The organism is Myxococcales bacterium (genome assembly GCA_016720545.1).
Taxonomy (GTDB): Bacteria; Myxococcota_A; Polyangia; order Polyangiales; family Polyangiaceae; genus JAAFHV01.
Map to the genome: position 1 here is coordinate 229828 of JADKKK010000002.1, position 56470 is coordinate 286297.

Sequence of the window (56470 nt, forward strand, 5' to 3'; positions counted from 1 at the left end):
GCCGCCTCCCACGCCCCCGAAGCTCACCGCGCCGTCGCCCGCGCCTGAGGGAGCCGCCGGGGCCATCGGCGCCGCCGCGCCGCCGCAGGCGGAGAGCGCGCTGGACGCGCCGGCGATCGCGACGAGCGCGACGCGGGAGGCCACGCTGGGGCGGGGGCGAGGGCGAGGGCGAGGCAGCATCCGACGAGACTATTCCCGAAGGGAGGGGGCGGGCCAGTGGAAGGCGCGTCAGCCCGGGCCGGCGTCGCTCACGCTCGGCGTCAGCCCTGGCTCGGGGGCCGGCTTCGAGGCCTCCGGCGCCACCGCGGGTGCCGGAGCCCCGGGCGGCGCGCCGGCCTCCGGGACGGCCGGCTCCAGGTACTCGGGCGGCGGGCCCTTCATGGTCGGCGGGGTGAGCGCCGGACCGCAGGCCGTCGCGAGGAGCGAGACCGCCACGAGCGCCGCGAGCGCGCCAGCGACCGCGCCAGCGACCGAACGGGAGGAGCGTGCAAGGACCACGCGCCGGTCCTAGCACAGGCCCTGGCCCTCGCTCAGGGAACCCGCGAGCGAGCCGCGAGCGAGCCGCGACCGGAGCGAGGAAGGTTTGCCAAGGGTCGCGTGCTCGCTTGACACCGCGACGGGCCCGACTAGGGTGCGCGCCTCTCCCAGAATCCACACGTCCCTCACACACACTGCCCCGTTCGGTGCATTCCGCGGCGAAAGCCAAAGGTTGCTAGCGGGGAGGAGGGGCGGCGGCAAAACCGAAAAGGACCTTCATCATCATGGCCATGAACGCTCAGGGCGTCCCGCAGCTCCGCGTGGACTTCCCGCTCCCCCTCAAGTCCCTCCTCGACGCCGGCGTGCACTTCGGTCACCAGACCAAGCGCTGGAACCCGAAGATGCGCCCGTTCATCTACGGCGCGCGCAACGGCATCCACATCGTCGACCTCGACCAGACCGCTCGCCTCTTCGCGCGCGCGTTCCACTTCGTCCAGGAGACCGTGGCCCGCGGCGGGCACCTGCTCTTCATCGGCACGAAGCGCCAGGCCCAGGAGATCGTCCAGGAGGAGGCCCTCCGCTCGGGCTCGTTCTTCGTGGTCAACCGCTGGCTCGGCGGCACGCTCACGAACTTCCGCACCATCAAGGGCGGCCTCGAGCGCATGCGCCAGCTCGAGCGGATGAAGGAGGACGGCACCTACCTCCAGCTCCCGAAGAAGGAGGTCTCGCGCCTCGAGAAGGAGCGCGATCGCCTCGAGAAGTACCTCGGCGGCCTGAAGAACATGGGCGGCCTCCCGGCGGCGGTGTTCATCATCGACCCGGCGATGGAGACCATCGCGGTGCAAGAGGCGAAGAAGCTCAACATCCCGATCATCGCCATCACCGACACGAACTGCGATCCGGACCTGGTCGACTACGTGATCCCGGGCAACGACGACGCGATCCGCTCCATCCGCCTCATCACCCAGCGCATCGCCGACGCCGTCGTCGAGGGCACGCAGCGCCGCAAGGAGCAGCCGTCCCGCGGTGACGAGGGCGGCCACCGTGGCGGCCCGCAGGCCGAGGTGTTCCGCGGCCGCCGTGGCCCCGCGGCCGACGCCGCCCCGCCGGCTGACGCGCCGACCAACTGAGCGCCGCGCGACGGACGAGCCAGCGCTCGCGCTCGCTCACTCGCCGCGCCACGAACGAGGGGGGCGCCCGGCCATCGGCCCGAGCGCCCTTCTCCCATTGTTTCCACTGCTTACGAAGACAACAGAGACCGAGGTACCGTCATGGCTGAGATTACCGCCAAGCTCGTGAAAGAACTCCGCGACCGCACGCAGGCCGGCATGAGCACGTGCAAAGAGGCCCTCGTCGAGGCGAGCGGCGACATCGAGAAGGCCATCGAGATCTTGCAGAAGAAGCGCGAGATCAAGAGCGCGAACGTGGCCGGCAAGGTCGCGACAGAGGGTGAGGTCCGCGCGCTCGTCGCCAACGATCGCAGCCAGGGCACCGTCGTCGAGGTCAACTGCCAGACCGACTTCGTGTCGCGCGGCGACGACTTCCAGGCGTTCCTCGGGCTCGCCGTGAAGGCGGCCGCCGAGACCCCCGCGGGCGCGGCGCTCCCCGAGGCCCTCGAGCAGAAGCGCAAGGACATCTCGGGCGGCACGGGCGAGAACATCGTCGTGCGGCGCTGGGCGAGCCTCAAGGCCGTTGGCGCGGGCGGCGCGGTGATCTCGTACACCCACATGGGCGGCAAGATCGGCGTGCTCCTCTCGGGCGAGGCGCCCACCGCCGAGGCCGCGAAGGACCCCGGCTTCCTCGAGTTCCTCGACAACTGCGCCATGCAGATCGCGGCGATGTCGCCGAGCGTGGTCGACCGCGCCCAGGTGCCCGAGGCCGAGATCGCGAAGCAGAAGGACATCTTCGCCGGCCAGCTCAAGGAAGAGGGCAAGCCCGAGGCCGCTTGGCCGAAGATCATCGAGGGCAAGGTGGCCAAGTGGTTCACCGAGATCACCCTGCTCGGTCAGGACAACGTCTGGGCGCCGGGCGAGGGCAGCATCGACAAGCTCCGCGGCGAGCTCGGCAAGAAGCTCGGCGGCGACGTGAAGCTGCACGGCTTCGTGCGCTACGGCGTCGGCGACGGCATCGAGAAGAAGGTCGACGATCTCGCGGCCGAGGTCGCGAAGATGACCGGCGGCTGAGAGCACGGTCCTGGCTTGGCGAGGCGCCTCGATTCGCTCGAATCGAGGCGCTCGTGTTTTCTGGGCGAAGGATCTCGTCGATCGCGCCTGGGCCGAGGCGCTCGCTCGAGAGGGGTTCATCTTCGGCGAGGTCGAGACACCCCGTAGGTCTCGAGGCGGAGAATGAAGGTGCGGCGCGGCATGCCGAGCGACGCAGCCGCGCGCGTCTGGTTGCCGCCCATCCGCGCGAGGGCGTCGAGGATGCGTTCACGCTCGATCGCGTCGAGGGACGCCTTGAGGGAGTGACGGTCGACGGGCGCCGCCGCGCTCTCGGCCAACCTTCATCATCTCGATCCCCCTAATTTTGGCGCCGCCGCGGCGCTGGTTAGTCGAAGCTCGGTGTCTCCGAGACACTCGCCCTCAGCAAACGGCGTTCCATCGGGAGACCCGGCGAATTCGCGCGGCGCGTCGTGCGGGTCGTGCGGCGCGTTGTGCAACGCTCGCACGGCCTGCTCGGTCGAGTCGTGCAGGACCTGCACAATTGGAGCGAGGCGCTCCGCTCGTTACGAGCCCGACCGGCCGTTCACCCTCGCGCGATGGCGTCGATCTCCACGCGCGCGCCCCTCGGGAGCCCGCTCACGGCGACCGTCGCGCGGGCCGGCATGACGCCGCTGAAGCGCTTGCCGTACACGGCGTTGACCTCGGCGAAGTGGTCCATCGACGAGAGGAAGATCGTCGTGCGGACCACGTTCGCGAACGTGAGGCCGGCGGCGGCGAGCACGGCCTCGAGGTTCGCCATCACGCGCTCGGTCTCCTCGGCGATGGTGCCCGAGACGAGCTGCCCGGTCGCGGGGTCGAGGGGGATCTGGCCGCTGAGGAACACGAGATCCCCCGCGCGCACGGCCTGCGAATACGGACCAATCGCGCCAGGGGCGCTCGTCGTGGCGATGGCTTCCATGGGTCCCGATAATAGGTCAGATGTGTGCCTTCGTGCGGCGGAAATCGCTCAGCGCGGCCGGAAGGTGTTGTCGTCTTCGCCGAACACCGCCGCGAGGTGGACGCGAGGGAAGCTCTTCAGGAGGTCGTTGTAGGTCTGCGGAGCGTCCTGCTTCAGGAGCGCGCGGTAGAGGAGCAGGCCCGTCGCGCCGTTGTCGCCGTAGGCCGGCAGCGCGTTCGCCACGAAATCGAGGTACTTGGTGCCGTCGGGGTCTTTCGCGGCGCCGTTGGCGGCGATCTTCTTGTCGTGAAAGCCACGGCCCAGATACGCGAAGCTCTGGCAGCCGTTCAGGTAGACGAGCTGGTACTTGCCCGCGACCACCTTCGTGCGCGCGGCGAGAGAGTCGATGTTCCTCCCGAGGCCCGAGTGCCCGCTGTACACGATGAGGTCGGCCTTCTCGCTCGCCGGGCCGTAGAGGGCGTCGAAGTCGGGCCCCGCGGCCGCCAATTCCTCGGTGAGCATGGCCGTGAGCGTGACCTTGCGCGCTCGGCCGCCCACGTCGACCGTGCCGGTGAGCAAGGTCGAGCGGATCACCGAGCGGCTGGCCTCGCCTTCCTTGCGCACGACGCCGGTCAGGCCGCGCTCGGTCTCTGCCAGCACGTTCTCCATCTCGCGCGCGCCCTCGTCGTTCGGTGTGTTGCTCGAGATGATGCCGAACACGGCGACCACGTCGATGGCGTCGTCGGCGAGCACCTGGTCGTACTCGGGGTACTTGCCGGTGGTCTCCTTCGCGCTGCGCGTGATCTTGACCTCGCTCTTCACGGCGTCGGTCGCGTCGACCGTGCAGCCCGAGGCCTTGGGGTTGAAGTCGTGCCAGAAGGTGTCGACGCCGTACTCGTTCTTGCCGCACCGGCCGTCGTACTTGCGGTTGAACGCGGAGAGCGCGGTCGTGTCGCGCGGGACCACGAGCGTGTACGCGCTCGGCGTCGCGCGGGTCTTCGGCCAAATTACGGGCAGCACGGCGGCGTAGCGCACGCGCTTGTTGCCGCCGCCCGCGTCGGACTCGACGACGTTCGTGACGCTCACGAGGCCAATCTGCGCGTTGCCCGAGACGTCGGTCGTGAGGGCACCCTGCACGTACTGGAGCTGCGCGACGATGGCGGTGCGCGCGGGGGTCTCCCTAGGCGCGATGAGCTCACTCTCGAAGCTGAAGTCGAAGAGCTTTCCGTCGTTCGACGTGATCGCGACGTCGGCTCCGTCCTCCGAGGGCGCCGTGGCGGTCTCCGCGGAGCAGCCCGCGGCGAGGGCGGCCGGGCAGGCGGCGAGGGCGAGCGCGAGGGCGCGACGAGCGAGCGACGGGAGCGACGGGAGCGCGGAGCGGGGCATGAAGGACCTCGAGGGGGTTCGCGCAAGAAGAACACAGGCCGCCGGCCCGCGAAAGCGCCGCTCGCGGAGCGGGCTCAGAGGCGCTGGCGTCCGGAGAGGGCGCGCCCCATCGTGATGGGGTCGGCGTACTCGAGATCGCCGCCGTGCGGCACACCGCTCGCGATGCGCGAGAGGGTCACGCCGAGCGGCTCGAGCTCGCGCTTCAGGAAAAGCGCCGTGGCCTCGCCGTCGACGCTGAGCGGCGTCGCCACGATGATCTCGCGAACGCCGTCGGTCGCGATGCGCTGCACGAGCCTCGGCATGGGCAGCTCGTCGGGGCCGACCCCCTCGAGCGGAGAGAGCAGCCGCCCGAGCACGAAATAGCGGCCGCGCATGGTGCCCGTGCGCTCGATCGCGAAAAGATCGTGCACGCGCCCGACCACGCACAGGAGCGTCGGGTCGCGCCGTGAATCGGTGCAGATCGCACACATTCGCGGCCCCTCGTCCGGGGTCTCGGCCAGGTTGCCGCACGCCTCACAGGGTCCCACGCGGTCCGGAAGGGCGGCGAGCTCGGCGCCCAGCTCACGCGCCACGTCGGGCGCCTGCGAGAGCAGAAAGAGCACGTAGCGGCTGGCGGTCTTCTCGCCCACGCCCGGGAGCCGGGCGAAGAGCGAGATCACCCGGCGGAGCTTCGGCGGGAGCATGCCCCCGCTCAGCCGAGGCCGGGGATCTTCACGCCGCCGGTGGCCTTCTCGAGCTCGGCCGCCATGGCCTTGTCGGCCACGTCGATCGCGCCGTTCACCGCGGCGCACACCGCGTCGAGCGTGAGGTCGAGGCCCTCGGCCGCGAGGAACTCCGGATCGACCTCGATGCGCGCGACCTTTCCCCCGAAGGTGGCGGTCGCCTTCACCTTGTCGCCCGCGGAGGAGAAGACAACCTCCTTGTCTTTTAGCTCCTCCTTGGTCTGGTCGATCTTGCGCTGGATGCGCGCCGCCTGGCGCATAAGCTCGGTCATTCCGCCGCGAAACTGCATGGGGCTCTCGGTGCTCTCGGTGCTGGTGGTCGTCTGGGACGGGTGGGATATCGGTGAAAGAAGGCCGCGCCGGCGTCAGTCGGCGACGTGCGGGAGGCGCACGTCGCGGAGCTCGGCGTCGAAGAGCTCGATCGCCTTGCGCACGAGGGGGTGGGTCGCGACCGCCTCGCGCGCGCGCTCGAGGGCCGCGCGGCGGGCCTCGGCGTCGAGCCCCGCGAGTGACATCGGGAGGGCCTCGGCGGGCGTGGTCGTGTCGATCACCCACGCGACCTCGTCGCCCAGGACCGCGCGCGCCGCGGCGAGGATCACGGCCTGGTGCTCGGGCTGCGAGACCGACACCGCCGAGAACGCGTCGCGCTCGTACGCGAGGGCGAGCCGCGTCGCGCTCGCCTCGAGCGGCCCGCCGTGCTCGAGGTGGGCCGCGAGGCCCGGGTTCTGCGCGCGCACGAGCGCCACGAACTGGCGCACGGTCGCCACGAGCGCCTCGGCCGGGCGCACGGCCCGGGCCTTGGGGAGCACTTCGGACAGCGGCGGCGGGGGGATCGACCCGTCATCGCCAGCGGCGGTCGTGTGCTCGGGCACGAAGGCGCCGAAGTCGACCTCGGGAGCGCGCGGGCGTGGCTTGCGGGGCGCCGCGCTCGTCGTGGGCGCCGTCGGCGCGCGCGCCGCGGCGGGCCTCGCGCTCTCCGCTTCGCGCTCGCGGCGGTGCTCCGCGGCGCTCGTGGCGAACGCGGCGAACGTGTCGTCGATGGCCGACCGGGCCGCAGCCGCGCGTGGGGGCGCCTTCGGTGCGCGCGCAGGCGCCGGCGCGGGCGCGACGGCGCTTGGCGCGTGGCTCGTGGGCGCGCCCCGCCCGGGGTCGTCGTCGTCGTCGCCGCGCTCGGCGCGGGCCTCGGCGGGCGGCCTGCGGTCCGGCTCGCCGCGCGGCTCGTCGTCGGCGGAGGCGCGCGGGCCGCGGCCCGGTGGGGCCCCGCCGTGCGAGTCGAGCGCGGCGGTCGGGTCGAAGCGAGGCGCCGCCTTGGGGCGCGCGCCGCCGCCGCCTCCACCTCCGCCGCTCCCACCGCCTGGACCCGGGCCCGGCCCGGGCGCCCCGCTCGTGAGCCGGCGCTCCAGCTCACCGAGGCGCGCGAGGAGCTCGTCGAGGGGAAGCAGGGCCGGCCTCCGGCCGAGGCGCACGAGCGCCACCTCGAGCGCCGCGCGGGGGTGCGCGCTCCGCCCGATGTCGTCGAAGCTGCGCGAGAACCCCTGGTAGAGCCGCACGAGGTCGTCTTGGGTCGTGCTGGCCGCCAGCGCGATCACGTCGGCGCGCTCGTCGTCGGCGAGGTCGAGGAGGCGCGTCCACGCGCCGTCGGTCGCGCCCTCGTTTGCCTTGGCGACCACGAGATCGCGCAGGTGGCGGAGAAAGTCGCGTGCAAAGTGCACGAGATCGAAGCCCTGCTCGGAGACGCGGTCGACGACGTCGAGGAGCGGCCCGCCCTCGGTGCCGGCGACGAGGGCCCGGGCGAGCTCGTGGAGCACCTCCCGCGAGGCCACGCCGAGCACCCGCGTGACGGTCTCGCGGGTGAGGCTCTCGCCCCCGTAGGCGAGCACCTGGTCGAGGAGGCTCATCGCGTCGCGCATGGAGCCGGCGGCCTCTCGCGCGAGCACGGTGAGGGCCGCGGGCTCGGCGGAGATGCCCTCCTGCGAGAGCACGGCGGCGAGGCGCTCGTGCACGACCGACGTGGGGATGAGCTTGAAGTCGTAGCGCTGGCAGCGCGAGAGGATGGTGACCGGGACCTTGTGGACCTCGGTCGTCGCGAAGATGAACTTCACGTGGGGCGGCGGCTCTTCGAGGGTCTTCAGGAACGCGTTCCAGGCCGCGTTCGAGAGCATGTGGACCTCGTCGACGATGTAGATTTTGTAGCGATCGCGCGCCGGCCGGAAGCCCATGCCCTCCTGCAGGCGGCGCACCTCGTCGACGCCGTTGTAGCTCGCGGCGTCGATCTCTTGGACGTCCATGTCGACGCCCTTCGCGATCTCCTGGCACGCGGAGCACACCTGACATGGCGAGGCGGTGGGGCCCTTCGCCAGGCCGTCGGCGCCGAGGCAGTTCAGGCACTTGGCGAGCAGCCGCGCGCTCGTGGTCTTCCCGACCCCGCGGACGCCGGTGAAGAGGAACGCGTGGGCCACTCGATCGAGCGCGATGGCGCTCGCGAGGGTCTTCGCGACGTGGGCCTGGCCGACGAGATCGTCGAACGACTGCGGCCGGTACTTTCGCGCCAGGACGAGGTAGCTCACCTCACCCGTCTACACGAGGTTACGCGTCGACGATAGGGCGAGCGCACGCGAGCGCCGGGCGCTCCGCCACCCGCCCTTCGCCCCGAAATGCCGCCGGCCCCGCGCGAGGGCGCAGGGCCGGCATCCCGACGAAGATGGGCGGGTCACGAGCGACGAGCGGGCCATCGACCTACGTTCGCCCCTTTCCGGGCTTCACGAGCTCAGGACTGCGCCTTGAGCTCGTCGACGAGCGCAGGCACGGCCCCGAACAGGTCTTGCACGAGGCCGTAGTCCGCCACCTGGAAGATGGGGGCCTCGGGGTCCTTGTTGATGGCGACGATGGTCTTCGAGCCCTTCATGCCAGCGAGGTGCTGGATGGCGCCGGAGATCCCGATCGCCAGGTAGAGGGCAGGCGCCACCACGCGCCCGGTCTGGCCGACCTGGAGCTCGGCGGGAGCGTAGCCCGCGTCGCAGGCGGCCCGGCTGGCGCCAATCGCAGCGCCGAGCTGGTTGGCGAGGGGATCGAGCACGTCTGCGAACTTCTCCTTCAGCGCGCGGCCGCCGGCCACGATGACGCGCGCCTCGCCGAGGTCGGGGCGCTCGCTCTTGGCGGCGTCGATGCCGAGGTACTGGAGCTTGCCCGCGGACGCGTCCGGCGCGGTGACGGCGACGTCCTCGACGGGGCTCGCGCCGCCCGACGCCTCGGCCGCGGAGAACTCGCTCTGGCGCACGCTGACGACCTGCACCTTGGTCGTGAGCTGGCAGTTCGCGTAGGCGTTGCCCGCGAACACCGGCCGGCGGTAGGTGAGCTTGCCGCCGTCGACCTTCACGGCCGAGATGTCGGACGCGTACCCGGCCGACAGCTTCGCCGCGACGCGTGGGGCGACGTCTTTGCCGAAGGAGCTGGCCGTCATGACGACGACGTCGAAGCCGCCCGCGGCGGCCGTCGCCGCGATGGTCGGCGCGACGCGCTCGCAGACGCCGTCCGCGAGGGCCGCGTCGTCGCCGACGAGGATCTTGGCCGCGCCGAAGGCGGCCATCTCCGCCGCGGCGCCCTTGGCGCCGGGGCCGAGGAGCAGCAGGGAAAAGGAGCCGCCGCCGCTCGTGGCCTGACGGGCGAAGTTGATGGCGGAATGGGTGGACTTGCGGACCTTGCCGTCGGCGAGCTCGGCGACGACGAGAACGTTGCTCATGGCGTGACCTCAGAGGGCGAAAAAGTGTTTAAAAACAAGGCGCCGCGCGTCGAGACGGGGCGCGGGCGAAGTCCCGAGCGAAGAACGCTCAGACGACCTTCGCCTCGGTCTTCAGCTTGGTGACGAGCTCTCCGACGTCCTTGACCTTGACGCCCGCCTTCCGTGCAGGAGGCAGCTCGTGGTCGAGGTACTGGATCTTCAGCGCGGTGTCGGCGGTGAGGTCGGAGAGCTTCATCTCCGCGAGCGGCTTCTTCTTCGCCGCCATGATGGCCATGAGCGCCGCGAAGCGGACGCCGTCGGGGTACGCGTGGGCGGCCGGGGTGTGGACCGACTGCACGCTCTTCGGGGCGACGATGCGAAGGTCGACCGAGACCACGGCCGGCAGCTCGACGCGGAGCTTGATGGTGCCGCCGTCGACCTCGCGGCCGACGAGGAGCGCCTTGTCGCCCTCGCTCTTGATGGAGCCCGCGAACGTGGCCTGGGGCCACCCGAGGTACTCAGCGAGCTGCTGCGGCACCTGGCTCGAGTCGCCGTCGACGGCCTGCTTGCCGCAGAGCACGAGGTCGGGCTTCTCCTTCTCGACCAGCGCCTTCAGCGCGCGGGCCACGACGTCGCCGTCGAGGGCCTCGTCGCCGGTGTCGATGCGGATGGCGCGGTCGGCGCCGGTGCCGAGCATCGCGCGGAGCGTCGTGTCGCACTCCTTCGGGCCGAACGTGACCACGACCACCTCGCCCTGGCGGGCCTTGGGGCTCGTGCCGTTCTCGGTGAGGCGGAGCGCGGTCTCGACGGCGTACTCGTCGAACGGGTTCGGCTTCCACTCGAGCCCGGTGGTGACCAGCTTCCCGGCGTTGACCTTCACTTTGTTCGCGTTGTCGGGGTCGGCGACTCGCTTGAGCGGAACGAGAATCTTCAAGATCGGCTCCTTCGCATGGCCCGCCGCCTAGCAATGAATGGCGGCAATGAATGGCGGTTCAGTTGGTAGGGGAATGGCGCGGCTGTGTCAACCAGCGACGCGGCTTTCTGGCGACGTAGGCGGGCGCGCTGTCCTACACTCCGCGGCATGGCCCTCACGTGCGACTTCTTGGTCATCGGCAGCGGCATCGCGGGGCTCTCGTTCGCCCTCGAGGCGTCGGAGCTCGGCGACGTGACCATCGTCACGAAGCGCGCGGCGGACGACTCCAACACGAAGTGGGCCCAGGGTGGCATCGCCGCGGTGCTCGCGCCGGGCGACACCTTCGAGGCGCACATCCAGGACACGCTCGTAGCCGGCGCGGGCCTCTCGCACGAGCGCGTCGTCGAGCTCTGCGTGAAGGGGGGCCCCGACCGCATCCGCATGCTCGATCGGCTCGGCACGCGCTTCGATCGGGCAGGGGTCCATGGCGCCCCCGCCGCCCCCTCCGGGGAGGGTGCGAAGGCCGGCGCGACCGCGGAGGGGAGCGAGCCCGAGTACGACCTGCACCTCGAGGGTGGGCACTCGGCTCGCCGGATCGCGCACGCGGGGGACATGACGGGCCGCGAGATCGAGCGCGCGCTGCTCGAGGCCGTGCGCAAGAACCCTCGGGTGCGGGTGCTCGAGGAGACCATGGCGGTCGACCTCATCACGCTCGCGAAGTTCGGCGGCCCCGAAGTGTGCGCCGGCGCCTACGTCCTCGACGTCGCGGCGGGCAAGGTGCTCACGCTGATCGCGCGCCACACCGTGTTGGCCTCCGGGGGCGCCGGCAAGGTCTACCTCTACACGTCCAACCCCGACGTGGCCACGGGCGACGGCGTGGCCATGGCCTACCGCGCGGGCGCGCTGCTGGCGAACATGGAGTTTTTCCAGTTCCACCCCACCTGCCTGTTCCACCCGCGGGCCAAGAGCTTCCTCATCAGCGAGGCGCTGCGCGGCGAGGGCGCGGTGCTGCGCAGGCTCGACGGAACGCCCTTCATGCGCGAGTACGACGAGCGCCTCGAGCTCGCCCCGCGCGACATCGTCGCCCGCGCGATCGACCACGAAATGAAGCGCTCCGGCGCCGACCACGTCTGGCTCGACATCACCCACAAGCCGGCCGACTTCGTGCGCGAGCGGTTCCCCGGGATCCACGCCGAGTGCCTCAAGTTCGGCATCGACATCGCGAAGGAACCCATCCCGGTGGTGCCTGCTGCACACTACATGTGCGGCGGGGTCTCTACCGATCTGGAGGGGCGCACCACGATCCCGGGCCTCTGGGCGCTCGGCGAGTGTGCGCACACGGGGCTCCACGGCGCCAACCGCCTCGCCTCGAACTCGCTGCTCGAGGGGGTCGTGTTCGCCCACCGAGCCGTCCGCGCGCTCGCGGAGGAGCGGGCGGGGGCCACGCCGCTCCGGCCGTTCCCCGAGGTGCCCGACTGGGACGTGGGACAGGCCGGCACGAGCGACGAGGCCGTCATCATCACGCAGAACTGGGACGAGCTGCGCCGCTTCATGTGGAACTACGTGGGCATCGTGCGCAGCGATCGACGCCTGCGCCGCGCGGCCCGCCGCATCGCCCTCCTCCAAGAGGAAATCACCGAGTACTACTGGCAGTATTTCGTCACGCGCGACCTCCTCGAGCTGCGCAACATCGCGACCGTGGCGCAGCTCATCGTCGGCTGTGCCCAGGTCCGCAAGGAGAGCCGGGGCCTCCACTTCACGACGGACCATCCCGCGGCCGATCCTCGGCTCGCGAGGACGGTCATCAAGCGAGGCGTGCCCGCGCAGCTCAGCGGCCTCGCGCCGACGGTGCGGTGATGGGCTCCGACGAGGACGACGACGACGGCGGTGGCCAAGGTGAGGGCGGCGGCGCGCCGCTCTCGTACCTCGGGGCCCTCGGGTGGACCTTCGGTCTGTCCGGCCTGACGGCGCTCATCGCGGTGGCAGCCTCTAGCCTGCGGCCTGGAGGCACGCTCGACGTGGGCACCGAGTTGCTCGCCACGGGCGCGGCGACCCTCACGCTGCTCGTCGCGATCGCCCGCGTGCACTCACCGAGCGTCGAGCTGTCGGAGCTCGTCGGGCTCCGGCGCGTGCCGGCGGTGCTGGTGGTGCTCGCCCTCGTCGCAGGGGCCGGCCTCGTGTTTCCGCTCGCGCACCTCGACGCGCGCGTCGCCGAGCGCTTCCCGCTGGACGACGAGCTCCGCGAGTACCTCGCGACGGACACCCTCCGGCAGCGGCTGCTCTTGTCGGTCTTCGCGGTGTTCGGCCCCCTCTTGGCCGAGCTCTTCTACAGAGGCGCGCTGTTCGGCGCGCTCGAGCGCGACAAGCCCCGCGACACGGTGGTCTTCGTGGTGACGGCGCTCGCCGTGTTCCCGCCGAGCGCTCACGCGCTCTTCTCTGGGCTCGCCTTCGCCGCGATCGCCAGCCACCTGCGCGGCGCGTCGGGCAGCGTGTGGCCCGCGTTGGCGCTCCGCTTTGGGGCGTCCGTGGTGGGCGTGGCGGCGCTGCTCACGCGCCACGACGACGACCACCTCCCTCGGAACGCCACCGCGGCGTGCGTGGTGGCTGCGGGGCTCGCGCTGCTCTTCTTCTTCGTCCTCGCCCGCCGCGGTGCGCAGGACACCGCGCGCTGAGGGCCGCCCCGGGGCGGGGCGTGCGGTCGTGGCGCCGCGCGCGCGGTGGGGAGGGGCGGCACGGTCGGGCGCGCGCAGGCGCGGCCGCTACTACTGGACGAGCTTGAACTCGACGCGGCGATTCTTCGCCTTGCCGTCTTTGGTCTTGTTGTCCGCGATCGGCTTCGTCGGGCCGTGCCCGACGGCGACGAGGCGGGTCGGCACGACGCCGTTCTTGACGAACCACGCCTTCACGGACTCGGCCCGGCGACGCGAGAGGTTGGTGTTCATCGCCTCGTTGCCTACGTTGTCCGTGTGACCGGAGATCTCCACGCGAACGTCGGGAAATTTCCTGAACACATCCGCGGCTTTGTTCAGCACGACGAACGACTTGGGATCGATGTCCGCGGAGCCGGGGACGAACACGATGCCGTCGATCGTGCCGGCGAACTGCTGCACGGCGAGGGGGACCTCGTCGGGGCAGCCGTCGTCGTCTTGGTAGCCGTTCTTGGTCTCGGGCTGCCGCGGGCAGCGGTCGGCGCTGTCGACGACGCCGTCGTGGTCCGTGTCCGCGTTGGGGTCCGGCGGCGGCGGAGGAGGCGGCGTCTCGGGACAGCCCCCGTTGGACTCGGGCCCTACCTCGCGGGGGCACTTGTCTTGGCTGTCGGGCAGTCCGTCGAAGTCGGCGTCGGGCGGCGGCGCGTTCGAGAGCATGCGCTCGGTGCGGCGCGTGAACGCGACCGTGCAGGTCGCGTTGTCCTGCGAGCGCTCGAACTTGTTGCATGCGTAGCTGCACGCGCGCTCGTCCGGCTGGCCGGTGAACTCGTTGTTCCAGGTCGGAGGGCTGCCCCCGGGGTGAACCTGGCAGGTGCACGAGCAAGTCCCGTCGAGAGCGACCTTCGTCGGGTCGTCCGCCGGGGGAGCGGCCTCACAACCTATGGCCCCGGCCAGCATCAGAACAGCGACGAGCGATTTCCCTGGGTTCACGAACATTCCTCCACGGCTAGCGGGTCACGCTACATGGACACCCCGCTCGTGAGCAACACTTCTGGCGTCACGCGCGCCGAGCCTGGTCGCGCCTCGCGCACAGGCCCGCCCGCGGTTCAGTCGGAGATCGGCTCGATCAGCACGAACGCCACCCCCTCCGCGAAACGGTAGCGCGTGCGGCCGTGCTCACCCGCCTCGCGTACGCGTGAGACAAGGTTGGAACCCCCCATGAGCTCCCGCACTCTCGAGACGAGCACCCGGACGCGGTGCTCCGCGTCCGCGGAGTCCGGCCCCGGCCCACCCGCGGCGCGCAGGACCTCTTCAGCGGAGAGACCGTCTTTCGCGCGGCGGAGGAGCTCGACCACGAGCGGCTCGAGCGCGCGGCGCCGCTCGAGCGAGCGCGCGACGCCGCCCGCGTGGAGGGTGTGGGAGATGGTGTCGACGAACAGCCGCTCACCCCCGCCGGGTCGCGGCAGCTCGCCGGCGAGCGCGCGCGACACCCCCTCGCGCGTCGTCACGAAGAACCGCTCGTCGCGCGAGGGCTGCGCGTCCCCGCGGAGCATGCGCCCTGCGAACCGCACCACGCGGCTGTCACCGGAGCGGAGCCCGACCGCGTAGAGGGCGCGGCTCGCGTCTCGTTCCGGGAAAGCCCACCCGTGGAGCTCGCCCGACAGCGCCGCCCGTTCGACGCAGAGGAGCGCGACGGCGCGTTGGTCGAGCGCGAGCGCGCACCGTCCGAGCACGAGGTTCAGCGTCCCCGTCACGAAGGCCTGCGGCAGCACGGTCGCGTGCGGCAGCCCCTCGTCGAGCGCGGCCTGGTGCGCGAGGGAGGCCTCGAGGGTGCGCGCGCGCGTCGCGACGAGGTCCTGCGCGTCGATGGCGTCCACGTGCTTGAGCTCGGCCCGCAGCCGCTCGGCGAGGGCGAGGGAGGTGCGCGCGCGCGCCGCGCGGCCCGCGGCAGCGAGCGCGAAGGTTCGGTGGCTCACGAGCTGGTAGCGCAGCGTGGGCTGGTCGTCGCCGTCGAGGAACGCGAGGGCCTTGTCGAGCGCCGCGAGGGCGTGCTTGGGCCGATCGGCGGCGATCTCTACGAGGGCGAGCACGTCGTAGGCGTCGGCGTGGCGCCAGCCGGCAGCGAGGTCGCGGCCTAGCTCGCAGGCGGCCTCGGCGTGGGCGCGCGCCTCGGCGGCGAGCCCCGTGGCGCTCTGCGCGAGGGCGACGTTGCCGTGCGCGCGCATCGCGGCGCTGCCGCGCGTGGGGGCGCGCGCGAGCGCTTCGAGGTAGTGCGTCGCGGCGGCGCCCGGATCGGCGAGGCGCATCGCCAGGTGCCCTAGGCTCATCGAGATGGCGACCCGGAAACCGCCGTCCTCGAGCTGGGTCGCGACCTGCTCGGCGAGGCGAAGCGACCGCGCGGCGCCGTCGAGATCGCTGACACGAAGCTGGAGCTCGGCCCGCAAGAGGTGGAGGTCGAGGTGCTCGCGGAGCGCAGCGCCCGGGGCCACCCCCGAGAGCTCGCGCGAGGCGAGCGCCCGCTGCCGCTCGGCGTCGAGAGAGCGCCCCTCGAGGTTGGCCAGAGTGGCCCGCTCGAGCCCGAGGCGAGCGCGCTCGATCGGCTCCCAGCCCCGCGGGAGCGCTGGGAGCCCCTCGGCCAGGGAGCGCGCGCGCTCGAGGCGACCTGCTTCGCGGGTCGCCCGGATGAGCCGCACGGCGATCGCCGGTGGGAGCGGGAGGGGCGCGGCGTCGAGCGCGAGGGACTCGAGCCACGAGAGCACGAAGGTGCCCTCTTCGGCGCCAGCGAGCCGGTCGACCAGCTCCACGACCTTCGCCGCAGGCACGGTCGCGCAGGGCGGCTCGCGCGCCTCCACCGCGCTCTGCGGAGGGGATGTGGGCGGACCAGGCCCACCCTTCGGCAAGGTGTCACGTCCTGCCATCCAGGGGAGCCTAGCGCGGATGGCGCGCGATGTGGAGCGCCCGCCCGCGCGACGATTTGCCGCCCGCGTGGCCGGCGCCCCGGTAGTCTCGCGGGGATGGCGTTCAAGATCCTATGTGTGGCAGGCGCGCGACCAAACTTCATGAAGATCGCGCCGATCTTGCGAGCGTTCGGGGGCGACCCGCGCTTCGAGGCGAAGCTCGTCCACACCGGGCAGCACTACGACGCGAAGTTGTCGAAGGTGTTCTTCGAGGACCTCAAGATCCCGCGCCCCGACATCGAGCTCGAGGTCGGCTCGGGCAGCCACGCGCAGCAGACCGCCGAGATCATGCGTCGCTTCGAGCCGATCTTGGAGGCCGAGCAGCCTCACGGCGTGCTCGTCGTCGGCGACGTCAACTCCACCGTGGGCTGCGCGGTGGTCACCTCGAAGTACTTTCTCCGCGAGCCCTACCTCTACCGCGGCCGCGCGCGGCAGCGCCCGCTGATGATCCACGTGGAGGCGGGCCTTCGCAGCTTCGACGACGACATGCCCGAGGAGATCAACCGCAAGCTCACGGACGCCGTGAGCGATCTGCTCTATGTGTCCGACCCGTCGGGCACGACGAACCTCGCGAAGGAGGGCGTCGCCGAGGAGCGCTGGGCCTTCGTGGGCAACGTGATGATCGACACCCTGCTCGCGGCGCGCTCCGAGGCCGACAAGTCGAGGGTGCTCGCCGATCTCGGGCTCGAGGCCGGCTCCTACGGCCTGGTCACGCTGCACCGCCCGAGCAACGTCGACGACCCGGTGGCGCTGAGGAAGCTCCTCGGCACGCTCCTCGAGATCGCCAAAGACCTGCGGCTCGTGTTCCCGGTGCACCCGCGCACCCGAAAGCGCTTGGAAGACGCGGGCATCCAGCTCGACCCGGCGAGGTTTTTGGTGGTCGATCCGCAGGGATACCTCGACTTCATGAAGCTCACGGCCAGCGCGAAGTGTGTCCTCACCGATTCGGGCGGCGTGCAAGAGGAGACCACCGTGCTCGGCGTGCCGTGCATCACGCTGCGCGAGAACACGGAGCGCCCGGTCACTTGCGAGGAGGGCACGAACCAGCTCGCCGGCGTCGAGCGCGAGGCCATCCTCGCGGCGTACGCGCGCATCGACGAGGTGCGGGCGGCGGGCAAGGTGCCGCGCTTCTGGGACGGCAAGAGCGCGGCGCGCATCGTCGCCCACCTCGGCCAGTTGCTCGACGCGCCGGCGGCGCCCACGGAGCGGAGCTGAGCGGCGAGCGGCCATGATGAAGACCCGTGTCTACATCACCGTGGACGTCGAGTGCGCCGAGGAGCGCGGCGCCGACCGCCCCCTCCAAGGGTACGACGTGCGGGTCTTCGGGCGCTTCGCGAACCAGCCCACCGAGCTCGGGATCGATCGGCTGATGCGCGAGCTCGAGGCGCAGGGCCTGCGCGGCACCTTCTTCACTGAAGCGCTCGGATCACACACCTTCGGTCGGGCGGGCCTCGAGGCCGCGTGCCGAGACATGGTCCGCCGCGGCCACGACGTGCAGCTCCACACGCACCCCATCCAGCGCGTCGCCGACTACCGCACCCGGGGCCAGGCGCCGGTCGCCGACGACATCGGCGCCTACGACCTCCCCACGCAGGTCGCCCTCCTCCGAGAGGGCGTGGGGATCCTCGAGGCCTGCGGTGTCCCGAAGATTCGCGCGTTCCGAGCCGGGAATTTCGGCGCCAACAACGACACCTGGGCGGCCATGGCGCAGGCCGGTCTGGCGCTCTCGTCGAACTACAACCCCTGCTACTTCCAGAAGAACTGCGCGATGCGCTTCGAGGGCGCCGGCGCGGGCCTGTTCGTCGCTCCCCACGGCGTGTGGGAGCTCCCCATCAGCACGTTCACGGAGCGAGGCGGCGGCCAGCGCCACGTGCAGATTACAGCTATTTCTCTGGGCGAGACCCTCGACTACCTCGAGAAGGCGCGCGCGCTCGGGCTCCGCGAGGTGACCATCGTCACGCACTCGTTCGAGCTCTGCCACATCGACTCGGTGTCGGCTCGGCTGGGGCGCCCGAACACCGTCAACCTGCTCCGCTTCCGCGGCCTCTGCGAGTTCCTCGGTCGGCGCCGGGCCGACTTCGAGGTCGACACGGTCGGAGCGCTCGCGTCGCGCCTCGAGGCGGGCGAGGAGCGCGCCCCCACGCCGCCCGTCACCCGCCGCCCCGCGGGCTCGCTGCGGCGCAAGCTCGCGCGTCTGCCGCAGCAGGCCCTGAAGCGCCTCGAGGCCAGCGCCGGCTGGTCGCCTCCGCTGCTGTAGCCCACCTGCGAGGCGGCCTCGCCGCTCGCCGCTCGCCCGCCAAGGTACAAAAACGCCTCGCCCCGGCGGCGCCCGCGAGGGGCGAGCCGGGGCGCTGGCGACCGCGCGCCGGCGGTCAGCCGGTCAGCCCGTCGGCTCGGCGACCAGGATCGGCGCGGCGTGGAGGTACTTCGCGAAGGCGCGCTTCCCGTCGATGTCGCGGAACACCCGCTCCACCTGCTCGGCGCTGACGCCGAGCACGGGCGCGGCCTCGGCGGCCGACACGCCGTGGTTCTTCGCGTAGATGGCGAGGTCCATCTTGTCGTACGGGAGGGAGTAGTAGAACTCCTCCTGCGACTGCGGCAGCGAGTAGGTGTCGGTCGTCGGGGGCCGACGGCGGACCTCCTCCGGCACACCCAGGTACTCGGCCATCGCGTACACCTGCGATTTGTACAAGTGCGCGATCGGCTTCACGTCTGCGGCGCCGTCGCCGAGCTTCACGAAGAAGCCTTGGTCGTATTCGACCAGGTTCGGCGTGCCCGAGACGGCGTAGTTCAGGCGGTCGGCGTGGTAATACTCCAGCATCTTGCGGCAGCGCTGCTTGAAGTTCGTCGCCGCGACGATGCCGAGGTAGCCGGGGAGGGGCAGGCGCGCCTTCACCTCCTTGCCCTCGGGGCTGAGGGCCACGACCGAGAAAACTCGGTACGAGTCGGTGTCGACGACCGACGGGAGCACGATCTTGCTCTTCCAGCCGGGGCCGTACTCGGGGATGGCGGTCTTGATGGCCTCGTCGCGGCGCTGGTAGGCGCGCGCGCCCTCGAGCAGCGGCGACATTTCCTCGACGGCGAAGTCGATCTCGAAGTGCTTGCACATGAGCGCCGACAGGTTGCGGGTGTCGTCGGAGTTCTCCTTCTCGGGGAGCTGAAGACCGAAGACCCGCTCCTTCCCGAACGCGCGCACCGAGAGCGCCCCGACGACGCTCGAGTCGATGCCACCCGAGAGCGCCACGATCACGCCCTTGCGCTTGAGCGTGCCGAGGACGGCCTCGCGGAGCTTGGCGGTGATGCGCTCGGTTTCTTGGGCGCAGTCGAGCGTGAGGACGTCTTTGCTAAAGGCCATTTGCGCGCATTCTCCTGTGGGTCAGTCGTTCGGCGGGGGAGTCGCGCACTTTACGGCGGCGCCCTTGTCGTCGACGAGGGCTTTCTCGTCACTCGGGCAAGCCGCGGGAGCCGGCCCCCCCAGGGCCACGTTCGCGATCCAATCTGCCACGTAATCGCTCCGGACGTCGACGATGCTGCTGTGGGTCGCGTCGGGTTCGACGCACACGGTCGTCTTGGTCTGGTCTTGCTTCAGGCGGTCGAGCGCGCACTGCATGCGATCCTTCGGGATCGTCGTGTCCTTCGCCCCGTAGAGCAGGAGCATGGGCGTCTGGGCCGCGGCGCCCGTGAGCCGCGGGCGGTCGGCGGCGTAGCGCTTGGCCCACTTCACGCACGCCGCGTTCGCGGGGTCGCAGTCGTTGATGCCGGCCGCGACCAGCGCGACCGTCTTGACGAACTCGGGATCGAAGAGGTCGTTCGGAAGCGTGCCGAGGGCCTCGAGCTGCGGGTACTTCGCGTCCCAGCACTGGCCGTCGACGAAGGCCTTGATCTTGTCGGCCTTGTCGGCCGGGAAGAGCTTCTTGCCCTCGCCCGGGCCGTCGAGCAGCTCGGCGTGGGTGTAGTGGTACCAGACTGACACCGCCGCGATGCTCGGCACCGTGGCGATGGGGTAGTCCTTGCTTACGCCCGAGAAGAGGGCCGCACCCCAGGAGCGCTGAGAGAGCCAGAGCGGCGCGTACACGGCTACGCCGGCGATGGGCAGCTCGGGGGCGTACGCCGGGGCGAGCGCGAGGGCCGACAGCGCCGAGTGTCCGCCCTGCGAGTGGCCGACGAGCACGACCTTGTTGTCGAGCACGGGGAAGAGCTTGCGCATGGCCTTCGCCGAGTCGAGCGTCGACTTGCCCACGTCCGCCGCGCCCGCGTAGACGCTCGGCGGGTTGCCGGCGGCGCCGTAGTTCGAGTACCCCGCGAGGTCGGGCAGCACCACCGCGTAACCTGCGCCCACGAGCGGGTACACCAGGCTGTAGAGATCGTCGTTGACGTACTCAGCGGCCTTGTCGAACTTCGACGCGGCGCACGCGGCGGCCTGCCCGCGGCTGCCGCGGGCCGCGACGACCACCGGGAGCTTCTCGGCGCGCGGGGTGTCGGGGACGTAGATGATGCCGCTCGACGCCGCGGCGGTGTTCTTCTCGTCGCCGCGCTCGGTCTTGAACTGCACGCGGTACACACGCGCGCCGCTCGTCGCGGGCTTGCCCTTGTAGCCGACCTCGGTGAGCTTGGCCGTCAGGGCCTCCTTCGTGAGCGGGGTCTCGGTCGAGCAGCGCGTGATGTCGCCGCGACCGGCCGCGTCGGCGGGGGGCGCCCCATACACCGACTCCGGCGCGTCCGCGCAGGGCAGGGCCGGGGTCTTCAGCGTGAGCCCACCGCCGCCGGCGTCGCAGTCGGTCGCGCCCGGCGTGCAGGTTCCGGGCGGGTTGGGCGCGGGCTTCACCTCCGACGAGCAGCCGCCGAAAGAGAGCGCCGCGAGCGCGATGAGCGAAAGCGAAACGGTGGACGCGATCGTTAGTCGAGCGAGGTGCTTCATGAGACTCCGGGCCACGCCGAGCTGGCGCGGTGGCGAGAGGGAAGTCCGGACTGCCCACGACGCCGGGGACTCCCGACGCCGGGGAGGCGAGCTAGAAGCTGAGCGTCACGTTCGCGTTCAGCATTCCGATGGTGGACGAGTACTTGCCCTCGGCGCTCGGCGAGCGCGACGGCTGGAGATTCTTGGCGTAGACGCTCACGCCGGTGTTGTCGACCGGCATGAAGAAGATGTGGTTGTAGCTGCCGGCGAGAGCGATGCGCTTGGAGAGCTCGTAGCGGAGGCCGGCCGCGGCGTAGATACGGAACGAGTCGATCGTGTTCGCGTCGATCGTGGCCTTGGGCACCGCCGAGGTGCTGAACCCGAGGCTGCCGAAGAGCTCCACGTCGGGGCTCAGGAAATACGAGGGGCCGGCGCGGAAGCCGACCGCATTTTGCCAATCGCGCTTCAGGTTCAGCACGACGTCGCGGCTGTTCGCGGCCTTCTCGGCGTCGGTGGCGCCCGCCGGGCCGCCCGTCGCGCCGTCGATGTTGCACTGCTTGCCCGCGAGCACGACGCACTGCCTGTCGAACACCGACCAACGCACGAAGTCGACGTCGGCTTTCAGCTCCCACTTGTCGCCGGGGAGCTTGTACGCGGCGCCGAAGCGGATGATGTCCGGGTAGGTCTGGAGAAAGTCGATCTTCTGGATGTCACCGGCCACGCCGGAGCCGAGCACCTGGGTGAGCTCCCCCGCCATGCGGGTCTCGCCGAAGCCGGGCTGGCTCGTGTACGAGATGCCGAGCTTCAGGCGGTGGTCGAGGCCGCGGCTGCCGGTCTTCTCGGGGGCCCAATAGAGACCGAACGTGGCGCCCACGTTGAACGCGTTCGCCTTCAGGTAGCTCCGCCCCTCGGTGAGGCTGCCGTCGGGCCCGCGGACCACGTCGCCGTCGTCGGCGTTGCGCGCGCGGACGGTGCCGACCGTGTGGTAAATGCCGCTCACGCTGGCGCCCACGGAGAAGTTCGCCGGGAGGGTGTAGGAGGCGGCCAGCGTGGCGTGCATCGCGAGGATCGTCCCCGAGATGGTGTGCCAGCGCTGCGGGCCGTCGGTCGAGCCGGGGATGCCTTGGACGCCGCCCCTCTTGTCCCACGTGGCCATCCCGCCGTAGGGGATGTAGCCCGCGAGGCCGAGGCGGAAATCTTTCGTGCCGAGATCGGTCGTCGCGCCGATGTACGGGAGCGCGAGCAGGTTCTTGAGGGTGCCTTTGCCGGTGTTCGCCGCGACGCAGTCGGGGTCTTTCTGGCAGTCGGCCGACGGCGCCGTGGTCGCCCGCTCGTACGACGCGAAGCGCGCCACCACCGACGCGTCGATGATGAGGTTCGTGCCGTGCGTGCCGCCCATCGCCGCGGGGTTGTAGTAGACGGCGTAGGCGTTCGGCGTGGCCGGCGTGCCCATGTCGGAGCCGTAGCGCGCCGTCAGGTAGCCGCTGGCGCGCGCCTCCGAGGCGAAGCCGAGCAGCCCGAGGGCTGCCAGCGACGGGATGGCGAGGCGCGCGAGGCGAGGCAGCCGGGGGGCGAGACCAACCGCGAAACCAGGCGCGTGGGCGCGAGCAAATCTCCGCGAAAGCATGGTCGGAAGCACTACCACGGAAACGTTTTCGTGCTAGACGAAACCGTCATGAAGCGCAGTCTGTTCGGCGTGGGTGTCGCGCTGGCCCTCGGGGTCGGGTTCGTCGTGGCGTGCATTCCGCACCCCTCGGAGGACTACGCCGATTTCCTGGAGCGCACGGCCGACTACCGCAAGAAGCCGCCGGTCGACGACTCCGGCCCGGTCGACGCGCAGGCGCCCACGCAGGCCATCGAGGGCATCTACTACGGGTCCTGCCTCTCCGCGCTCTCGGTCGGCGATCTCAACAAGGTGCTGCGCTTTTACACCGAGGTGCGCTTCGTCCCGGGCACTGGTGGCGGCAAGCTCGACATCCAGTTCACGCCGCTGAAGGGCGTCGACTTCTCCTCTGGGCAGCCCCTTCCCTCGCCGCCGGCCAAGGTGGCGAAGTCCGAGACCCACGGCGCCTCGTTCGGCACGAAGGGCGCCGACGTGTCCTCCACGGGTCGCTTCGAAGTGAGCTTCGCCAACGTCATCATCGACAAGAACGCGAACCCCATCTCGGGGCGCGAGATCTCGATAGACGCGGTGTTCTTCCGCGGCCTCTTCTCAGCCGGCGGTGGCAGCCCGGCGCCCGAAGCCGACGCGGCGGCGCCAGACGCCGCCGCGGGCGACGCGGGCGCCCCGGCTGACGCGGGCGCTCCCCCGCCCACCGACGCGGGCGCCTCTGCGGGCAACGCGCGGTTCTGCGCGACCCTCCAGGGGAGCGTGACGGTCCCCATCAAGCAGTTCCTCGACCCCGCCGAGAACTTCTGCGTCTTCGTGCCGGTCAAGGAGGGCGACGCGCCCCCCGAGGTCAAGCGCGACGAATACAAGTGCAAGCTGTAGCCGCCTGACGCGGGTGCGTGGGCGCCTGCGCGTGGCGTAAGCTGCGCGAGCGCAGGGGCGTGGTGTGTGGTGTGTCCGCGCCGCACTGGGCGCGTCGCGCCTCGGCCGCGCGAGCCGGCGCAGGGCCCGCGTCCGTATGCAGAATACAAAAAGGCGAAGGGCGCCTCCCGGGGGAAGCGCCCTCCTGCGAGGCCGAGCGGCCTCTAGCTGCGACTCACTGCTCGAGCGCCGGGACCGTGGGGTTGGTCGGGAACGCGAGGAAGTGCGGCTTGCGGTTCGCGAAGGGCCCCGTGGCGGCGGCGACCTCGCCCACGGCGATGAAGACGTGGCCCTTGCCGAGCTCGATGGGGGTGGAGGGAGAGGTCGCCGCGACGGCCGACGCGAACGAGTAGTTCGGGATCGGGAGGGCCGGGTTCAGCGTGAGCGCGTCGGCCGTGAGGCTGACGCCCGCGAGCTTGACGAGGGCGGTGATCGGGGCGTTGTAGGCCACGGCTGCGGGCGAGAACGGCTTGAACGCGCCGGCGTCGCCGCCCGCGTCCGCGCCGCCGCTCACCACGCCGGGGTTCACGGGGCCGATGACATCGGCGGCCGACGTGACGTGCATGAACTGTGCGCCGAGCTCGGACGTGCCGACCGCGCCGCGATCCAGCTTGGTGACCTTCAGCTCGAGGTTGCCGGTGGTGGGGTTGTAGCTCGAGCCACACTTGGCGGCCACGACGCCGACCGTCGCGTCGGTGTAGCCCTTCGCGCAGCCCTGCACCGAGACCACATACGTGGACTCGTTCGCGAACGTGCCGGCCGGGATGACGCCCACCTTGATGTAGTCGACACCCTCCGCGAGCTGCACGCCGCCGTCGCCGGGGCCCGCGTCGGGGTTGAAGCCCTTGCTGAACAGATCGCCGCAGGAGGTGTTCGCGCCGGCGCCGGAGCCGAAGCCCTTGGAGGCCATGAGCGCCGCGTTCATCGCGTAGCCCTCGAGGCGCGTGGTGGAGAAGTCGGTCTTGGCCGGGAGCACGCCGCCGGTGCCCGGGAGGAGCGCGGGGAAGGGGAGCCCGCCGGCAGACTTGTTCGGGAGGGCCGGGACGGGCAGGAACGGGTTCGTGCCCTCGGGGCCGGCGCGGAGGCAGAGGCGGATGGCGCCGTTCACGGCTTCCGCCGGGCCGGTGCCGCTCTCGAAGGCCGTGCCGAGCCAGTTGGCCGCGTGCACGAAGATGATCTTCTGGGACTCGGGCGGCGGCGCCGCGTCGGGCGGGGTGGTGCCCGTGCCGGTGCCGGTGGCCGTGCCGGTGGCCGTGGTGGTCGCCGTGGGCGCCGTGTCCTTGCCGGCGTCCGAAGCCGGGGTGACCGGGTCGTCGCTACAGCCCTGGAGCACCGAGCCTGCGCCCACGCCGGCGAGAATCATGGAAGCCAGACTGAGACGAAGCCAATTGTTCTTTTGCATCGCGATCTCCTCTAGAGAAAACAAAGAGCGTCCGCGACGATCGCGCGGCCCCCAAGACGTAGCGCAGCGTAGGCTGCCTCGGGCCACCCTGCAACCTGAAGCGCCAGCGTACTCCCTATTTTTGCGGGGTATGACCCGCATGTCACGGGGTGTAGCGGGTCCGCAGCGCGACCACGCGAGGCGGGCGGTTCGTTGCCCACCGCGGGGCGCGGTGTTACCGTTCTCTGTGCGAGCGAGCCGCTCTTCGCGCCCCGATGCTCCCCGTCGACGACCTTATCCTTCGGATTCGCGCTTACCAGCCGACGGCTGACGCCGAGCTCGTCAAGCGCGCCTACGACTACAGCTTTCGCATGCACGCCGGGCAGATGCGGAAGTCGGGAGACCCCTACTTCATCCACCCGGCGAGCGTCGCCGGCGCGATCGCCGACCTGCGGCTCGACACCGCGAGCGTGTGCGCTGGGCTGCTGCACGACGTGGTGGAGGACACCCTCGCCACCACGAAGGATCTGGAGCGCGAGTTCGGCGAAGAGATCGCGCAGCTGGTCGACGGCGTCACGAAGCTGAGCAAAATCAACTTCACCTCGAAGGAGGACCGGCAGGCCGAGAATTTCCGGAAGATGGTCGTCGCGATGTCGCGCGACATCCGCGTGCTCTTGGTCAAGCTCTGCGACCGCGTCGACAACATGCGCACGATGCAGCACATGAAGCCGGACGCGCAGGAGCGGATCTCGCGCGAGACCATGGAAATCTACGCGCCGCTCGCCAACCGGCTCGGCATGGCCGAGTACAAGTGCGAGCTCGAAGACCTCGCGTTCCGGTACCTCGAGCCCGACGGCTACCAAGAGGTCGTGCAGGGCATCCAGAAGACCAAGGCCCAGCGCGAGAAGTACATCGCCGACGTGTCGCGGACGCTCGCGAGCCGCCTCGCGGAGCAGGCGTTCGCCGCCGACGTGTCGGGCCGCGCGAAGCACCTCTACTCGGTGTGGCGCAAGATGAAGCAGAACGAGTGTTCGGTGGAGCAGATCCACGACCTCATCGCGTTCCGCGTCATCGTCGAGAGCGTGAGCGACTGCTACGCGGCGCTCGGCGTCATCCACTCCAAGTGGACGCCCGTGCCCGGGCGCTTCAAGGACTACATCGCGCTGCCCAAGCCGAACATGTACCAGTCGCTCCACACGACGGTCATCGGGCCTGGCCGCGAGCGCGTGGAGATCCAGATCCGCACCCACGACATGCACCGCGTCGCGGAGCGCGGCATCGCGGCCCACTGGAAGTACAAGTCGCGCCACTCGGGCGGCATGTCCGACGACGACGTCGCGCGCTTCGGCTGGCTCCAGCAGCTCATGAAGTGGCAGAAGGACCTCAAGGATCCCGCAGAGTTCCTCGAGGGCGTGAAGGTCGACCTCTTCCAGGAGGAGGTGTACGTCTTCACTCCGAAGGGCGACGTGAGGGTCTTCCCGCGCGGGGCGACCCCGATCGACTTCGCCTACCAGATCCACTCACAGCTCGGCGACCACATCACCGGGGCGCGGGTGAACGGCAAGCTCGAGCCGCTCCGGTACAAGCTCCGCAACGGCGACGTGGTCGAGGTCGTCACCTCCCCCAGCCAGCAGCCCAGCAAGGACTGGATCGACCTCGTCGCCACCACGAGCGCCCGCGCCAAGATCCGCGCGTTCCTCCGCACCGAGCACCGCGAGCGCAGCTATCGGCTCGGCAAAGAGCTCGTGGAGCGCGAGTTTCACCGGGCGAGCGTGTCGTTCTCGAAGCTGCAGAAGAACGAGAACGAGCTGCGCAAGGTCCTCGAGGCCCTCAAGGTCGCGACGATCGACGAGCTCTTCATCCAGGTGGGCTACGGCAAGGCCGATCCGAAAGACGTGCTCCACGCCGTCGCGCCGCCCGCAGAGGACGGCTCCGCCGACGCGCCGGAGAGCATCCGCGAGGGGCGGATCGCCGGGTTCGTGCGCAAGGTCATCAAGGGCGACGACTCCGGCGGCATTCGCCTGAACGGCATCGACGACGTCCTCGTGCGCTACGCAAAGTGCTGCAGCCCGCTCCCCGGTGACGACATCCTCGGGTTCATCACGCGCGGGCGCGGCATCACGATCCACCGGCGCGGCTGCGCGAAGGCGTTCGACACCGATCCCGATCGCCGCGTGGAGATCCAGTGGGACTCGAAGGCCAAGATCAACCGCGCAGTGCAGCTCAAGGTGGTCGCGCAGAACCGTATGGGGATCCTCGCCAACGTCGGCAGCACGTTCAGCGCCCAGGGCATCAACATCACCGAGGCGAACTGCCGCGCGGGTGACGACGGGCGCGCGATCAACATCTTCACCTTCGTGTGCCAGGACCTCACGCAGCTGAAGACCGTCATGCGGGCCCTGCAGAAGCTCCAGGGCGTCGTGGCGGTGGAGCGCGCCTGACGCGAGCTCGCGGGGCGCGCGGCGGCGGGCACGGACAGGCGCGGGCGTGCTAGAGGACCACGCCGTGAGCGCACGCGAAGTCTTGATCGTGGGAGCCGGCCTCGCCGGGTGTGAAGCGGCCTTTCAGCTCGCCGAGCGCGGCGTGCAGGTGACGCTCCTCGAGCAGAAGCCGCTCGCGCGCACCCCCGCTCAGACGAGCGACAAGCTCTGCGAGCTCGTCTGCTCCAACAGCATGCGCGGAGCGGCGCTGGTGAACGCGGTAGGCCTGCTCAAGGAAGAGCTCCGCCGCGCCGGCTCGCTCGTCCTCCGCGCGGCCGAGGTCGCGAAGGTGCCGGCGGGAGGCGCGCTCGCGGTCGATCGCGACCTGTTCTCCGACGAGGTGACCCGAGTGCTCGCGTCGCACCCGCGGGTGCGGATCGTCCACGAGGTCGTGTCGGCGGTCCCGGAGGCTTCGGCCGAGCGCCCGGTCATCCTCGCGACCGGTCCGCTCACCGGCGACGCGCTGGCCGCCGATCTCGCGCGGGCCATCGGCGCCGAGCAGCTCGCCTATTACGACGCGATCGCGCCGATCGTCGCCGCCGACAGCATCGCGTGGGACCGGGTGTTCCGGCAGTCGCGCTGGGGCAAGGGCGGCAGCGGCGGCGGCGAGGGCGAGGGCGAGGGCGACGGGGCCGGCGACGCCGCGCTGGACGCCACGGCCCTCGGCGACGAGGCCTACGTCAACTGCCCGTTCGACGAAGAGGCATACAAGGCCTTCGTGGCGCGCGTGGTCGCCGCCGAGAAGGTGTCGCCGCGCAGCTTCGAGGAGACACGCTACTTCGAGGGCTGCCTGCCGATCGAGGTCATGGCGTCGCGTGGCGAGCTCACCCTCGCCTTCGGGCCCATGAAGCCGGTGGGGCTCACCGATCCCCGCACCGGTCGCCGCCCGTTCGCGGTCGTTCAGCTCCGCCAGGAAGACGCCGCGGCCACCGCCTACAACCTCGTGGGCTTCCAGACCCGCATGACGTACGGCGCGCAAGCCGAGGTGTTTCGCACCATTCCGGGGCTCGAGGAGGCCGAGATCCTCCGCTTCGGCAGCGTGCACCGCAACACGTTCGTCAACGCGCCCGAGCTGCTCGACGAGCGCATGCAGCTCCGCGCCCGGCCGCACCTCTACCTCGCGGGACAGATCACCGGCGTGGAGGGCTACGTGGAGAGCGCCGCGGGCGGGCTCGTGTGCGCTCTCGGGCTCGCCCAGACGCTCGCGGGCCTCCCGTTCACGCCGCCGCCCCCGACCACGGCGCTCGGGGGGCTGCGCACGCACCTGTCCCGCCCGCAGCCCCGCTACCAGCCGTCCAACATCACGTGGGCCTGCATGCCTCCGCACGAGAACCGGAGGTTGAAGAAGCGCGATCGGTACCAGGCGCTCGCGGAGCGCGCCCTCTCGGACCTCGACGCGTGGCTCGCCGCCGCGCCGCTCGCCAGGCCCGCGCCGCCCGCCTGAGCATGGCCGAACGCGCGCCCCCACCGAGGCCCGAGACCGCGCCGGCCGCGCGCCCGGAAGACGGGGGGACGCACATCCTCGTCCTCCGGGATCCCCGGGCACTCGAGCGGGAGCGAGTCGCCGCGCGGCCCACGCTGGTCGTCCCCCTCGAGGGCGCGGTCGTCGTCGAGGCCGCGCCGCTCGCGGCCCGCGTCGATCGCGCGAAGCTCGCGCTCGTGCCCGCTCGTGCCCGCTTCCGGCTCCGCGCCGCGGCGCCCGTCGCGCCGACCGCGCTGGTCGAGCTCGGCGCGGCGGCCGAGGAGGGCTGCTTCGTCGAGTACGCGGGCCACGTGGACCGCTCCACATACGCCGAGGTGATGGGTGAGCCCCGCGTGCTCCCGCGGACACGCTGGGTCCACGAGCTCGTCCACCGCTACGTGTTCGAGCGCACGGTGTGCGAGAAGCACGCGAGCCAGGCGTCGCGGTTCCTCGAGACCGAGCTCGTAAAGGAGATTTACTTTCTCGGCGGCGAGGCCCTCGCTCAGCGCACGCGCGCGTCCGTCACGCGAGACGACGCGCCGCTCGTCGCGCGCGCGCGGGCGCTCCTCGACGCCCACCTGTTCGACGACGTCGGCTTGCCCGCGCTCTGCAAGCGCCTCGGCGCGAGCGAGTCGACCCTCTCCCGCGCGTTTCAGCGCGAGGTCGGCACTTCCCCCGCCGCGTACCGTCGCGGCCGACGCCTCGAGGAGGCGCGGCTCATGCTCGAGACAGGCGTCTACAGCGCGAGCGAGGTCGCGCACCACGTCGGCTACGCCACCCTGGCCGCGTTCACGGCGGCCTTCTCGCGCAGGTTCGGTGAGCCGCCGTCCGCGGCGCGCGGGCGAGCCCTCGGCGGCGCGCACGCGCTGCCGCCCCACGGGGAGCCCCCGCGGCGCCCGACGCGCGTCCCGGCGCCCCGCGCGTGATGGAATCGCGTCGTGAGCGAATCGCGTGAGGGGATCGCGCAAGGCATTGACCGATTCGCGCAAACCGTCGCGTCGCGCCGACGCTAGGCTCCGCGGCATGGTGAGCCCTCCCCGTCGTGTCGTCGGTCGAGGCGCGGGCCTCTGCGCCGCGCTGGTCGCCGCCCTCGGAGCCGCCGGCCTCGGCGCGCTGACCGCGTGCGGAGCGGGCGGCGCCCTCCCGCCCGACGGGGCCTCGACCGAGGTGCCCGAGCCCGCCCGCGTGACCGCGCCGCCCTCGCCGGCCACGAGCAGCGCCGACGCGGAGGTCCCACGGCCGCTCCCCGCGAACCGCGGGCCGGGCGTGCACCTCACGGCCGGCGGTGCGCTGTTCCGGGTGTGGGCTCCCGGCGCCACGGCGGCCTGGGTCGAGGGCGACTTCGCGACCGCGCGGGCGCCACTCCGCGCGGAGGACGGGGGCTTCTTCGCGGCTGAGGTGGCCGGCGTGCGGGTCGGCGCGCGCTACCGCTTCGTCCTCGCCGGCTCTGCGGGTGAGCTCGCCCGGCTCGACCCCTATTGTCGGCAGCGCACCGAAGAGAAGACCACCTGCCTCGTGACCGATCCGCGCGCGTTCGCCTGGCGCGATCGAGGCTTCCAGCGCCCCAAGCGGCAGCAGCAGGTCGTCTACGAGCTCCACGTGGGGAGCTTCGCGAAGGACGAGGCGAGGGGCCACGGGACCTTCGCGACGGCCCGCGCGAGGCTCGCCGAGCTGGCCGAGCTGGGCGTGAACGTCGTGGAGCTCATGCCCGTCTTCGACTTCGGCGGTGGCCCAGGCGGCTGGGGCTACAACCCACACCTGCACTTCGCGCCGCGCGCCTCCTTGGGCACCGCCGAGGAGCTCCGCGCGCTCGTCGACGAGGCCCACGCGCGTGGCATCGCGGTGTGGCTCGACGCCGTCGTCAACCACCACGACGGGTGGTCGGGCGCGCCGCTCCGCTGCTTCGACGGCGCCTGCCCCGACGGCTCCGCGGGAGTCTACTATTTCGGGCCGGGCCCCTACGCGCGCACGCCCTGGGGCCCGCGCCCGGATTTCGCAGCGCCGACCGTGCGAGCGATGTTCCTCGACGCGACCCAGATGTGGCTCGACGAGTTTCACGGGGACGGCTTCCGCTGGGACTCGACCTCCAACGTACGCGCGGTGGACGGGCAGGGGAGCACCCCCGGCGGGCGCGAGCTGCTCGTGGCGCAGAACGAGCTGGCGCGCGCGCGCGGCGCCACGAGCACCGCGGAGGACCTGAAGGGCTACGCGGAGCTGACCCGGCCCGTGGCGCGGGGTGGCTACGGCTTCGACGCGCAGTGGGACGGCTTCGGCTACGACGTGGCGCGGGTGCTCGAAGCGCCGCGCGACGACGACCGCGACCTCGGCGTCCTCGTCCGCGCGCTCACCGGCTCCTACGAGGGCGATCCGTTCGCGCGAGTGCTCTTCACGGAGACGCACGACACCGTCGGCAACGGCGGGGCGCGGCTACCGAGCCGCGTGGATCGCGCGAACCCGGAGGGGCACACCGCGCGGCGTCGGTCGATGCTCGGCGCAGCCCTGCTGTTCACCACGCCGGGCGTCCCGATGCTCTTCATGGGGCAAGAGGGCCTCGCGACCGGAGGCTTCGCCGACACCCCCGCGCCGCTCGCGCCGCCGACCGCGACGGGGCTGCTCGTGCGTGCATTCTACAAGGACCTGATCGGGCTGCGCCGCGACCTCGGCGGGACCTCGAGCGCCCTCGCCGAGCCGGGCGTGGAGATCCTCCATCGCAACGACGTCGACAAGGTGCTCGTGTTCCGCCGGCACGGGGCGTCGGGGACGGACGTGATCGTGGCCCTGAACCTGAGGGACCGCGCCTACGCGCGCTACGACGCGGGCGTCCCGGCCGGCGGCGCGTACCGCGTCCGCCTCACGAGCGAGCGGCGCGCGTATGGTGCTGACCGCGACGCGTCCACCGCGCCCATCGAGGCGCTCGCGCAGCCCTACGACGGCCGCCCCTTCACGTTGCCGCTCGCGCTCGGGCCGTACGGCGTCATGGTGCTCTCCCGATGAGGCGCGCGCTCGGCGGCACGGGCCTCACGGTGTCGGCGCTTGGCCTCGGGTGCGGCCCGCTCGGCGCCCCGGGCGTGGACGACGCGGCGGCCGCGCGGCTGGTCCACGCGGCGCTCGACCACGGGATCGACGTGTTCGACACGGCCCCGAGCTACGGGGCCTCCGAGGAGCGGCTCGCGCGGGCCCTCGCGGGGCGCCGGGGCGCGGCCACCCTGGTCACGAAGGGGGGGTACGGCGTGCCTGGCGTCCCGGACTGGACGCCCGAGTGCATCGAGCGCGGCGTCGAGCGCGCACTGCGTGTATTATGCACAGACGTGTTGGATGTCTTCCTGCTGCACTCGTGCGACGCCGATCGCCTGCGCCGCGGCGATCTCCTGGCGCCGCTCGCGCGCGCCCGGGAGGCGGGCAAGGTGCGCGCCGTGGGCTACTCCGGGGACGGCGAGGCCCTCGACGTGGCGCTCGGGACCGAGGTGTTCGACGTCGTCGAGTGCTCCGTGAGCCTCGTCGACCGCGCCGCGCTCCGACAGCTCGCGCGGCTCACGGGGGCGCCGGCGGGGGTGCTCGGGAAGCGGGCGCTGGCGAACGCCGCGTGGGCCCGGCTCGGCGGCCCGAACGGCGCCGATGAGCCGCGGGCCGACGTCGAGGAGTACGCGCGGCGCGTCGAGGCGCTCTTCGCCCCGAGCGATCCGCCGCTCGGGCTCCCGATGGACGAGCTCTTCCTGCGCTTCGCGGCGCACGCGCCCAGGGTCTCGTGCGCCCTCGTGGGCACCTCCCGTGTGGAGGGCGTGCGCCGCGCGGCGGAGCTCGTGGCGCGCGGCCCCCTGCCCCGCGAGGCGCTCGCGGTCCTCGAACAACGTCACCTCGACCGCGGCGCCGGGTTCGCTGGCCTCGTCTAGCCGCGGCCCTTTGACGAACGGACCGAGCACGCGCGCTGGCGCCGTGCGGTAGGCTCGCGCTGCATGCTCCCGTCGCTCGAGTCCCTCCGGTGCTTCGAGGCCGCGGCCCGGACGCTGCGCTTCCGCGAGGCGGCGCGCGCCGTGGCGCTCACCCCCACCGCGTTCGGGCAGCGCATCCAGAAGCTCGAAGAGGATCTCGGCGTCGCGCTCTTCGCCCGCACGACGCGCCGGGTTCAGCTGACCCGCGAGGGCCTCGCCTTGCTCCCGCTCGCGCGTCGGTGCCTGCTCGCCGCCGAGGCGTGCGCCGACGTGACCTCGCACGACTCCGCCGCCACCTCGATGGATCTCACCCTGGGGACACGGCACGACCCGCCCGAGGTCTTCCCGCAGCACCTTGACGCCTCACGGCTCGAGGCGGCGGCGCGAAATCTGATCTCCATCTCGTGCATGGCGGAGACCGTGGCCGTGGCCCTCATCGGGGCCGAGCGGGACGCGATGCCCGACGGGCCGCTCCGCGAGCTCCTCACGACGATCTGGGCCGACGAGGTGGGCCACGCCCGGTTCGGGTGGCGCGCGCTCGAGCGCATCGTCCCCGAGCTCGCGCGGGGCGAACGCGAACGCCTCGATCGCTACCTCCGCGTCGCCTTCGCGCACCTCGAGCGGCACGAGCTCGCTCACCTGCCGCTGGGCTCGGTGCGGCGGCCGGGCGGCGACGCGCTCGGCCTCTGCTCCGGGGCGGAGGCGCGCGAGCTCTTCTATGCGACGGTCGAGCGCGCGATCGTCCCTGGGCTCGAGCGGCTCGGGCTCGGCGCCCGCGCCGCGTGGGAGAAGCGGCGCGAGCCGCCGTACCCAGGGCCGCGCCGCGTGGCCGAGCGTGCGCCTGTCGGAGAAGCTGGGTCTGCAGAGCTTCGCGTGCGATCCTCTCCGCCATGACCCCCGACGACGTGTGGACGTATTGGTTCGGACCCCTCGACGAGCGCGGTGACGCAGACGCCGAGCACACCGCGCGCTGGTTCAAGAAGGACCCCGCGTTCGACGCCGAGCTCGTCGAGCGCTTCGGCGCGCTGCACGCCGAGATCGACGGCGGCGCGCGCGAGGCGTGGCGCGACGATCCCCGAGGGCTCGTCGCGTACGTGATCGTGCTCGACCAGTTCTCTCGGAACATGTTCCGCGGCACGTCCCGCATGTTCGCCTCTGACCCCCGCGCGCTCGGCGCCGCCAAGGCCGGCGTCGCCGCGGGCCTTCACCTTTCGCTGCCCTACGCCGCCGCGACGTTCCTTCTCATGCCGACCATGCACTCGGAGTCGCTCGCCGACCAAGAGGCGTGCGTCGCCCTCTTCACCGCGCTGCTCGAGGCGAGCCCCGCCGAGCTGCGCGCCGGCCGCGCGCAGTACGCATCATTCGCTGAGAAGCACCGCGTGATCATCCAGCGGTTCGGCCGCTTTCCCCACCGCAACGCCCTCCTCGGGCGCGCGTCGACGCCCGAAGAGCTGGAGTTCTTGAGTCAGCCGGGCTCCTCGTTCTGAGCCACGGCGCCGTCCTCGTACGTGTAGTCTGCACCGATGTCCGCGAGGCGCGCGCGGGTCGTGCGGATCGCGAGCTCGCCGACGTCGCCGCCCACGAAGCGACGCCCGCGCGTCGAGGCGACCGCGAGGGTCGTCCCGCTGCCCACGAAGGGGTCGACCACGAGGCCGCCCTGCGCGCTCGCTCCGCACACGATGCGCGCGAGGAGCTTCTCCGGCTTCTGCGTGGGGTACCCCGTCCCCTCCGCGCGCAGCGGCGTGTTGGCGAGCATCGCCGGGCAGTCGGTCCACACGCTGCCGACGGCGCGCCCCTCGTCGGCGTAGTAGCGGTACGTCTTCCCGCCGACGGTGCGGTCGCGGTAGGCCCGGCCGGCCTCGTCTTTGCGTGTAAAATGCATTGAGAGGCTCGTGGCCGCGTACGGCTCACGGAGCTCGCTCGCCTTCGCGTTCCAGGTGTACGCGTCGCTCTTCTTCCACACGTGCAGCGTCTGGTGTGCGCGGGGCAGGCCGCCGCGAGCCTTGGCGCCGTTGCCGGGCACCCAGATGATCTCGCCGGCGAACGCGCGCGCGCCGAGGGCGCCCACCACCGCCGCGTGGGCCGCGTGGGTCGCGTGGTGGTCGAGGTGGAGCCAGAGAGTGCCGCGAGCGGAGAGGGCGCGGTAGCCGAGCTCGACGCGCGGCACGAGCCACGCGAGGTAGGCCTCGAGTGACGGCCAGCGGTCGCCGTAGGCGACGGGCCCGCGGGCGCGTTCGCGCTTGGCCTGCTGACCTGCCGCCGCCGCGGGGCGCGCCGTGAAGGCCTTGTCCACGGCGAAGGGCGGGTCGAGGTAGACGAGGTCGGCGGACCCCTCCGGCACGGCGCTCAGCGTGTGCGCCGCGTCGGCGCGGAAGAGCCGATTCATGGCGAGACCTCGCCTTTGGCTCGGGCGCGCCATCGACCTGCGTTCGCCCCTTCGGGGCTCACTTCGAGGTTCATGGCGAGACCTCGCCTTTGGCTCGGGCCCGCCATCGACCTGCGTTCGCCCCTTCGGGGCTCACTTCGAGGTTCACGGCGCCGCGACGCTCGTCGAGGGCGCGCGCGCGGCGGGCTCGCTCACGTCTCGGAAGAGAGTCGCGATGAGCTCGGCGGTCGGCGCCACGGGGGGCGGGGCGCCGCGGTGGAGCCAGGGCCAGTCGGGCCCCGAAGGCTCGCAGCCGTCGCCGAGCTCGCCGGGGAGGCAGGCCGTGCGTACGTGCACGTGATCGTCGTGCGGGCCCGAGCCGCGCGGCCGAAGCATCATCTTCATCGCCCGGTAGATGACCTCGGTCGGCTCGCCGCGCGCGCGCGCCCACGCTACGAGGAGCGCCTCGATGTTGCCATGAACGAAGAGCCACTGGATGTTCGCCTCGGGGTCCAGCACGAGCGCCTTCACGAGGGCCCACTGTCGCGGGACGTCGAGTCGAAAGTACTCTTTCTTGCCGGGGTCGAAGGCGAGACCGTCGGCCTCCACGGGGAGGAAGCCCGGGCTGGGCGCGGGCGCGCCGTCGAGCGTGGTGAGGTAGAGCAAGAGATCCGCGTCGCGGCCCGTCCGGTGCGAGGCGTGCCCGGAGATGCGCCCGCCGCGGGGCGCGGAGAGATCTCCGACGCACAGGACCGCGCCGGGGTGCTCCTCGGCGACCGCCTTGCCCGCGCGGGCGAGGGCGCGGGCGAGGCGAGGCACCGCGAAGTGGCGATCGTTTGACCGGAGCCACGCGATCCCCGGCGCGTCGCGAGGGAGCTCCTCGCCGCCGGTGAGCGTGCCCTTGTGCGGCAGGCCGATGCTCCCCCGTTGGTTCGGGGCGAGGGGCGTCGGGGTGGGAGTGCACCCGAGCGCGGCGCTCGCGAGGGCGACGGCCGTCGCGGCCACCGCGAGGGCGTGGCGCCCCCGGGCCGATCTCACTCGCTCTCCCTGGCGCGGCGGCGCGCGTCCGGCAAGAAGCCGAGCACCTTCCCCTCCACGGCGCCGAGGGCGCCCGGCGTGGCGAAGCTCTCGGCGAGGCGCAGCTTGCCGTCCTCGCGCGCGAGGTAGCCTTGCTCCACGAAGGCCGTGAACGCGTTGTCGAAGAGCGCGCGGCTCACGGCTTCCTTTCGCTGGATCTCGCCGCCGAGGAACATGCGATCGCCCACCGCGAGCGCCCGCTTCGCGAGGTCTTTGGCCGGCAGCGGGCCCTTCGCGAGCGCGCCGAGCGCCCGCGCCGCGATGCGGTAGCCCTCCACGAACTCGAGCAGAATCCCGGCGTAGAGCCGCGCGTCATCGCCGGCCGCGCCGTCGCCGACGGTGACGCCGCCGCGCGCGTCGTCGCGGAGCTCGCCGTCGCGGAGCATCGCGTCGAGCGTCTCCTCGAAGATGCGCTCGAAGGGTGCGTCGACGCGGAAGCTGAACTCGTGCTTGAAGAGCCTCGAGAGGGCCTGCACGCGCGTCGCGAGCGTCTCGCGGGTCGTGGGCGGGCCCTCCTGCGCGAGCAGCGCCGTGGCCACGAGCCCGCGGTCGACGAAGAAGTGCACGACCGCGTTCTTCGCCAGGTCGAGCGCGTGGCGTCGCTCGTCTCGCACGAGGTAGAAGGCGTCGGGGGAGGGGCCGGGCGCGCGCGCGCGCTCCTTGCCGAGCGGCTCCCCCGGGAGCCGGACCTCGAGGTGCCCGGCGCGAAAGAAGAGCTCGGTCGCTTCGGCGAGGCCCGCCCGGCGGACGGTGCGTCCGTCGACCGACACGCTCGGCGAGAAGCGCGCGCCGAAGCGCCGCAGGAGCTCGAACAGGCGCACGCACAGGGCGAGCAGGTCGGCGTCGGAGATGCCGCGGCGACCGTGGGAGAGCAGCGCCGTGGCCACGAGCGCGCCGGGCGTCACCGCGGTCACGCGGTTGATCTCGTTCATCACGCGGTGCGCGAGGCGCGTGATGAGCGCGCGGCGGCGCGCGGGGGTCAGGGCGAGCTCCGCGCGTGCGCGCTCGGCGGGGGAGGCCGGGGGGCGAGCGGCGGTCGCCTCACGCGGGTGCTGGAGCTCGTCCTGCACGCCCTCGAGGGTGAGCGGCTCGCCGAACTGCACGTTGAGCCTCCCGTACCGGCCGACCAGCGTCTCGAGGGCGCGGAGCAGGCCCCGCACATCCTCTTTGCTCTTCTCGCCGCCGGTGAGCTCGCGCACGAGAGAGCGCTCCTCGACCACGCGCTCGTACCCGATGGAGATCGGGCAGAAGTACACCCTGCGGTGACCACCGAGCGCCGCCTCGACGACCATCGACAGGAGCCCGAGCTTCGGCGAGAGCAGCTTGCCCGTGCGCGAGCGCCCGCCCTCGAGGAAGACCTCCAGCGACACGCCGTCGAGGATGAGCCTCCGGATGTACGCGTCGACCACGGCTCCGTAGAGCCTGTCGCCCTTGAAGCTCCGGCGGATGAAGAACGCCCCGCCGCGCCGGAGCACGTCGCCGAGCGGGAAGAAGTTCAGGTTGTCGCCCGCGGCGATCACCGGCGCGGGCATGCGAGCGTGGTAGAAGATGCGCGTGAGAATGATGTAGTCTACATGCGACTTGTGCGACGGCAGGAGGATGAGGGTGCCGTCCTTGGAGGCCTCCTTCAGCCGCGCGAGGCCCGGCTGGTCCACCTCGATCGCCGAGTACATCTTCGCGAGGGTCGCGTCGAACGCCGCGTCCATGACCTGGATCGCGTTCATGTCCTGGGCCGACTCGAGCTCCTCCACGAGGGCGAGCGCGCGGGCCTGCAGCGCGCGGCGCTCGCGCAGCCCCTCGCCGCCGAGCTCGACGATCGTGCGCTTCAGCTTCGGGCTGCGCGCGACCTCCGCGCGCACCCGATCGAGCGGCTTCTTGGACGGCCCCACGACCGCGCGGCGCTCGCGTTCGAGGCGACGGAGCAGGGCGTACGTGAGGCGCCGCACGAGCACGTCGTCGGGCGCCTCCGGGCCCTGCTGCGCGAGGAACTGCCCGACGTCGAGCGGCTCGCCCGCTCGCAGCGTAACATGTCGAAAGTTAAGTAAAAATTGCGCGAGTGTCCGCAGCGTGCCCGGCCACTCGCGCGGCCCGAACAGGGCGTCGACGACGCCACGCTCCGACGAGTCGGGGTGCTTCGACCAGACGAACACCTGCGGCACGAGGAGGATGGGCGTCGCGCGCGCGCGCTGCGCCGCGAGCACGGTGTGGAGGTACACGTCGCCCTCCGCGCGGCCGCGCGAGGGCCGCGCGGCGAGCGAGCCGCGCGGGTGGAGGACGGCGTTCCCGGTCGCGGGCTCGAGGAGCGACGGCGGGCGCTTCAAGAAGAGCGCCGCCGAGGCCCCCTCCTCGAGCACCCGCGCGAGCTCCGCCGCGTACCAGGCTTCGTCACGCGGCAAGAGCTTCTGCCACATGGGGCCGCGCCCGGGATCGAGGACGCTGAGCCCGCGGTCGTTGGCGAAGCGCACGGGCGGGAGCCCGAGCTTGCGGGTGAGGTGCTCGAGCGCGAAGTAGTCGACGACCGACACGTTGCGCTGCACGTACACGACCGTGCCGCGCGCGTCGGCCTCGCGCACGCGGCGCTCCCAGGCCTCGTCCACGGTCATGCGCTCGAACGCGCGCGCGGCGAGCCGATGGACGAGCCCGGCAGCGGGGGACACGCTCAGCCGCCGAAGACCTTCTGGGCGATCGCGATGATGCGCTTCGAGGTGTCGGCGGTGAGCCCGGTCTGCGCGCCGTGCGGCCAGGCGAAGCCGTCGGCCTTGACCTGATTGCACGAGAGCGAGACGAGGACGTCGGCGGGCGGGCCGCCCGCGGCGCCGGCGAACGAGAAGCCGAACTCGGCGTAGAGGCAGTTGGCGGTGGCGTTGGAGAAGCTGCTCTTGCTGCCGAAGATGCCGAGGGCCTCCTCGCGCTGTGCTTTGTCGTTCAGCGCCGAGTAGCCAAGGATTCGGAAGCCGTGGAAGCGCTGGGTCTGGTCGGCCGCGGGCGCCGCCGCGCCGGGCGCGCCAGGGATGAGGCCGGGTGGAATCAGCCCCGGCGGCAGGAGAGACGCGCCGGCGGTGACCCACTGCTGAAGCTGGGGTGGGAGGCCCGGGATGGCCGCGCCCGCCGCGGCGCCCGCCTGGGGCGGGGGCTCGTAGTTCTGGAGGCGGTAGACCGTGATCTGCGAGCTCTTCATTTGGTCGAACGGGGGCGACAGGGTCGGCGCGCAGCCGGTCGCGAACGCGAGCGCTCCGACGAGAGCGGGGAGGAGCATCGACTGCAGCGAGACGGACCGGAAGCGCGATCGGATCATGGGAAGGACCTCGTAAGAAGGAGCTGGAGACGAGAGCAAGGCGAGTAGGCCGAGCGCAAGCCGAGCCAGCGTACCAGAATCGCGGGCCCGTCGGCAGCTGCGAGCTGCGCGAGGTGCGCGCGCGCCGCGCGCCGCGGTAGAGTGGGGGTGGCGAGGTCCACCGAATGTTTAAGGTAAAGAAGATTGATCATGTAGCGGTCTGCGTGGCCGACCTCGAGGGCGCCGCCGCCAAGTACCGCGAGGCGTTGGGTCTCGAGCCGCGCGAGCGCGAGGTGGTCGCCGCCCAGCAGACCGAGGCGTGGCTCCTGCCGCTGGGCGAGTCGAGCATCGAGCTCATCAGCCCCCGGGGAAACGCGGGGCTCGAGAAATTCCTCGAGAAGCGCGGCCCGGGACTGCACCACATCGCCGTGGAGGTCGAGGGCATCGAGGGCGCGCTCGCGTTCCTCAAGGGCCTCGGGGTGCCGCTCCTCGACGAAGCGCCGCGAGCCGGCGCGCGCGGCCACAAAGTGGCGTTCCTGCACCCGCGGGCGACCGGCGGCGTGCTGGTCGAGCTCGTCGAGCCGTCGCACGAGGTCGAGCCCCCCGCCTGAAACCGCCCGCCCGCCGGCGTCGCCCGTCGAATCCGAATGGAAGCGCGGCGACCATCCGTAGTAGCTTCCCCCGTCGGCGTCGCTCGTCGAGAGCGGCTCCGGCCCCCAGGAGGACCGACTTGAACACGCTTCGCAATCGGCTGGTTTCTGCAGGACTGGTTCTCGTCACCGTGGCGACGGCGACGTCGCCCGCATACGCGGCGCCGCCCGGGGCCGGCAAGGGGGCCAAGCCTGCGCCGAAGGCCGCCACCACCACGCCCCAGGTCAAGCCGGTCGACGTGCGCGCCACCACCAAGGACGCCGACGCGAAATTCAAGGCCGGCCAGTACGCGGAGGCGCTCGCCCTCTACGAGACCGCCGATGGCGCCAAGCCTTCGCCCGAGCTCGCCTTCGCGATCGGCGAGTGCCAGGACAAGCTCCTCAAGCTCCGCGAAGCGGTGGTCGCCTACGAGCGCTTCCTCGCGGCCGTCCCCGCGAAGATGAAGGACAAGGCCGAGGCCACCCAGAAGCGCGTGGCAGAGATCAAGGGCATGCCCGGCAAGGTCCACCTCGACACCGACCCCGCCGGCGGAGCGGTCCTCGTCGACGGCAAGCCCTTCCAAGAGAAGAGCCCGACCGACCTCGACCTGCCGCCCGGCAAGCACACGGTGCGCGTGGAGCTCGAGGGCTACGAGCCGGTGGAGCGCGACGTGGAGGTGGCCTACGCCGCCAAGCAAGACCTCGCGGTGACGCTGGAGAAGAAGCCCGAGCCGCCGCCGCCGCCTCCTCCGCCCCCGCCCGTCGCCGTGGCGCCGAAGCCCGCGCCACCGCCACCGCCGCCGCCGCCGCCGCCGAGCAAGGTGCCTGCGTACGTCACCGGTGGCATCGCCGTCGCCGCGCTCGGCGTCGGCACGGGGTTCGGGATCGCCGCGCTCTCGAAGTCGAGCGACTTCAAGACCGCGCCCACGACCAGCACCGCCGACAGCGGCGAGAACGCCGCGCTCGTCGCCGACATGTGCTTCGGCATCGCGATCACCTTCGGTGTGACCTCCGCCGTCCTCTTCCTCACCAAGGACCCCCCGAAGGCCGCGGGCGTCGCCGCGGCGAAGCCCGCTCCGGCGCGCGTGTCCATCACCCCGACGCCCTACATCACGCCCCAAGGCGGCGGTGCAGGCGCGCTCATACGCTTCTGAAACTCGCTTCCGAAAACGTGCCGAGGCCCCGCCCCATGAAGACGCCTTCTCCGTTCTGCTCGCGTTCGTCCTCGCGCTCGTCCTCGCGCGCTGCCGTCGCCCCGCGCCGTCGTCGCGCGACATTGCTCGCGTTCACGCTCCTCGCGGTCGCCTCGGTCGCCGGGTGCGAGCTCATCGTCGACTTCGACCGCACCAAGATCCCCGCCGACGTCGCCGACGTCGCGGTCGTGCCCGCCGACGCGAAGACCGACACCGCGCCGGTGGTGGACGCCGCGGTCGACGCCCCGGCCGACGCCCCGGTGGACGCCCCCGTCGACGCCCCGGTGGACTCGCCGGTCGACTCCCCGGTGGACTCGCCGGTGGATTCCGCGGCCGACGGCGGCTCGAGCGACGCCAGCGACGCGGGCTAGCCGTGGCGGGGCAGCCGGGCGCCAGCGCGTACGGCAACGCAGCCTTCTTTGCCCAGCTCCTCGGCAAGGCGGTCGCCGCGAACGCGAGCGACATTCATCTGCGCGTCGGGGCGCCGCCGTCCGCGCGCATCCGTGGCGATCTGGTGGCGTTTCGCACCGATCCTTTGCGCGCGTCGGACACCGAAGCCATCGCGCGGCTCGTGCTGTCGGACCCCGCGAAGCTCGCGAAGCTCTCCGAGCTCCAGGAGCACGACACGGCGTACGTCGTGCCGAACGTGGGGCGATTCCGCGTGAACGTGTACCGCCAGCGCGGCACCCTCGCGATTGTCCTGCGCGCCATCGCCTCGACGATCCCGACGATGGAGTCGCTCGGGCTTCCCGCCACGTGCGTTCAGCTCGCGGAGAGGGGCCGCGGCCTCGTGCTCGTGGTCGGCGCCGCCGGCAACGGGAAGAGCTCCACCCTCGCGAGCATGATCGGTCACCTGAACGCCACGCAGCCGCTGCACATCGTGACCATCGAGGACCCCATCGAGTTCCTGCACGAGGATCGCAAGGCCAGCGTGAGCCAGCGCGAGGTGCAGATCGACACCGGCTCGTTCGCGGACGCGCTCCGGTCCGCCCTTCGGCAGGACCCCGACGTCATCCTCGTTGGCGAAATCCGTGATGAGGTCACGATGGACGTCGCCCTTCAGGCCGCGGAGACTGGCCACCTCGTGATGTCGACGCTGCACACTCCCGACGTCACGCGCACGATGGGCCGCGCCGTGTCGCTCGCCCCACGCCGTGCCGGCGCGAGCGAGGACATGCGAGAGCGCCTCGCGTCTTGCCTGCAGGGCATCGTCGCGCAGCGCCTCCTGCCCTCGAAGAGCGGAGACGGGCTCGTGCTCCTCGCGGAGGTGCTCGTCGCGTCGGGCACCGTGCGCGAGGCGATCCGGCGCCCCGACAACAACCCGTCCCTCCGGGAGCTCATGGAAAAGGGCGCCCACCCCTACGGCATGCAGACGTTCGACATGCACGCGCGAGAGCTCGTGGCGTCGGGGCGCATTTCTCGGGAGGCCGCGAGCGAAGCCGCGGTGTTCTGAGCGCGCGCTACTCGTCCATCGTCTTGCAGTGCTCGGCGAATACGTGGCCGACGATCTTCCCCTCGACGAAGGTCGCCTCGAGGTCGAACGCCACGCGCTCCGGAGCGTCGCCCTCGATGGACACCACCGTGAGCTTGACCGCCGTCGCCTTGTCGAGCGGCTTGTCGGTGAGCACACTCTTGAAGTCGAACAAGGTCACCGCGACGCCGTCCGCCTGCGTGAGCGTCTTGCCCGCCGAGCCGATGGGGACGCCGCTGATCACCACCGTTCGATCCGGGGTCGGCGACGCTTGCGTAGGGCACTCGGGCCGCCCGCCGGCGTGGGCCTCCGTCGTGATGCCGCTCACCTTGCCGGCCTGCTTGTCCCACCCGAACTGAGCGCGTTCGAAGCGAGCCGTCTTCGCGCCGTACGTCGCGTCGAGGGAGAGCGTCGCGCATGGCCCCACGCAGCCCGCGTCGGGGACCGCCGCTTCAGGGGACGAGCCGTCGGGCGAGATCGCCGCGTCGATGGCGGGTGTCCCGGCGTCGATGGCGGGTGTCCCGGCGTCGGTCGCGGGGGTCGTTGAAGACGTACACGCCACGGCGAACGCCGTGACCAACAGAAGAATCGCCGCCGCACCGCTCGCCCGTCCGGTCGTCATGCCGACAGCGTACCTCATCGGCCAGGGCCGCGGGGCTCGCTCGGGCCCGCGGCGTGGGCCACGATCCACGCGACCGCCTCGGCGAGCTGGTCGGGTTTTCGGAAGACGGGGCCGTGGCGGCGCGCCTCCGACGTGTCGCGCGAGGCCGTGAAGAACGCGACGGGCAGCGTCGGCGCGTGGCTTCGGAGGTGCTCGGCGAGCTCCACCCCCGAGCCGTCCCCGAGGTCGAGGTCGACCAGGGCGCACGCGAGGTTCGCCCGCAGCGCTCGTCCGGCCTCCACCGAGGCGACGTAGGTCGCGGCGATCCCTCGCTGCTCGAGCTCGCGCGAGAGCGTGAAGCGGGCGAGGGGGCAGTCGTCCGCGATGACGATCATGCTCGGAGCCTAGCGCACGCCGCCGCCGCGCCAAAAAAGCGCGCGTGCGTAGGCCCGCGCTTCATCCCGGTGCGCGCCCCCTCCGCCGCGTCGCTGCGGGCGCAGAAGCGCGGCGTCGCGGGCCTGGCACGGCGCGAGCAAGGGGGGGCCCGTCGACAAACGACGGAGCAGGAGAGAGAACCATGGAAGTCACGTTCTTCGGAGTCCGAGGGAGCATCGCTTCGCCGGGCGTACACACGGCTGCGGTGGGCGGAAACACAAGCACTGTCGAGGTCTTGGCGGGCGGTCGTCGCCTCGTGCTCGACGCCGGTACCGGGCTCCGCGAGCTCGGACAGAGGCTCCTCGGGCGGGGCCCACAGGACCTCACGCTGCTCCTCAGCCACTACCACTGGGACCATATTCAGGGGCTGCCGTTCTTCGCGCCGCTCTACCAGCCGAGCACCCGGCTCGAGATCGTCGGCCAGCGCTGCGGCCTCCATGGCGTGCGCGACGCGCTCGAGCACCAGATGACCGCGCCAGTGTTTCCGGTGCGCCTCTCCGACGTGCAGGCGACGCTGTCGCCGCGCGAGGTCACGCCCGGCGACGCGTTCTCGGTCGGCGACGTGCGCGTGCGTGTGGCTGGGGGCAACCACCCTGGCGGCGTGCTCGCGTACCGGCTCGACCTCGGCGACGTGAGCTTGGTCTACGCGACCGACACCGAGCACGGCGCGGCCGTCGACCCCGAGCTCCGCGCGCTCGCGGAGGGCGCGACGCTGCTCATCTACGATGCGCAATATACGGTCGACGAGTACGCCGGCGGCGGCGGTCGCCCCGCACGGGTGGGCTGGGGGCACTCGACCAACGTCGCGGCCGCCCAGCTCGCGCGCGCCGCGGGCGTCTCGGCGTTGGCGCTCTTTCATCACGACCCGGCGCGCGACGACGTTGGGGTCCTCGCCCTCGAGGCGGCGACACGCGAGCTCTTCCCCGCGACCTTCGCCGCGAGGGAGGGGATGCGCCTGCGGCTCGACGGCTCCGGCGCGCGTGGCCCCGCGGTCCAGAGCGCCAGGGAAGCCGCCTGAGGGGCGCTGCCGTGGTAGCGTTGGCCGCGCCCGATCCCTCCTCGCCGTCCCTCTCGCGCCGACCACCGAGCGCCATGTCCGATCGCCTCTCGCTCCTCGTCGATCTCGCCACGCTGCTCGGCCGCGAGGTGGATTTCGACGCGATCTTGCTCGCGGCGTGTGAGCGCGTCGCGGAGGCGCTTGGCGCGGAGCGGGCGACGGTCTGGCTCGTGGACGCCGATCGCGGTGACCTCGTCAGTCGCCTCGCCCTGTCGTCGGAGCTGCCCGCGCTCAGGCTGCCGATGGGCCGCGGCATCGCGGGGTGGGTCGCCGTCGAGGGGCGCTCGGCTCGCGTGCCCGTGGCCGCGGACGACCCGCGCTTCTCTCCCGAGACCGACCAGCGAACGGGGTTCGTCACGCGCGCCGTGCTCGCCGTGCCGCTGCGCGAGGAGCCCCGCGCGCCCGTGCGCGGCGTGCTCCAGCTCTTGAACCGACGGAGCGGCGGCCCGTTCGACGCGGACGACGAGCGGTACCTCGAGGCGCTCGGGCAGCAGCTCGCGCGCGCGCTCGCGATGACGACCCTCCGCGCCCGCGACGCCGAGGTGCCCGGCGTGACGCTGCGCGGGCCCATCAACCGCATCGTGGGCTCGAGCCCGGGCCTCGCTCCGGTGTACGAGCGCGTCTCGCTCGCGGCCAAGACCCGCGCGCACGTGCTGCTGCGCGGGGAGACCGGCACCGGCAAGGGCCTCTTCGCCCGCGCCATCCACGCCAACTCGGACCGTCAGGCGAGGCCGTTCGTCGTCGTCGACTGCACGACGCTGCCCCCACCGCTCGTGGAGAGCGAGCTCTTCGGGCACGAGCGCGGCGCGTTCACGGGCGCCGACCGCCGCGTCTCCGGCAAGGTGGAGCTCGCGCACGGCGGCACTCTGTTTCTCGACGAGATCGGCGACCTGCCGCTCGAGAGCCAGGGCAAGCTCCTGCGCTTCCTCCAGGAGGGCGCCTTCGAACGCGTGGGCGGTCGCGCCACGCTCGAGACCGACGCCCGCATCGTCGCCGCCACCCACCGGGACCTCGAGGCGCTCGTGCGCGAGGGGCGCTTTCGTCAGGACCTCTACTATCGGCTGCGCGTCGTGGAGATCGTGCTGCCACCGCTGCGCGCCCGTGGAGCGGAGGAAGTGCTGGAACTTGCACGCCATTTCGCCGACGGATTCGGGCGCAGGTACGGGCGCCCCAACCCCAAGCTCACCCCTGAGCTCATCGCGTGGCTCTCCGAGCACCGCTTCCCTGGCAACGTGCGCGAGCTCGAGAACGTGATCGAGAGCGCCGTGGCGTTGTCGCCGAACGGATGGTTGGCGGCCCCCGACGGGGCCCCCCGGAGCCCGCGCAACTCGGCGGCGCCCACGCCGGGCGTCGCGCTCCCCCTCGGGTTGACCCTCGAGGAGGCCTCGCGTCGGTACGCCGAGGCGGCGCTCGAGGCGGCCGGGGGCGTGAAGACCGACGCGGCCCGCGGCCTGGGCATCTCCAGGAACACGCTCGCGCGGACGCTCAAGAAAGCGTGACCGGCGCGTGACGAATAGATGGGGCAGCCGCTAGGCTCACCTCGGGGGATGTCGCACAAACTCTGCCTCACGTGCGCTGTGGTGGTGGGGAGCGGGGCCCGGTGCGCCTCGTGCGGGGCGGTCGCGGTGAGCCCCACGCGAGAGAACCTGGCGCGCGCCCTCGAGGCCCGCGTGCAGGTGGCGATCGACGCGTGGGAGGCGGAGGGCGCGCTCGACGACGACGTCGCGGCCCGCCTGCGCAACACGCCCTCCCGGGACGCCGCCCGCGCCGAGGGCACGGTGCAGGCCGCGCAGGCCGCGGACGACCCGGGCGTGTTCGAGCGACTCTCGGCGCGCCGGCGCGAGATCGCGACGCGATGGGACGCCGCGGTCGCCCGCCTCGAGGCCGACGCTGCGCGTCCCGCGTCGGAGCCCGCGTCTCCGGCGCACGCCCGCTCGCCAGGGGACGTCCGCGACGCGGTGGAGGTCGGCGAGGGGCTCTTCGGCGGGGGCCACGAGGGTCACGGTCACGGCGCCAGCGCGGGCGTCGGCGCGGGCGTCGGTGCGCTGCTTGGGCTGGACGACCTCGGCCCGCCGTCTTCCAAGCGCCCCGGCTCGTCGGGGACGGAGGCCTCGCTCTCGCCGAGCGGACTCTTCGCCGAGTACGCGTGGTGGTTCCTCGGCACGCTCCTCGTGCTGGCGGGCTCTGCGATGGGCGTCCGCGAGGCGTGGCGGACGCTCGCGGGGCCTCCGCGACAGATCGTCGTCGCGGGCGCGCTCCTCGGGTACCACGCCATGTTTCTCGGCTTGTCGGCGCTCGTCGCGAAGCGGAGCACGCGGGCGGGCGGGGTGCTCGCGGCGATCGCGGTGGGGCTCCTCCCCACCGTGTTCGTCGCGCTCGCGGCGCTCGTCGACGGGTCGCGAGGGCTCGGGCTCGGCGTCTCGGCGCTCGTCGTCGCCGTGTCGGTCGCGAGCTTGGGCCACGCCGCGAAGAGGTTCGCGTGCCCCCGGTGGATGCTCCCGGCCGCGGTGCTTCCCTCGCTCGTCGCGGAGCTCTTCGTCGGCGGCGCGGTCGCCGAGGCCCGGGTGGCCGTCCCGTTCGTCGGCGTCGCCGCCCTGGCGCTCGCGGGTCGCCGGCTCGCGTCGGTGGGCGACGGCTTCGCGCCGTTCGCGTCGGCGCTCTACGCCGGCCTCTCGCTCGCGCTCCTCTCGCTCGCCGGAGCGCCCGGAGCCGAGCCGGTGCGCATCGAGGCGGGCAGCCTGTCGGCGGCGGGCGCCTGGCTCTACGTCCTCGCGCTCTCGGCGGTCGTCGCGCACGTCCTCGGAGCCGAGCCCGTCCGCCGCCGCGCGCCGCACCTCGCGCCCGGCGGCGAGCTCGTCGCGTTCGGCGGCGTGGCCCTCGCTTCCGTGGTCGCGGGGCAAGCCGTCGTGACCGCCGCCACGCTCACGCTGCCCGCGCTCGCGTTCGCCGCCATCCCGGCGCTCGGTGCGTCCGCGTTCGGGCTCGCCACGGGGCGGCACGGCGCCGCCGTTCACCCCGCGGCGCTCTTGGCGGTCGCGGCGGCGGGCCTCGTCGCGGGGGTCGCGATCCCGGGCAACCCCTCGGCCGCGTTCGCCGGGGCGGCGGTGGGCGCGGCGGCGGTGCTCCTCGCGAGCGGTCGCGCGACCGGCAGGGCGCGCGTCGCGCTCGAGGCGTGGGGCGGCGGCCTGGGCCTGCTCGCGACGGGGCTCGCGGGTGTCCTCGCCACGGAGGGCCCCGGCCTGCCTGTGGTCGAGTGTGTGGTGGCAGGCGGCGCTGTGTGCGTGTCGGCCCACGCGGTCGGGGGCTTCAGCCGCGGTCGCTTGCACGCTTTCGGAGCGCTCGGAGCGCTCGGGACGGCCTCGGCGCTGGTCGTCCCGGCGCTCGGCGACGATCCGATCGGTGGCTTCGCGTTGGCGTGTGCGGCGCTGGCCGCGGTTTACGGGGGGGTCGCTGTCCCGCACGGCGCGCGCCTCGCGAAGATCCCAGACGACCTCGGCGCCCGCCCGCTCGACGACGTCTCGCTCGCGCTCGCGGTCCTTGGCGCCGTGAGCGTCGCCGCGCTCGGGCGCGGTTCGCTGCTCGCTGGCGCCCCCTCCAGCGCCGCCGTCGCGGTCGCGTGGCCCGTCGTGGCGCCTCGAGTGGCCCTCGTGGCGGTGCTCGCGGCCCGGGCCCCGCGCGACCGCAGCCGCCTCGTCGCCTTCGTCGCGGCGCTGGTCCTCGGCGACGCCCTCTCGGCCGCGCTCGGCGTGAGGGACGACGCGGGGGCCGCGCTGGCCATGGCCGTCGCCGCGGCGTTCGCGACCTCCGTGGCGGCGCTGAGAGGCGACCCGCCCGCGGCCCCGGCGGACGGGCGACCGCTCCTTGGGATCTTCCCGCTGCCCTTCGCGGCCCGTGGCGCGGCGCTCCTCGACGGCGTGGCGGCGGCTGCGCTCGTGTTCGCGGCGCGGTCGCTTTCCAACGTAATGGCCTGGCTCGGTCCGCGCCCCGAGGCGCTCCGCGGCCTCGTGGTGCTCGCGGTGGTCGTGCTCGTAGTCAGCGCGGCGCTGGCGTTCGTCTCCGCGAGCCACCAGGCCTTCCAGGCGCGCGGCTCGGTCGTCACGCTCGCCCTGCTCGGTGTCCTCGTGGGGGTCGGCGCGGTCGTCAACAGGATCGGTCGCCCGCTCGCGCCCTCGGTCGTAGGTTTCCGGCTCACCCTCATCGTGGCCGGGGTCTGGCTGCTGGCGAGGCTCGTGGTGTGGGGAGGGCCGCGGATCGGCGCCGCGCTCGGGCGGCCGTCGCACGGCCCCTGGTATCATCTCGTGCCCCACGCGGGCGTGCTCGCCCTTGGCCTCCTCCTCGCGGTCGACGCGCTCCTCGTGGGCGGCCCCACACTGACGCGGGCCCTCTGGGTGACGCCGCCGCTGCTCCTCGTTGGCGCGGCGCTCGCGGCGCTCTTGCTCGCGCGCTCGTTCGCCGCCACCCACGCGGCGACCCCGCTCCACGCCGTGGGGCTCGCTTGCGGGTTGGCGGCCGCGCCGCTCGTGGCCGTGCAGCGGGGCGCGCTCGGCCGCGTGCTCGCGCCGCTCGTGCCGCCGGGTACCTCGTGGGTGGTCGCCGGCACCGAAGACGCCGTGCGCCCGGACTGGCTCGACCCCGCGCTCTTTCTCCCCGCCGCCGAGACGCTCTCCGGCGTGTACCTCCGCGCCTGGACCGGGCTCCTCGTCTTCGCGGTGGCCGCCGGCCTCGTCGGCGTGGCGGTCGCGCTGAGCGCACCGGTGAGACGCGCCGTCGTCGCGGGCGCCCTCGGGCTCGAGGAGGAAGACGCACCCCGCGTGGTCCACACGCTCGCGCTCGTCTCGCTCGCCGCGCCATCGCTCGCGGCCTTTGGCGCCCTCGCGCAGCCCGCCCTCGACGTGCCGCCCGTCGCGGCGCTCCTCGGCGTCGGCGCGCTCACGCTCGCGGGCGCGTCCTTGCGCCGGAACGTGGACCTCGCCAAGGGCCTCTCGGCCGGCGCGGCGCTCACCCTGGGCTTCGGGGTGTTCGTCGGAATCATCTGTTGTCTCCATAGTTTGCGTGGTGCTGGCGTGCCCCAGACCGCGCGCGCCGGGTTCTCGCAGCTCGACGCGAGCGCCGCGCTCGCGGCCTTCGGACCCGCGCTCGCGCTCGGCGTCGCGCTGACCGCGGCGTTGAGCCACCTCGCGTCGTGGGCGCTCGAGGCGCGGCGACCGGCGCAAGCGTGGGGCGCGGCGGCCGGGCGCGATCTCCTCCTCGTCGCGAGCCTCGTCCTCGTCGCGTGGCTCGTCGCCGCGTCGCCGGCCTCGGTCACGTCGGTCACGTCGGTCACGTCGGTCACGTCGGTCACGTCGGTCACGTCGGTCGCTCTGCGCGTGCCCGCGTCTCTCGGCGGCGTCGCGACCGCGGTCGTCGCGGCGGTCGCGGCGCATGCGCTCGCGCGTGGCCTCGGCCCGCGCCACGCGTACCTGCTCCAGGTGTGCGCGGTCGCCGGGTACGCGCTGCTGCGATCCAGATTCCCCGCCCTCCCTCCCTTCACCGACGCCCTGGCCGCGCTCGTCTTCGGGTTCGTGCTCATTGGGCTGTCGACCCTCGCGCGGCGGCTCGGGGTCCCGCCGCTCGCGGCCGCCGCGCGCCGCTTCGCCGCGCTGTTGCCGCTCCTCGTCGCGGTCTTGCGCGGGGACGGCGAGACCACCGAGGCGGCCCTGATCGCCGCGGGATCGAGCGTGCTCTACGCGGGCCTCGCCGCGGCCGACAAGAGCCGCATCTTCGCGTCGCTCGCCGCGCTCGCCGGCAACATCGCGCTGCTCGTCGCCGCGCTCTCCGTGGGTTTCGACGGCGCGGAGGCCTACCTCGGGCCGCTCGGTCTGCTCGTGCTCGTGCTCGCGCAGATCTTCGGCGCGAAGCTGCCCCCGGCCGCCCGCCAAGGCGCGCGTGTGGTCGGGAGCCTCCTGCTCTACCTGCCGGCTGCCCTCACGCTCATGATGCGCCTCGGCGCGGGGGCCGATGGCACCTACGCCGTGGTCTTCGGCGCGGTCTGCCTGCTCGGCGTCGGCGTCGGCATGGTGCTACGTATTCGCGCGTACGTGCTCGCCGGCACGCTCTTCGTCACCCTCGACGTCGCCGCGAACCTCGCGTACGCGGGGCTCCGCGACCACCGGATCGGCTTCGTGCTGCTGAGCGCGTCCGGCCTCGCGATCTTGGGGACGATGATCGGCACCACGCTGAAGCGCGACGAGGTGCGGGCCATCGTCGGCCGGCTCAAGCTCGCCGTGCGCGGCTGGGACTGACCCTCGGCCCGTCGCCGCCTTCGCGCGCAGCTCAGTCGCCGCGCCGTCGGAGGTGATCGCGCGCCACGTCGGACCAAGGCCCGGTCGGCTCGAGCTCGAGATAGCGCCGCCAGTGGGTCTTGGCCCGCCCGCTCTCGCCGAGGTTCTCGAGGGCCATCGCGAGGTTGAAATGGGCGTCGGAGAACCTTGGATCGGCCTGGATCGCCTTCTGGAAATACGGGATCGCTTGCGACGCGTGGCCGCGCTCGAGCATCACGTAGCCGAGGTTGTAGTAGGCCTCCGGTTGCCGATCGTCGACCTCGAGGGCCCTGCGATAGAGCTCCTCGGCCCCGACCACGTCGCCGCGTCGAAAGCGGATGTTCCCGAGGTTCGTGTAGGCGATGGCGAGCTTCGGGTCGAGCTCGAGCGCTCGCTTGTAGAGCCCCTCCGCCTCGTCGTAGGAGGCCGGGTCCTCGTCGAACGCGCTCGCCCGGACGTAGAGGTCGTACGCGGTGCGCGCGCGGTTCGCCTTGGTCTCGGGGCGCAGCACGCGCACGACGTCGTCGCGGAGCGCGTTCACCTGAAAATCGAGGACCATCTGCCCGGTGGTGGGCTCGAACGGCCCGCCGTCGGCCCGCACGACGACGCGCGCTCCGTCGCTGACGATGCGCAGCTCTTGGAGCGGGCGCGTGACCCGCGGCAGGCTGCTGCGCAGCGCGCCGATCGCCTGGGCCACGTCTCGGAGCTTCACCTTGTTGCGAAGCAGATCGCTCGTGGCCCGCAGCGCGATGAGGTCTTGAAACGTGTAGGCGCGGGCGCGGCCGCGCGTCCCGGTGGGTGCGACGATCCCGAGGCGCGCGAGCGAGCGAAGGGTCCCCGCGCCGAGCCCGAGGAGGCGCTCGACCTCTTTGCCCGTGAACACGTCGGCGATGGGCTCGGTGGAGCCCGAGGGCGGCGGCGCGATCGACGCGGGGGCGTTTCCCGGCGGTGCCGTCGGCGCCGGAGGGGGCACCCGGCCGCCGCCTTTGCCAAACGCGACGTGGATGATCTCGGCGCGCGCGCGCGGCGGCTTCGTGTTCGGGGGGTCGTCTTTCTTGCGGGGCATGTTTGGGGAGGTCGGGTGCGGCGGGTCAGCGCGGGCCGCCGGCGCCACGACGCGCCGGCGCCTCTATCAAGGCCGCCTCGACCTCCACGTCAACCCTCAGCCCGCGTGGGTGGGTGGAAAATCGGAGCTCGCAGCGGAGCGGGCCGAGCGTGGAGGGGGCGCGGCTCAGGGCTTCCCGTCGCGCGAGGCGCACGGCACGAAGGCGCGCGTGGAGATCGCGCTCGGCGAGGGCGGAGGGCTCGAAGGGCGCCGCCAGGGAGGCGTCCACGCGCAGGAGCGCGCTCGTCGTGCCGTACCAGACCTCTCCGCCAGGCTCGTCGCGCACTCCGCCTTCGCTCACCACGTCGGCCCGGTCGAAGAGCTCTCTCCACGCGGCGTCGCACGTGCGCACTCGCCCCGGCGCCGGCGCGTGGAGGAGCAGCGACGCGCGGCTCTTGGCCAGCCCAGGTCCGAGGCGACGATCAGGCGGCTCCGTCATCGAAGTGGGATATTGCCCTACACGGCGCGACGCGACCAAGTTCACGGCGACCTCGCTCGCGCGCACTACGACAGGACTACGACAGGACGCGGAGGCTCTTGCCCACGAGGACCGCGTTGTGGCTGCCGACGCGGTACCCCTCGAGGTCCAGCGTCACGTAGACGAAGCCGGCGCGCTTGCCGGCCGCCACGATGGCGTCGCGCTGCGCGAACGCGGCCGCGAGCTCGTCGGTCGCGACCTCGACGCGCGCGAACGCCCCGCCGGACTGGCCGTCGAGCTCCGGGAGCCCGTGCCACCGTACCCGCACCTGACGGAGGGAGAGCGCCTTCAGCGAGGCCTCGAAGCTCGCGATTTGCTCGAGGCGCTCGCGCGTGACGCGGGTGCCGTAAGGCAGGCGGCTCGACAGGCACGCGGCCGCCGGCTTGTCCCAGACGCGGAGGCCGAGGAGGGCCGCGATCCGGCGCACCTCGGACTTGCCGAGGCCGGCCTCCACCAGCGGGCTCTTCACGTTCGAGGCGCGCGCCGCGTCGAGGCCGGGCCGGTAGTCGCCGAGGTCGTCGGTGTTGGTGCCGTTCATGGTGCAGGCGAGGCCCCACTCGACCTGCTTCTTCGCCGCGACGCGATAGAGCTCGCTCTTGCAGTGGAAGCAGCGGTCGGCGCCGTTCTTCGCGTAGCCCTCCTCTTCGATCTCGTTCGAGGCGACGAGCTCGTGGCGGGCCCCGATTTCCCGGGCGAGGGCGATCGCCTCGTCGCGCTCGGAGGGGGCGAGGCTGGGGCTGACGGCGGTCATGCCGATGGCGCGCTCGCCGAGGAGGCGGTGCGCGAGCGCGAGCACGAGGGCGCTGTCGGTGCCGCCCGAGTAACAGACGAGCACCGACGGGACCTGCGCGAACGCCGCGCGTAGGCGCTCGAGGGCGGGGTCGCGCGGCAGGGGCTCGGCGGGCGCGGGCGTGGACGCGAGGGGGGAGGGCGAGGGCGAGGTCACGAGAGATTCTCTAGCAAAACTTCGGGCGGAACTTGTAGTCGCGCAAGATACTGATAATATGTTCAGCATGAGGGTAAGACAAACGTCCGACACACGAACGCCTGCTTGCGTCGAGACCGAGACGAGGTGGGGCACCGGCGGCCCAATCCAAACGCCGCCGTCGCTGCTGCACGCGCTCTCGGCGCTGGGCGCGCTGGGCGCGCTGGGCGTGCACCAAGGCGCCGAGGCGCTCGCGCCGCGCGATCAGATCCTCCTCCTCGACTGGCCGGAGCTCGAACGCGCGCTGCCGGACGGCGGGCTCCCGCGCGGCGTGGTCGAGCTCGCCGCGCCGCACGCGCATGGCGGCGGCACCACGCTCGCGCTCGCCACGTGCCGCGCGGCGCAACGCGATCCTCAGGCTCACTGCGCGTGGCTCGAGGCGGCCTCGGGACCTCGGCTCTATGCGCCCGAGGTGCGCGCCGCTGGGGTCGACCTCGCGCGGCTGCTCGTCGTGCGCGCGCCGCGTGAGGCCCTCTCGCGCGTGTGTGTGAAGGTCCTGGCGACGGGCGCCTTCCCCTTGGTGGTCGTCGCGCCTTCGCGCGCGCGCCGCGCCTCCGAGGCGGGTGAGCGTGAGGTGTCGCTCGACGAGCGCGCCGTTCGGCGCTTCTCGCTGGCCGCGGAGGAGTCGGCCGCGCGCGTGCTGCTCCTCACCGACACGTACGCCTCGCACGCCCCGTGGCCGGTGGCGCTGCGCCTCGAGCTCGAGCGGCTCCCCGAGGCCGTTCATGTGCGCGTCGCGCGCGATCGCCGAGGGCGTGTCGGCGCCGCACGTACGGTACCTCTGCGCACGCGACCCCACGCGCAGAGCCGCGTGGAGGCCGCACGCCGCGACACGAGCGCTCGCATCGTCACCTCGTCGCCCGCGCCGCGCGTGCGCGAGGCCGGCTAGGCAGGCGAGAGTGGAGAGGCGCGAACGAGGAGTTTGGGCGTGCGAGTGATCGCCATCGTTCTGCCCGACCTCGCGCTCGAGGTCGCGGCCCCCGTGACGGCTCCCGTGTCGGCGCGAGCGCCAGGCGCCGTCACGTCGCGCGCACCTCGGGGCGTCGTGCTCGCCTCGCGGAAGGGCATGCTCGAGTCCGAGATCACGGGGAACGTGCGCCTCCACGCGGTCTGCGAGAGCGCGCGCGCCGTGGGCATCTCGCCCGGCCAGACGCTCGCGGCGGCCCGCGCTACAGCGTCCGATCTGGTCGTGCGTGTGGTCCCCGCGGAGGCCCTCCACGCGGCGCTCGAGCGGATCGCCGAGGCGGCCTTGGCCTTCGGCGCGACCGCCTCGTTCGCGCGCGGTGAGGCCGGCGAGGACACGGTCTGGGTCGACGTCACCGGGTGCGCGCACCTCTTCATCGACGCGGGCGAGGAGCGCGCGGGCGAACACGCGCGGGCACCCGAGGAGCTCGCCCGAGGGCTGGAGGGCGAGGGGAGGCTGCTCGCGAGGCTCGAGGCGCGGGTGCGTGAGCTTGGGCACACATGCAGGCTCGCGCTCGCCGGCGGCCCTCGCGTCGCGCGGGCGGTCGCCAGCCACGGCGAGCCCGGGCGCGTGGTGCCGCCAGGCCCCGGCCGCGATCGCGAGGCGCTGCTCGCGCTGCCGCTCGAGGCGCTGCCGCTCGAGCCGGCGCAGCGCACCACGCTCCGGCGCCTCGGCGTCCACGACGTGGGCGCGCTCGCGAGGCTGCCACGCGCCGCGCTCGGGGCCCGCCTGGGCGCGCGCGCGGGCGAGATCATGCAGCTGCTCGAGGGCGACGACCGCGCGCCGCTCTCCCCTCACGTGCCTCGGCGAGCCCCCTCCGAGACCCTCGAGCTCGAGCATGGCACCGACTCGCTCGAGGCGCTCTCGTTCGTCGTGAAGACCCTCGCGTCGCGGCTCGCCCTGCGCCTCGCGGGGCGTGGCGTGGGGGTGGTCAAGCTCACTCTGGAGCTCGCGCTCGACGCTCGGCTCGCGGGCGGCGACGCCGTGCCCCAGAGAAAGCGCTGCGTCCTCACGCTGCCTACGCCCATCTCACACCCACGAGAGCTCTTCGTCGTGCTGCGCGCGCGCCTCGAGCGCACCCTCTTGCCCGCGCCGGTCCTCGCCCTCACTCTCCGTGCCGACGAGTGCCGCGCGCGCGTCCATGTGCCGCGGTCGCTCTTCGAGCCAGAGAGCCAGGGCAGCCGCGCGCTGCCGCTCCTCGTCGCGGAGCTCTCCGCGGAGCTCGGCGACGGCGCCGTGGGGAGGCTCACGCTCGGCGACAGCTTTTGCCCCGACGAGCGCTCCGTGCTCGCGCCTTTCTTCGGGGACACGCCGAGCTGCGACGAGCCCGTACCGTCGCCGGAGGCCTCCCCCGAGCCCTCGCTGCTCCTGCCCGAGCCTCTCCCGGTCGAGCGTCGGCTCGTCAGCGCGTTTCGGTTCGTGGCGCGGCACGAGTCGCTCGGGTGGTGGCGCGCGCCGTCGGTCACGGCGCTCGTTACGCCGAGCGCGAGCGACCGCGTCGCGGCCATGGTCGAGGGGCGCGCGGCGCTCGTCGAGCTCGACAAGGTCGACGGCGGCGCGAAGATCCTGGGGTGGCTCGACTGAAGCGCCCCCCCCGTAAATTTCGCTGCGGGCCAACTTTTTGCGAGCGATTTGTTTCTCGCCCGAAATGTGACGCAACGTGTGGCGTTGTGCTTGCGGAGTGCACAGTGTGTGGAATACACGCACGTCCGCGGGCGACGTCGCCCACCTCGAAACAAGGACCCAGGCCATGACTCCCCAGCTCGCTCAGCTCGCTCAGCTCTCGAAGCTCTCCGAGGCCTCCAAGGCGCACCAGACGTGCCAGCCGCTCGACCGCAAGGTCCTCGCCGCCCACGTCCTCGTCGCCCTCGCGCGCGCCCAGCGCGCCCGGCCGAGCGCTCACGCTGCGCGACGTGGCCGCCGAGCTCGAGGTGCGCA

49 protein-coding genes (2 of these 49 running past the window's edge) are annotated in these 56470 nt (G+C 72.5%); 24 read left to right on the forward strand and 25 right to left on the reverse strand.

Annotation, left to right across the window (positions count from 1 at the left end):
• Both IPQ09_04890 and IPQ09_04895 read right to left on the reverse strand, forming a co-directional pair.
• On the reverse strand, positions 1-180 hold the beginning of the coding sequence (locus IPQ09_04890; protein ID MBL0193556.1) for a hypothetical protein. The gene continues 483 nt to the left of window position 1, outside the view; only the first 180 of its 663 coding nucleotides appear in the window; its start codon is at positions 178-180; its stop codon lies beyond the left edge, outside the window.
• A 48-nt stretch (positions 181-228) separates the two neighbouring features.
• Entirely contained in the window at positions 229-498 is a 270-nt protein-coding gene (locus tag IPQ09_04895; protein MBL0193557.1) for a hypothetical protein, read from the reverse strand.
• 269 nt (positions 499-767) lie between these two features.
• Between IPQ09_04895 and rpsB the strand changes: the two genes are divergently transcribed.
• Together rpsB and tsf are read left to right on the forward strand one after the other, a co-directional pair.
• Entirely contained in the window at positions 768-1607 is an 840-nt protein-coding gene (gene rpsB, locus IPQ09_04900) for a 30S ribosomal protein S2 (GenBank protein ID MBL0193558.1), read from the forward strand.
• A 141-nt stretch (positions 1608-1748) separates the two neighbouring features.
• Complete coding sequence (tsf, locus tag IPQ09_04905) at positions 1749-2660, forward strand: translation elongation factor Ts (GenBank protein MBL0193559.1); 912 nt, start codon at positions 1749-1751, stop codon at positions 2658-2660.
• Between the two features lie 116 nt (positions 2661-2776).
• Here tsf and IPQ09_04910 read toward each other — a convergent pair whose 3' ends face one another.
• The 8 genes from IPQ09_04910 to IPQ09_04945 form a co-directional block, all read right to left on the reverse strand.
• Positions 2777-2977: a hypothetical protein gene (locus IPQ09_04910; protein MBL0193560.1), complete on the reverse strand. Its 201-nt coding sequence runs from the start codon at positions 2975-2977 to the stop codon at positions 2777-2779.
• A 245-nt stretch (positions 2978-3222) separates the two neighbouring features.
• On the reverse strand, positions 3223-3597 hold the full coding sequence (locus IPQ09_04915) for a RidA family protein (protein MBL0193561.1): 375 nt from the start codon (positions 3595-3597) through the stop codon (positions 3223-3225).
• Positions 3598-3645: 48 nt separating this feature from the next.
• Positions 3646-4962 (reverse strand): hypothetical protein, encoded by a 1317-nt coding sequence (locus IPQ09_04920; protein MBL0193562.1) that lies wholly within the window; start codon positions 4960-4962, stop codon positions 3646-3648.
• A 74-nt stretch (positions 4963-5036) separates the two neighbouring features.
• Positions 5037-5645 carry a recombination protein RecR gene (recR, locus tag IPQ09_04925; GenBank protein ID MBL0193563.1) on the reverse strand — a complete coding sequence of 203 codons (609 nt, stop codon included), beginning with the start codon at positions 5643-5645 and terminating at the stop codon, positions 5037-5039.
• 8 nt (positions 5646-5653) lie between these two features.
• Positions 5654-5974, reverse strand: coding sequence for a YbaB/EbfC family nucleoid-associated protein (locus tag IPQ09_04930; protein ID MBL0193564.1), 321 nt, complete (start codon positions 5972-5974; stop codon positions 5654-5656).
• 75 nt (positions 5975-6049) lie between these two features.
• Entirely contained in the window at positions 6050-8251 is a 2202-nt protein-coding gene (gene dnaX / locus IPQ09_04935; protein MBL0193565.1) for a DNA polymerase III subunit gamma/tau, read from the reverse strand.
• A 200-nt stretch (positions 8252-8451) separates the two neighbouring features.
• Positions 8452-9423, reverse strand: coding sequence for an electron transfer flavoprotein subunit alpha/FixB family protein (locus IPQ09_04940; GenBank protein MBL0193566.1), 972 nt, complete (start codon positions 9421-9423; stop codon positions 8452-8454).
• An 88-nt stretch (positions 9424-9511) separates the two neighbouring features.
• Positions 9512-10336: an electron transfer flavoprotein subunit beta/FixA family protein gene (locus tag IPQ09_04945; GenBank protein ID MBL0193567.1), complete on the reverse strand. Its 825-nt coding sequence runs from the start codon at positions 10334-10336 to the stop codon at positions 9512-9514.
• A 147-nt stretch (positions 10337-10483) separates the two neighbouring features.
• On the opposite strand from IPQ09_04945, the gene nadB reads away from it, so the two are divergent.
• Both nadB and IPQ09_04955 read left to right on the forward strand, forming a co-directional pair.
• Positions 10484-12172, forward strand: a complete 1689-nt coding sequence (gene nadB, locus IPQ09_04950) for an L-aspartate oxidase (GenBank protein MBL0193568.1) — start codon at positions 10484-10486, stop codon at positions 12170-12172.
• The gene (locus IPQ09_04955) at positions 12172-12987 is read left to right on the forward strand and encodes a hypothetical protein (GenBank protein MBL0193569.1); all 816 of its coding nucleotides are present in this window, start codon (positions 12172-12174) and stop codon (positions 12985-12987) included. The genes nadB and IPQ09_04955 overlap by 1 nt, the downstream gene beginning before the upstream one ends.
• Before the next feature lie 90 nt (positions 12988-13077).
• Here the strand turns inward: IPQ09_04955 and IPQ09_04960 are convergent, their stop codons facing one another.
• Together IPQ09_04960 and IPQ09_04965 are read right to left on the reverse strand one after the other, a co-directional pair.
• Complete coding sequence (locus IPQ09_04960) at positions 13078-13953, reverse strand: OmpA family protein (protein ID MBL0193570.1); 876 nt, start codon at positions 13951-13953, stop codon at positions 13078-13080.
• A 116-nt stretch (positions 13954-14069) separates the two neighbouring features.
• A complete protein-coding gene (locus IPQ09_04965) occupies positions 14070-15881 on the reverse strand; it encodes a hypothetical protein (GenBank protein MBL0193571.1) in 1812 nt (603 codons plus the stop codon).
• A gap of 96 nt (positions 15882-15977) precedes the next feature.
• Between IPQ09_04965 and wecB the strand changes: the two genes are divergently transcribed.
• Together wecB and IPQ09_04975 are read left to right on the forward strand one after the other, a co-directional pair.
• Positions 15978-17135 (forward strand): UDP-N-acetylglucosamine 2-epimerase (non-hydrolyzing), encoded by a 1158-nt coding sequence (gene wecB, locus IPQ09_04970; protein MBL0193572.1) that lies wholly within the window; start codon positions 15978-15980, stop codon positions 17133-17135.
• Positions 17136-17148: 13 nt separating this feature from the next.
• The gene (locus IPQ09_04975) at positions 17149-18177 is read left to right on the forward strand and encodes a hypothetical protein (GenBank protein MBL0193573.1); all 1029 of its coding nucleotides are present in this window, start codon (positions 17149-17151) and stop codon (positions 18175-18177) included.
• A gap of 123 nt (positions 18178-18300) precedes the next feature.
• On the opposite strand, the gene nadE is transcribed toward IPQ09_04975, so the two are convergent.
• The 3 genes from nadE to IPQ09_04990 form a co-directional block, all read right to left on the reverse strand.
• On the reverse strand, positions 18301-19275 hold the full coding sequence (nadE, locus tag IPQ09_04980; protein MBL0193574.1) for an NAD(+) synthase: 975 nt from the start codon (positions 19273-19275) through the stop codon (positions 18301-18303).
• Positions 19276-19296: 21 nt separating this feature from the next.
• The gene (locus tag IPQ09_04985; GenBank protein MBL0193575.1) at positions 19297-20838 is read right to left on the reverse strand and encodes an alpha/beta fold hydrolase; all 1542 of its coding nucleotides are present in this window, start codon (positions 20836-20838) and stop codon (positions 19297-19299) included.
• A gap of 91 nt (positions 20839-20929) precedes the next feature.
• Positions 20930-22444, reverse strand: a complete 1515-nt coding sequence (locus tag IPQ09_04990) for an outer membrane protein transport protein (protein ID MBL0193576.1) — start codon at positions 22442-22444, stop codon at positions 20930-20932.
• 48 nt (positions 22445-22492) lie between these two features.
• Between IPQ09_04990 and IPQ09_04995 the strand changes: the two genes are divergently transcribed.
• Positions 22493-23308 carry a hypothetical protein gene (locus tag IPQ09_04995; protein ID MBL0193577.1) on the forward strand — a complete coding sequence of 272 codons (816 nt, stop codon included), beginning with the start codon at positions 22493-22495 and terminating at the stop codon, positions 23306-23308.
• A 214-nt stretch (positions 23309-23522) separates the two neighbouring features.
• Here IPQ09_04995 and IPQ09_05000 read toward each other — a convergent pair whose 3' ends face one another.
• On the reverse strand, positions 23523-24710 hold the full coding sequence (locus tag IPQ09_05000; protein MBL0193578.1) for a hypothetical protein: 1188 nt from the start codon (positions 24708-24710) through the stop codon (positions 23523-23525).
• 293 nt (positions 24711-25003) lie between these two features.
• Between IPQ09_05000 and IPQ09_05005 the strand changes: the two genes are divergently transcribed.
• The 7 genes from IPQ09_05005 (at position 25004) to IPQ09_05035 (ending at position 34086) form a co-directional block, all read left to right on the forward strand.
• On the forward strand, positions 25004-27169 hold the full coding sequence (locus IPQ09_05005) for a bifunctional (p)ppGpp synthetase/guanosine-3',5'-bis(diphosphate) 3'-pyrophosphohydrolase (protein ID MBL0193579.1): 2166 nt from the start codon (positions 25004-25006) through the stop codon (positions 27167-27169).
• Between the two features lie 64 nt (positions 27170-27233).
• On the forward strand, positions 27234-28652 hold the full coding sequence (gene trmFO, locus IPQ09_05010) for a methylenetetrahydrofolate--tRNA-(uracil(54)-C(5))-methyltransferase (FADH(2)-oxidizing) TrmFO (GenBank protein ID MBL0193580.1): 1419 nt from the start codon (positions 27234-27236) through the stop codon (positions 28650-28652).
• A 2-nt stretch (positions 28653-28654) separates the two neighbouring features.
• A complete protein-coding gene (locus tag IPQ09_05015) occupies positions 28655-29596 on the forward strand; it encodes a helix-turn-helix transcriptional regulator (GenBank protein ID MBL0193581.1) in 942 nt (313 codons plus the stop codon).
• Between the two features lie 97 nt (positions 29597-29693).
• The gene (locus IPQ09_05020) at positions 29694-31664 is read left to right on the forward strand and encodes an alpha amylase C-terminal domain-containing protein (protein ID MBL0193582.1); all 1971 of its coding nucleotides are present in this window, start codon (positions 29694-29696) and stop codon (positions 31662-31664) included.
• Positions 31661-32560 carry an aldo/keto reductase gene (locus IPQ09_05025; protein ID MBL0193583.1) on the forward strand — a complete coding sequence of 300 codons (900 nt, stop codon included), beginning with the start codon at positions 31661-31663 and terminating at the stop codon, positions 32558-32560. The genes IPQ09_05020 and IPQ09_05025 overlap by 4 nt, the downstream gene beginning before the upstream one ends.
• Before the next feature lie 63 nt (positions 32561-32623).
• A complete protein-coding gene (locus IPQ09_05030; protein ID MBL0193584.1) occupies positions 32624-33493 on the forward strand; it encodes a LysR family transcriptional regulator in 870 nt (289 codons plus the stop codon).
• A complete protein-coding gene (locus tag IPQ09_05035) occupies positions 33490-34086 on the forward strand; it encodes a DUF924 domain-containing protein (GenBank protein MBL0193585.1) in 597 nt (198 codons plus the stop codon). Before IPQ09_05030 ends, IPQ09_05035 begins: the two co-directional genes overlap by 4 nt.
• Here IPQ09_05035 and IPQ09_05040 read toward each other — a convergent pair.
• From IPQ09_05040 to IPQ09_05055, 4 genes are all read right to left on the reverse strand, one after another.
• Positions 34065-34985 (reverse strand): site-specific DNA-methyltransferase, encoded by a 921-nt coding sequence (locus tag IPQ09_05040; GenBank protein ID MBL0193586.1) that lies wholly within the window; start codon positions 34983-34985, stop codon positions 34065-34067. The two genes, IPQ09_05035 and IPQ09_05040, sit on opposite strands and share 22 nt — an antisense overlap.
• A gap of 144 nt (positions 34986-35129) precedes the next feature.
• Positions 35130-36002 carry a penicillin-insensitive murein endopeptidase gene (locus IPQ09_05045; protein ID MBL0193587.1) on the reverse strand — a complete coding sequence of 291 codons (873 nt, stop codon included), beginning with the start codon at positions 36000-36002 and terminating at the stop codon, positions 35130-35132.
• Positions 35999-38698 (reverse strand): 1-acyl-sn-glycerol-3-phosphate acyltransferase, encoded by a 2700-nt coding sequence (locus tag IPQ09_05050; protein ID MBL0193588.1) that lies wholly within the window; start codon positions 38696-38698, stop codon positions 35999-36001. Before IPQ09_05050 ends, IPQ09_05045 begins: the two co-directional genes overlap by 4 nt.
• A 2-nt stretch (positions 38699-38700) precedes the next feature.
• Complete coding sequence (locus tag IPQ09_05055; GenBank protein ID MBL0193589.1) at positions 38701-39336, reverse strand: hypothetical protein; 636 nt, start codon at positions 39334-39336, stop codon at positions 38701-38703.
• 164 nt (positions 39337-39500) lie between these two features.
• Here IPQ09_05055 and mce point away from each other — a divergent pair, with 164 nt between their 5' ends.
• The 4 genes from mce to IPQ09_05075 all read left to right on the forward strand — a co-directional run bounded on the left by mce (position 39501) and on the right by IPQ09_05075 (position 42590).
• Positions 39501-39926, forward strand: a complete 426-nt coding sequence (gene mce / locus IPQ09_05060; GenBank protein ID MBL0193590.1) for a methylmalonyl-CoA epimerase — start codon at positions 39501-39503, stop codon at positions 39924-39926.
• 119 nt (positions 39927-40045) lie between these two features.
• Complete coding sequence (locus tag IPQ09_05065; protein MBL0193591.1) at positions 40046-41098, forward strand: PEGA domain-containing protein; 1053 nt, start codon at positions 40046-40048, stop codon at positions 41096-41098.
• A gap of 35 nt (positions 41099-41133) precedes the next feature.
• Positions 41134-41508, forward strand: coding sequence for a hypothetical protein (locus tag IPQ09_05070; GenBank protein MBL0193592.1), 375 nt, complete (start codon positions 41134-41136; stop codon positions 41506-41508).
• Positions 41509-41510: 2 nt separating this feature from the next.
• Entirely contained in the window at positions 41511-42590 is a 1080-nt protein-coding gene (locus IPQ09_05075; protein MBL0193593.1) for a PilT/PilU family type 4a pilus ATPase, read from the forward strand.
• Between the two features lie 7 nt (positions 42591-42597).
• Here the strand turns inward: IPQ09_05075 and IPQ09_05080 are convergent, their stop codons facing one another.
• Entirely contained in the window at positions 42598-43230 is a 633-nt protein-coding gene (locus tag IPQ09_05080) for a hypothetical protein (protein ID MBL0193594.1), read from the reverse strand.
• A gap of 14 nt (positions 43231-43244) precedes the next feature.
• Positions 43245-43604 carry a response regulator gene (locus IPQ09_05085; GenBank protein MBL0193595.1) on the reverse strand — a complete coding sequence of 120 codons (360 nt, stop codon included), beginning with the start codon at positions 43602-43604 and terminating at the stop codon, positions 43245-43247.
• Between the two features lie 182 nt (positions 43605-43786).
• Between IPQ09_05085 and IPQ09_05090 the strand changes: the two genes are divergently transcribed.
• From IPQ09_05090 to IPQ09_05100, 3 genes are all read left to right on the forward strand, one after another.
• Positions 43787-44662, forward strand: coding sequence for an MBL fold metallo-hydrolase (locus IPQ09_05090; protein MBL0193596.1), 876 nt, complete (start codon positions 43787-43789; stop codon positions 44660-44662).
• Between the two features lie 74 nt (positions 44663-44736).
• Positions 44737-46200: a sigma-54-dependent Fis family transcriptional regulator gene (locus tag IPQ09_05095; GenBank protein MBL0193597.1), complete on the forward strand. Its 1464-nt coding sequence runs from the start codon at positions 44737-44739 to the stop codon at positions 46198-46200.
• 48 nt (positions 46201-46248) lie between these two features.
• On the forward strand, positions 46249-50982 hold the full coding sequence (locus IPQ09_05100; GenBank protein ID MBL0193598.1) for a hypothetical protein: 4734 nt from the start codon (positions 46249-46251) through the stop codon (positions 50980-50982).
• A gap of 31 nt (positions 50983-51013) precedes the next feature.
• Here the strand turns inward: IPQ09_05100 and IPQ09_05105 are convergent, their stop codons facing one another.
• The 3 genes from IPQ09_05105 to larE all read right to left on the reverse strand — a co-directional run bounded on the left by IPQ09_05105 (position 51014) and on the right by larE (position 53598).
• Positions 51014-52066: a tetratricopeptide repeat protein gene (locus IPQ09_05105; protein ID MBL0193599.1), complete on the reverse strand. Its 1053-nt coding sequence runs from the start codon at positions 52064-52066 to the stop codon at positions 51014-51016.
• Between the two features lie 25 nt (positions 52067-52091).
• On the reverse strand, positions 52092-52544 hold the full coding sequence (locus tag IPQ09_05110) for a hypothetical protein (protein MBL0193600.1): 453 nt from the start codon (positions 52542-52544) through the stop codon (positions 52092-52094).
• A gap of 76 nt (positions 52545-52620) precedes the next feature.
• The gene (gene larE / locus IPQ09_05115) at positions 52621-53598 is read right to left on the reverse strand and encodes an ATP-dependent sacrificial sulfur transferase LarE (GenBank protein MBL0193601.1); all 978 of its coding nucleotides are present in this window, start codon (positions 53596-53598) and stop codon (positions 52621-52623) included.
• On the opposite strand from larE, the gene IPQ09_05120 reads away from it, so the two are divergent.
• The 3 genes from IPQ09_05120 to IPQ09_05130 all read left to right on the forward strand — a co-directional run.
• The gene (locus IPQ09_05120; protein MBL0193602.1) at positions 53597-54457 is read left to right on the forward strand and encodes a hypothetical protein; all 861 of its coding nucleotides are present in this window, start codon (positions 53597-53599) and stop codon (positions 54455-54457) included. The genes larE and IPQ09_05120 overlap by 2 nt on opposite strands.
• Before the next feature lie 45 nt (positions 54458-54502).
• Positions 54503-56116, forward strand: coding sequence for a DNA polymerase Y family protein (locus IPQ09_05125; protein ID MBL0193603.1), 1614 nt, complete (start codon positions 54503-54505; stop codon positions 56114-56116).
• A gap of 329 nt (positions 56117-56445) precedes the next feature.
• A protein-coding gene (locus tag IPQ09_05130; GenBank protein MBL0193604.1) for a hypothetical protein crosses the window boundary here: on the forward strand, positions 56446-56470 show its 5' end (the start). Its footprint extends 170 nt past the window's final position; 25 of the gene's 195 nt are visible here — the first part of the coding sequence; it begins with the start codon at positions 56446-56448; its stop codon lies beyond the right edge, outside the window.

Bases quoted from the DNA above. Each gene is read 5' to 3' on its own strand.
- IPQ09_04990 (MBL0193576.1), bottom strand. From the start codon at position 22,444: ATGCTTTCGCGGAGATTTGCTCGCGCCCACGCGCCTGGTTTCGCGGTT.
- IPQ09_05080 (MBL0193594.1), bottom strand. From the start codon at position 43,230: ATGACGACCGGACGGGCGAGCGGTGCGGCGGCGATTCTTCTGTTGGTC.
- IPQ09_05090 (MBL0193596.1), top strand. From the start codon at position 43,787: ATGGAAGTCACGTTCTTCGGAGTCCGAGGGAGCATCGCTTCGCCGGGC.
- IPQ09_04965 (MBL0193571.1), bottom strand. From the start codon at position 15,881: ATGGCAGGACGTGACACCTTGCCGAAGGGTGGGCCTGGTCCGCCCACA.
- IPQ09_04995 (MBL0193577.1), top strand. From the start codon at position 22,493: ATGAAGCGCAGTCTGTTCGGCGTGGGTGTCGCGCTGGCCCTCGGGGTC.
- IPQ09_05070 (MBL0193592.1), top strand. From the start codon at position 41,134: ATGAAGACGCCTTCTCCGTTCTGCTCGCGTTCGTCCTCGCGCTCGTCC.
- IPQ09_05055 (MBL0193589.1), bottom strand. From the start codon at position 39,336: ATGATCCGATCGCGCTTCCGGTCCGTCTCGCTGCAGTCGATGCTCCTC.
- IPQ09_05000 (MBL0193578.1), bottom strand. From the start codon at position 24,710: ATGATTCTCGCCGGCGTGGGCGCAGGCTCGGTGCTCCAGGGCTGTAGC.
- IPQ09_05015 (MBL0193581.1), top strand. From the start codon at position 28,655: ATGGCCGAACGCGCGCCCCCACCGAGGCCCGAGACCGCGCCGGCCGCG.
- IPQ09_04940 (MBL0193566.1), bottom strand. From the start codon at position 9,423: ATGAGCAACGTTCTCGTCGTCGCCGAGCTCGCCGACGGCAAGGTCCGC.
- IPQ09_05040 (MBL0193586.1), bottom strand. From the start codon at position 34,985: ATGAATCGGCTCTTCCGCGCCGACGCGGCGCACACGCTGAGCGCCGTG.
- recR (MBL0193563.1), bottom strand. From the start codon at position 5,645: ATGCTCCCGCCGAAGCTCCGCCGGGTGATCTCGCTCTTCGCCCGGCTC.
- IPQ09_05005 (MBL0193579.1), top strand. From the start codon at position 25,004: ATGCTCCCCGTCGACGACCTTATCCTTCGGATTCGCGCTTACCAGCCG.
- IPQ09_05105 (MBL0193599.1), bottom strand. From the start codon at position 52,066: ATGCCCCGCAAGAAAGACGACCCCCCGAACACGAAGCCGCCGCGCGCG.
- IPQ09_04985 (MBL0193575.1), bottom strand. From the start codon at position 20,838: ATGAAGCACCTCGCTCGACTAACGATCGCGTCCACCGTTTCGCTTTCG.
- rpsB (MBL0193558.1), top strand. From the start codon at position 768: ATGAACGCTCAGGGCGTCCCGCAGCTCCGCGTGGACTTCCCGCTCCCC.
- nadE (MBL0193574.1), bottom strand. From the start codon at position 19,275: ATGGCCTTTAGCAAAGACGTCCTCACGCTCGACTGCGCCCAAGAAACC.
- wecB (MBL0193572.1), top strand. From the start codon at position 15,978: ATGGCGTTCAAGATCCTATGTGTGGCAGGCGCGCGACCAAACTTCATG.
- nadB (MBL0193568.1), top strand. From the start codon at position 10,484: ATGGCCCTCACGTGCGACTTCTTGGTCATCGGCAGCGGCATCGCGGGG.
- IPQ09_05095 (MBL0193597.1), top strand. From the start codon at position 44,737: ATGTCCGATCGCCTCTCGCTCCTCGTCGATCTCGCCACGCTGCTCGGC.
- IPQ09_05110 (MBL0193600.1), bottom strand. From the start codon at position 52,544: ATGACGGAGCCGCCTGATCGTCGCCTCGGACCTGGGCTGGCCAAGAGC.
- IPQ09_05020 (MBL0193582.1), top strand. From the start codon at position 29,694: ATGGTGAGCCCTCCCCGTCGTGTCGTCGGTCGAGGCGCGGGCCTCTGC.
- IPQ09_05100 (MBL0193598.1), top strand. From the start codon at position 46,249: ATGTCGCACAAACTCTGCCTCACGTGCGCTGTGGTGGTGGGGAGCGGG.
- IPQ09_05025 (MBL0193583.1), top strand. From the start codon at position 31,661: ATGAGGCGCGCGCTCGGCGGCACGGGCCTCACGGTGTCGGCGCTTGGC.
- IPQ09_05085 (MBL0193595.1), bottom strand. From the start codon at position 43,604: ATGATCGTCATCGCGGACGACTGCCCCCTCGCCCGCTTCACGCTCTCG.
- IPQ09_04975 (MBL0193573.1), top strand. From the start codon at position 17,149: ATGATGAAGACCCGTGTCTACATCACCGTGGACGTCGAGTGCGCCGAG.
- larE (MBL0193601.1), bottom strand. From the start codon at position 53,598: ATGCTGAACATATTATCAGTATCTTGCGCGACTACAAGTTCCGCCCGA.
- IPQ09_05120 (MBL0193602.1), top strand. From the start codon at position 53,597: ATGAGGGTAAGACAAACGTCCGACACACGAACGCCTGCTTGCGTCGAG.
- tsf (MBL0193559.1), top strand. From the start codon at position 1,749: ATGGCTGAGATTACCGCCAAGCTCGTGAAAGAACTCCGCGACCGCACG.
- IPQ09_05030 (MBL0193584.1), top strand. From the start codon at position 32,624: ATGCTCCCGTCGCTCGAGTCCCTCCGGTGCTTCGAGGCCGCGGCCCGG.
- IPQ09_04920 (MBL0193562.1), bottom strand. From the start codon at position 4,962: ATGCCCCGCTCCGCGCTCCCGTCGCTCCCGTCGCTCGCTCGTCGCGCC.
- IPQ09_04915 (MBL0193561.1), bottom strand. From the start codon at position 3,597: ATGGAAGCCATCGCCACGACGAGCGCCCCTGGCGCGATTGGTCCGTAT.
- mce (MBL0193590.1), top strand. From the start codon at position 39,501: ATGTTTAAGGTAAAGAAGATTGATCATGTAGCGGTCTGCGTGGCCGAC.
- IPQ09_04955 (MBL0193569.1), top strand. From the start codon at position 12,172: ATGGGCTCCGACGAGGACGACGACGACGGCGGTGGCCAAGGTGAGGGC.
- IPQ09_05035 (MBL0193585.1), top strand. From the start codon at position 33,490: ATGACCCCCGACGACGTGTGGACGTATTGGTTCGGACCCCTCGACGAG.
- IPQ09_04930 (MBL0193564.1), bottom strand. From the start codon at position 5,974: ATGCAGTTTCGCGGCGGAATGACCGAGCTTATGCGCCAGGCGGCGCGC.